A 57,671-nucleotide genomic window follows, 5' to 3' on the forward strand; every position below is an offset into this window, starting at 1 on the left:
CTCCGGTGACCGGGTGCTGACCATCGACGCGCTCGATCTGTCCGGATACTCCGATGAGCCGATCCGGCACGATGAGCGGCGCGCACCGCTGTACACCGCGCATCCGGCGTACGTCATCTTCACCTCCGGATCCACCGGACGGCCCAAGGGCGTCGCGGTGTCCCATGCCGCCGCCGTCAACCAGATTCGCTGGATCACCACCGAATACGGCATCGGCGCCGACGATGTCGTGCTGCTCAAGACACCGGCCACCTTCGACGTGTCGGTCTGGGAACTGTTCGGGCCGCTCGCCGTCGGCGCGCGCCTGGTGGTGGCGAGCGCGGACGGACATCGCGATCCGGCGTACCTGGCCGATGTCATCGCCGCCGAACAGATCACCATGACCTCGTTCGTACCGTCCATGCTGAGCGCGTTCACCGACAGCGCGGCCCCGGCGGCGCTCACCTCGCTGCGCACCCTGCTCATCGCCGGTGAGGCGTTCACCGGTGACGCGGTCGCGGCGTTCCGGCGCATCGGCACCGCGGAGCTGCACAATCTCTACGGGCCCACCGAATTCACCGTGCACGCCACGTATGCGGCCGTGCCGGAACAGGTTTCGGGTGCGGTGCCGATCGGCGCACCGGTCTGGAACGCGAAAACCTATGTGCTGGACGCGCGACTGCACCCGGTCGCGCCCGGTATGGCCGGTGAGCTCTACCTGGCCGGTGATCAGCTGGCGCGCGGGTACCACGGGCGGGCCGATCTGACGGCGGATCGCTTCGTGGCCAACCCGTTCGACGCGGCCGGGGCGCGCATGTACCGCACCGGTGACCTGGTGCGCTGGACCGATCGCGGTCAGCTGGTGTACCTGGGCCGCACCGATTTCCAGGTCAAGCTGCGCGGTCTGCGCATCGAACTCGGCGAGATCGAATCCGCGCTCACCGCACAGGAATCCATCGCGCGCGCCGTGGTGGTGCTGCGCCATGACGAACGACTGGGCGATCAGCTGGTCGGGTACGTGGTGCCCGCCGCCGGACGCGCGGTCGATATCGCGGACGTGAAAGCCGCCGTGGCCGAACGGGTTCCGGGCTACATGGTGCCCGCGGCATTCGTGGTGCTGGACGAGTTCCCGGTCAATCCTTCCGGCAAGCTGGACCGGCGGGCGCTGCCCGCACCGGATTTCGCGGCCGGACACCAATTCCGGGCTCCGGAATCCGAGACCGAACAGGCGGTGGCGCAGGTCTACGCCGATGTGCTGGGCCTGGAACAGGTCGGACTCGATGACGACTTCTTCTCGCTCGGCGGCAATTCGCTGGTCGCCACCCGGGTCATCGCCCGGGTGAACGCCGCGCTCGATACCGATCTCGGGGTCCGGGATCTGTTCGAGGTGTCCACGGTCGAAGCTCTCGCACAACGGGTTTCGGGCGCGGAAACGGTCGTGGCACGGCCGCGCCTGGTGGCGGGCGTACGGCCCGAACGAATTCCGCTGTCGCTCGCACAGCAGCGCATGTGGTTCCTGAACCAGTTCGATCCCAGCTCCTCGGCGTACAACCTGCCGATCGCACTGCGACTCACCGGCGCGCTCGACACCGAGGCGCTGCGGCTCGCGGTGGCCGATCTGCTGGAACGGCACGAGACGCTGCGGACCATCTATCCCGAGGACGCGAACGGTGCGCATCAGGTGGTGCTGCCCGCCGCGCAGGTCGTTCCCGAGCTCACGCCCGAGCGCATCGGGGTCGACGCGGTCGCCGACCGGGTGACGGCGCTGCTCACCGCCGGATTCGATGTCACCGGCGAGATTCCGTTGCGGGTCAAGCTGTTCCGGCTCGACGTCGCCGACGAGATCGAACACGTGCTGGTGCTGGTCACCCACCACATCAGCTCCGACGGCTGGTCCATGGGACCGCTGTCGCGCGATCTGGTGCTGGCCTACATCGCCCGCTCGGCCGACACCGCGCCCGCATGGGCCCCGCTGCCGGTGCAGTACGCCGATTACAGCCTGTGGCAGCGCGAGGTGCTCGGCTCCGAGGACGATCCCGAGAGCCTGATCTCCCGGCAGACCGCACACTGGCGCACCGAACTCGCCGGACTGCCCGATGAATTGAACCTGCCCGCCGATCGCCCGCGCCCGCCGGTGCAGTCCTTCCGCGGCGGCAGTGTGCAATTCGGCATCGACGACGAGATCCACGCCGGACTGCAACGCATCGCGCGCGAACAGCACGCGACCCTGTTCATGGTTGTGCACACCGCGCTCGCGGTATTCCTGGCGCGGCTGTCCGGCACCGATGACATCGCCATCGGTACACCGGTCGCCGGGCGCGGCGCCGCCGAACTCGACGATGTCATCGGCATGTTCGTGAACACGCTGGTACTGCGCACCCGGGTGCCGGGGGAGCTGCGCTTCGATCAGCTGCTCGCCCACACCAAGGACGCCGATCTGCGCGCCTTCGCGCACGCCGAGGTGCCGTTCGAGCGACTGGTGGATCTGCTCAACCCGGAGCGGTCCACCGCGCGCAATCCGCTGTTCCAGGTCATGCTGGCCTTCCAGAACCTGCCGGACAACGATGCCGAACTGCCCGAATTGCGGATCGCCGCACTGGAATCGGAGGTCGAGACCTCACAGTTCGACCTGTCGCTGACCATGAGCGACGGCGGCGGCAACGGATTGCAGGGCGCTTTCACCTTCGCCAAGGATCTGTTCGACTACGCCACCGTCGGCGTCTTCGCGGATCGATTCCAGCGCCTGCTGGCCGCCATCGTGGAACGGCCCGGCACCCCCGTCGGCGATCTGCCGCTGCTCGGCGACGGCGAATACGAGCTGCTCACCCAGGTGCACGGCGATGACGTGATGGCCACCGGACTGCTGCCGGACCTGCTCACCCGGGGCGTGGCACTGGGCCGGGACCGGATCGCGGTGCGGTACCGCGGGCATTCCATCACCTACGGCGAACTCGACGACTACTCCTCGCAATTGGCGCGGGTGCTCATCGAACGCGGTGTGGGACCGGAAAAGCTTGTCGCCGTTGCCTTCCCGCGCTCGTTCGAAATGGTCGCCGCGGTGCTCGCCATCGCCAAGGCGGGCGGTGCGCACGTACCCGTCGATCCGACCTATCCGGCCGACCGGGTGCGGCATATGGTCACCGATTCCGGTGCGGTACTGGGGATTACCGGGCGCGCGCATCAGGCCGGACTGCCCGGCGAGGTCGAATGGCTGTGCCTGGACGACGCCGCCACCGACGCGGCCTGCATGGCGCAGTCGCCCGCGCCCATCACCGACGTCGATCGCCGCGCGCCGCTGCGCATGCAGCATCCGGCGTACGTCATCTACACCTCGGGCTCGACGGGAATGCCCAAGGGCGTCACCGTCACCCACGCCGGTCTCGGCGGGCTCGCCGACTACGCCATCGCGCTGTACGACCTCGACCCCGAGCACCGGCTCATGCACAACTGCTCACCCAGCTTCGATCCCTCGGTGCTGGAATGGATCTGCGCGTTCTACACCGGCGCGACGCTGGTCATCGTGCCCTCGGAGATCCTGGGCGGAGCCGAGCTCAACGAGCTCATGCGCACCGAGCGGGTCTCGCACGCGCTCATCACCCCGGCCGTGCTCGGCACCCTCGACGCGACGAGTCAGCCGCAGCTCGAGGTGCTTTCGGTCGGCGGCGATGTGACGCCGCCGGAACTGGTGACGCGGTGGAAGGCCGCCGGGCGGGTCTATCACAACGCCTACGGACCCACCGAGACCACCATCATCTCCACCTACGCGCAGTTGACGCCGGGACGGCACATCACCATCGGCAAACCGGTGCACGGCATGTCGGCGCTGGTGCTGGACGCGCGGATGAACCCGGTGCCGCCGGGCGTCGCGGGTGAGCTGTACCTGGCCGGTGGCGCACTGGCGCGCGGCTACCGCAATCGCGCGGGACTGTCCTCGGAGCGATTCGTCGCGAACCCCTGGGGCGCACCGGGATCGCGCATGTACCGCACCGGTGACGTGGTGCGCTGGTACGCCGATCCCGACGAGCGCGGCGGCAACACCGCACTGCCGGACACCCCGTGGGAACTCGACTATGTCGGGCGCTCGGACTTCCAGGTCAAGGTTCGCGGGTTCCGCATCGAACTCGGTGAGATCGACGCGGTGCTCGGCGCGCACCCCGACGTCGACTTCGCCCTCACCGTCGGGCGCAAGAATCACACCGGCACAACGGTTCTGGTGTCGTACGTGCTCGGCACCGACCTCGATCCGGACGCGCTCACCGAGTACGCGGGGCAGAGTCTGCCGCCGCATATGGTGCCCGCCGCCATCGTGGTGCTCGACGAGATCCCGCTGACACCCGTCGGCAAACTGGATCGCAAGGCCCTGCCGGAACCCGTACTGCGGCAACGCGAATACCGCGCGCCGTCCACACCGCTGGAGCACACCATCGCGGCCGCCTTCGCCGAGGTGCTCGGCGTCGACCAGGTCAGCGTCGACGACGACTTCTTCGCGCTCGGCGGAAACTCGCTGCTGGCGACCGGCATCGTGAGCAAACTGCGCACGCTCTCCGGGGCCAAGGTGATGGTCGCCTGGTTCTTCACCGATCCGACCGTCACCGGGCTCGCCGCCCGCATCGGCGCGGACCTGGAGAGCAGGCACGACTACGACTCGGCCGCCGACGCGGCGCTGGCCGTGGTGCTGCCCATCCGGGCCACCGGCGACCGCACCCCGCTGTTCTGCGCACCGCCCATGGTCGGAATGTCCTGGTGCTACGGCGGATTGGCCGGGCATCTGCCCGCCGACCAGCCGCTCTACGGCCTGCAATCCCCGGCGCTCACCGAGACCGACTACGCCCCCGAATCACTCGAGGAGGTCGCGCGGCGCTACGTCACCGCCATCCGCGAGGTGCAACCGCACGGGCCGTACCGGGTACTCGGCTATTCGCTCGGCGGCATCCTGGCGCACGCCATCGCCACCGAACTCCAGACCGCCGGCGAACAGGTCGAACTGCTCGCCAACCTGGACGCCTACCCGGACGCGGAATTCACCGACTTCACCGCCGCCGTCCGCGATGAGTTCGCGGCACTCGGCGTCGGCGAGGAAGCCTTCCCCGACGGGGATATGACCGACCTCAGCGATGAGGCGCTGGCGGCGCTGCACGCCGCCATCCCGGCCGATCTGGCCGTGCTCACCGTGGACCGGCTGCGTCGCATCTACCGGGGCGCGGTGCGCACCGTCGAACTCGGATCGCGGTACCGCCCAACCGCATTCGACGGGCGCATGGAACTCTTCGCCGCCGAACTCGGCCGCGGTGACGACCATCAGCATTCCGCGGCGGACTGGCGGCCCTTCGTCACCGGGCCGATCACCGAACACGTGGTGCCGGTCAAACATCAGCTGATGACCACCGCCGAGTCCTACGCCGTCATCGGACCGCAGCTCGCGGCCCTGCTCGAAGGCGGAAACGGTGCGGGCGCAATGGAACCGGCGCACACCCCGGCCGAACCCGCCGTCGGCGAGGACGAGGTCGAGGGCGACTGGACCATCACGGCCGTGCTGCCCGTCGTCAGCGATGCCGCGCTCACCGGCGGCATGAAACTGTTCGCCCGCGACGAGGATTCGGACCACATCCACCCGGATGACCGGCTGCTCGCCGATCCGGTCGAATTCGTGGACAAGGCATTCGCCGGATTCGACGCCGAATTCGTGCCGACGCCGGGCGAGGCGGACACGAACAGCTCTGAGCATGATGATGTCTCGGACGCCGGTTCCGTTGTCGATGCGGGCCGCAGGCAAGACGAGGTCACCGGTCCGGCTGAGTCCGGGGACGTTGGCGTGCACGGCCCATCAGCTGGCACCGGGACCGGGTCCATCCCGGACGCGGTCGCTGATTCCCCGATAACCGATGCCGATGCCGAAAGCGCCGCGTCCGACAGCCGTCCGGACAGCGCTGTTCCGGATGAGACGGCCGGGGCCGATGTCGCAGCCGACGGCGGAACCGCCGCCGATGCGCTCGACGATCATGCTGCCGCCGTGGCTGATTCGGCCGCGCCGCCGGTCATGGGGCCGCGACTCACCGCCGTCGGCAAGGTGTCCCCGCTGCCCGCGGGCGCGGTGAGCCTGCTCGAGGTGGAGCCGTCCGGGCTGTGGGTGCGGGCGATCACGCTCGATATCGCGGCCGATGTGTCCGGCAGCCGGGTGCGGCGTTCGGTGCGGTCGCTGCTGGATCGGCATCCGGCGCTGTGGTCGCGACTGCGGCGCGACGGCGATATCGCCGTCATGGACATTCCGGTGCAGGCGAATTCGCGCGATGCCGTGGTGTGGCAGATCGATCCGTCGGTCGAGGCCGTCGGCGACCCCATCGAGGCCGTCATCCATGCCGCCGCGGCGGAACTCGATCCGGAGAAGGGCCGCAATATCCGTTTCGTGCTCATGGCGGGCGCGGACGCGGATCCGAATCTGGAACCGGTCGATCAGCCTGCGGCGGTGCTCGTCGCGGTCGCCAACGGACTGGTCGTGGACGACACCTCGTGGCGCACCATCATCGAGGATCTGACCGCCTCCTGGTCCGGTGGCCACGCCACCCCGCCCAGCGCGGACGCGCATCCGGTCGGCATCGCGCGCGACCTCGCCGAACGCGCCGCCGCCCCCAGCACCGTCACCGAATTGGACTGGTGGCGTACGGCATTGGCCTCGGCCACCGCCGGACGCGATCCGGCCGAGGTATTCGGCGGCGGCCGGGACAGCGCCGGACGCGGCCGGGTCTCGGTCTCCATCACCGGTGAGGGCGCGGCCGCCGTCGACGCGGTGGCGCGCCGCTACCGGGCCAGCATCGACGATGTGCTGCTGGCCGCGCTCGCGGTCACCCTGCTCGGCGACGCGGGCGAAAACATCCGCGCCGCACTGGGTTCGGTGGTGCAACTGGTCGCGGACGGCCGGGTGCCCGGCGATCCCGCCGGACACCGCACCGTCGGCGCGTTCAGTACGCCGTACCCGTTCCCGCTGCGCGTGGAGGGCGTGGACTTCGAGGAGGTGCGTCAGGGCGGTCCGGCCGCCGGATCGGTGCTGGAACAGATTCGCGACCGCTGCCGCGAGGTGCCCGCCCGGGGCGTCGGCTACGGGCTGCTGCAACACCTGAACCCCGATACCGCCGCCATCGCCGGACTCCCGGTGGGGCGCATCGGATTCCGCTATCGGGACCTGCGACCCGCCCGGGTGTATCCGGAACCCGTCACCGACGATCTGTACCTCGATGTCACCGTGGACACCACCCAGGACGGTCTGGTCGCCCGCTTCGACTTCGCGGGCGCGGTACTGGATCTGGAGCAGATCAAGCGGCTGGTGGAGGGCTGGGTACAGGCGCTCGGCGGACTCGCCGAACACGGACGGACCACCGGCTGATACGCCACGCGCGACCAATCCGTAACATTGTCCGCTATCGCGGCGATGGCATTAGCCGTATGGTCTCTCGGGGGATGAACCCTGCCCGGAGACCAAGGTTGGGTACTCGGGCGGCAGTGCGCCGCACGGTGGTAGGACCGGCACTAACGAACCAACGCGAAGGTGTGAACATTGATTCGTCGAACTGTCCGGAACGGGCTTGGCGGTCGTCGGCGCGGTGCTCGAACCGCTGCCCTGCTCGCCGCAACGGCAGTGCTGACCGGCCTGGTGGCCGGCGTCGGCGGCCCGAGCGCCTCGGCCGACCCGATCATCGACAGCAAGAAGCTGCTCGCCGATCCCGTCGCACCGGACGGATCGAAGATCACCAAGGCGGAGATGAAGGACGGCCGCAATATTCGGCTGTACGTCTACTCCGCCGCCATGGACGCCACCTACCCCGTCGACGTGCAGCGACCGGCCGACGCCTCCGAGGCGCGCCCCACGCTGTATCTGCTCAACGGCGCGGGCGGCGGACAGGATGACGCCTCCTGGCAGAAGAAGACCAATATCGTCAACGGCTTCCTCGCGGACAAGAACGTCAACGTGGTGCAGCCCATCGGCGGTAAGTGGAGCTACTACCAGGACTGGCAGAACGACGACCCGACCCTGGGCCGCAACAAGTGGCAGACCTTCTTCACCGAGGAACTGCCCCCGCTGATCGACGGCGCGCTCGGCACCAACGGCGTCAACGCCATCGCCGGCATCTCCACCTCCGGCACCACCGTGCTGTCGCTGCCCGAAGCCAAGCCCGGCCTGTTCCGCGCGGCCGCCGCCTACAGCGGTTGCGCGCAGTTCGCCGATCCGGTCGGCCGCGAGTTCATGCGCCTCACCGTCGAGACCTGGGGCGGCGGCAAGCTCGAAAACATGCACGGCCCAGAGGATTCCCCGGCCTGGGCCGAGAACGATCCGGTCATCCACGCCGAAAAGCTGCGCGGCACCGACCTTTACATCTCCTCGGGCAGCGGCCTGCCCGGCCAGTACGACGCGCTCAACGGCCCGTACGCGCTGCCCGGCGCCTACGGTCTGGCCAACCAGCTGATCATCGGCGGCGCCATCGAGGCGGGCACCAACTACTGCACGCACAACCTGCAGTCGAAGCTGGATTCGCTGGGCATCCCGGCGACCTACAACTTCCGCGCCACCGGCACCCACTCCTGGGGGTACTGGAATGACGAGTTCATCAACTCGTGGCCGGTGCTGGCCCGCGGGCTCGGTGTCTGAGCCCCACACCCGGTGGCCGTGAGCCGCTGAACGATTCGAGACGAATGCCCCGGCGAACGCGCCGGGGCATTCGTCGTTGCCGGGGTGGCCGGATTGCGGCGAAACCGCCGGGTTGGTCTCTTTCTGTGTGTCCGGTAACAGCTGCGGTCTTTTTTCTGGGGTAGCTCTCAACAAAAAGTTCGGTAACCCTTAAACTATTGTTGTGAGTACCAGCCTGACCGAACCGCGCTCGACATTCCAGCGAGCGAGATCGGCCACGGTCCTGCTCGGCCCGGCCTTTGTCGCCGCCATCGCCTACGTCGACCCCGGCAATGTGGCATCCAATATCAGCGCCGGAGCCAAATTCGGCTACCTGCTGGTCTGGGTCATCGTCATGGCCAATGTGATGGCGGGACTGGTGCAATTCCTGTCCGCCAAACTCGGCCTCGTCACCGGCATGTCGCTACCGGAAGCGGTGCGCGACAAGGCCGGACGCAAAACCCGGCTCGCCTACTGGGCGCAGGCCGAAACCGTCGCCATGGCAACCGATCTCGCCGAAGTGGTCGGTGGGGCCATCGCATTGAAACTGCTGTTCAACCTGCCGCTGCTGCTCGGCGGCGTCATCACCGGCATCGTCTCGCTCGGCCTGCTGCTGGTGCAGAACAAGCGCGGGCAGAAGCCGTTCGAACGGGTGATCACCGGCATGCTCGCGGTCATCGCCATCGGATTCCTTGCCTCGGTGGTGATTTCACCGCCCTCGGCATCGGGGACCATCGGCGGGCTGGTGCCGCGCTTCGACGGCAGCGAGAGCGTGCTGCTGGCCGCCGCCATGATCGGCGCGACCGTCATGCCGCACGCGGTCTACCTGCATTCGGCGCTGGCCCGCGACCGGCACGGCAGTCCGGAACCGGGTCCGGCGCGCGCCCGGCTGCTGCGCATCACCCGCTACGACGTCGGGCTGGCCATGCTGCTTGCGGGCACGGTCAACCTCGCCATGCTGCTCATGGCCGCCGGAACCCTGCGCGGCCGCGAGGATGTGGACTCGCTCGAATCCGCGCACGCCGCGGTGCGGGACACCCTCGGACCCGCCGCCGGACTGCTGCTCGCCATCGGCCTGCTCGCCTCCGGGCTGGCCTCCACCTCGGTCGGTGCGTACGCGGGCGCGATGATCATGGAGGGTCTGCTCAACCGGACCATTCCGCTGTTGGTCCGCCGCCTCATCACGCTGATCCCGGCCCTGGTCATCCTCGCCATCGGCGTGGATCCCACTCAGGCCCTGATCATTTCGCAGGTGGTGCTGTCCTTCGGCATCCCCTTCGCCCTGATACCCCTGGTCCGCTTCACCGCCGACCGCAACCTGATGGGCGATGACGTCAACCCTCGCCTCACCACCGCCCTGGCCTGGCTGGTCGCCCTGATCATCTCGGCCTTGAACGTGGCCCTTATCTACCTGACCGTCACTGGCAAATAGACCGGAATTCGCACGGCGCGAGCCGTTTTCGCTATTCGGCGAAGACGGCCTTGCGCTTGCCGAGCATGGCGGCCGCGCCCTCGGCGAAGTCGGGGGCCTGCAAAAGCTCTGTCTGGCCGGTCTTTTCGGCCGCCAAGGCGGCGTCGAGGGATGTCAGGGTCGCCGTGTTGAGGGCGCGTTTGGTGAGTTCGAGGGCGCGGCGCGGGCCGTGCGCGAGCTTGGCCGCGGCGGCTTCGACCTTCGCGTCGAGGTCGGCTTCGGGGTAGACGCCGGTGATCAGGCCGCGGCGGACCGCCTCGGTGACCGGCAGGCGATCGCCCAGCAATGCCATTTCGGCGGCCAGCGGACGACCGGCCGCGGCGGCGACCATCGCGGCCGCACCGCCATCGGGCATGAGGCCGATATTGATGAAGGCCAGCAGTAGGTACGCGTCCTCGGAGGCGTAGGTGAGGTCGGCCGCGAGCGCGAACGCGACGCCGACACCGGCGGCCGCGCCGCGCACCCGGGCGATCACCGGGATCGGCGCGTCCACGATCGCCTTGATCATGGAGTTCGCCGCGTCCATGGTCATTTCCGGCGTGATGCCGCGGGTCTTCTCGCCGGGTGCGGCCGCCAGATCCGCGCCGGTGCAGAAATCGCCGCCCGCGCCGGTGAGTACGATCACCCGGACAGCGGGGTTCTCATATGCCGAAAGCACCGTCCCGGCGAGCCCGACCATGGTGTCGTAGTCCAGGGCGTTCTTGCGCTTGGGATTGGTGATGGTGACACGCAGCACCCGGTCGTCCAGCACAGCGGTGTAGCCCGGGGTCGTCGCAGTGTTGCTCATGTCTGCTCCTGCTCTGCGTGCGGTGCGAATCGCGGCGCAATGTGTTCAGCTGTGCGAATTGTGGTTAACTTAGGTGGATCCGTCCGGCACTGTCAACAGCCGGTGCCGTTGAGAAGGAGAAAGTGCATGGTCGCCGATCGCAGCGAAGCAGGACTCGCTTCCGTGCGACCTTCCGGCGACCCCGGCCCCCGGCGACGGCCCAAGAATCGCAAGGCCCAGATTGTCGGTGTGGCCGCCCGCGCCTTCGCTGAGCGGGGCTATCACCCGGTCGGCGTGGACGAGATCGCCGCCGAGGTCGGCATTTCCGGGCCCGCGCTGTACCGGCACTTCAGCAATAAATACGCCATGCTCGTCGCCGCCGCCGAAATGGGCGCACAACAACTCCTGGACGCCGCCAAGGCCGCCGACAATCCGAAGCTGGAAGCGGAACCGCGACTCACCGCACTGATCCGCGGCATCACCGAGTACACCATCGAGGTGCGGCGCGAGGGCGGCCTCTACCGCTGGGAGCGCCGCTACCTGGAGCGCGATGACCGCGCCCGCATTCGCGTCATCTACGCCGAACTGCACGAGACCGTCGCCGCCGCCATCGCCGAGCTGTACCCGGACGCCGATCCCGCCGATGTCATGCTGCGGTCCGCCGCGGTGCTGTCCGCCATCGGCAGCGTCACCGGGCATCGCACCGCACTGTCCAACGCGCGAATCGTGGCCCTGCTCAACGACATCTGCTGGGATATCCTGCGCGCCGAGCTACCCCCGCCGCCCCCGCCCGTCACCGGCGACGCGATCGTGCGCGGGCTGCCCGTCATCTCCAAACGCGAACAGCTGCTCACCGAGGCGATTCGGATCTTCGGCAGGCAGGGCTATCACGAATCCAGCATCGAGGAGATCGGCGCGGCCGCGGGCATCAACGCCTCCAGCGTCTACCGCTACTTCAGCAGTAAGGCCGATCTGCTCGCCGCCGCCTTCCACCGCACCGGCGAACGCGTGGCCATCGCCAATGCCGAAGCGCTCTCCGAGGCCACCGGCCGCGCCGACGCCTCGGTCCGGATCGCCGAACGCTTCGCCCGCATGACCTTCGCCATGCCGGAGATCCTGCCGGTGTACTTCGCCGAATTCTCCAATCTGCCCGCGTCCGAACAACATCGGCTGCGCTCGATCCAGCGGCAGAATGTGCTGGAGTGGGCGAACCTGCTGGACGGCGATCAGGTCGAGGCGCGCTTCCGGGTGCACGCCGCCATCGGCCAGGTCATCGACGTCGGCCGCCGCCTGCGCTTCGACGCCCGCCCCCAGCAGCTCGCACGGGTGCGCGCGCTGATGAGCGCGGTGCTGCTGGGGACCGAATCAGACGCGGTGGCGCAGCCGGAATAGCGCTCGCGCCATGCGCAGCCGCTGTGGATGATTATCGAAGGTGCCCAGCGGATCTCGATGCCGCTGTTCGGTAATCAACTGCGAGCGTGAGAATTCCAGCAGCGAATGCGGATCGCGAATGCGGCCCGGACCGTTCACGCCGTACACCGGGGTGGCGTTGACAGTAACCAATCCGGTGCGCAACCGGTCCGCGAATTCCGGGACACTGCGCACATCGCGGGTGAAAACCGCTACGGGCAGCGATCTTTCGGGCGCGTTGACCCGCTCCACGGCCTCATCCATATCGGCCACCCGATTGACCACGAGCACCGGGCCCACCGCTTCGCCGGTGATGGCGATGCTGGTTTCGGGGACCTCGGTCAGCACGACGGGTTCTATATAGGGCTCGCGAATCGATTCCAGGCTGCCCACCACGGCGCGGCCGCCCCGGGTGAGCGCGTCCCGGATCTGGCGGCGCACCACATCCAATTGCGCGTCCAGCACCATCGGCCCGTAGGAGGCGCGGCGATCGGCGGCGGGCCGCAGGGCGCGCGCCTGTTCGGCGACGAGTTCCAGGAACGGCTCGTACACCGAATCGGCCACGTAGACCACGTGCACCCCGGCCGGATGCTGTCCGGAATGCGCCATGGCACCGTGGATCGCGGCTGCGGCGGCCGTATCGAGCCGGGCGTCGACCTGCACGATCATCGCCCCGCGCCCGCCCTGTTCGACGACCAGGGGAGTGCCGGACTGGGCGCACAGCGCGGTCACCTCGCGGGCTCCGGCGAGCGAACCGGTGTAGGCGATCTTGTCCAGATGGGCTTTGCACAGTGCGGCGGCGGTGCCGCTGTCACCGGTAACCACCTGCAGCACAGGCTGACTGGGGGAGAGCCGATTCCAGCTGTCCGCCAGCCAGGCGCCCACACCCGGGGTGAGCTCACTGGGTTTGAACACCACGGTGTTACCCGCGGCCATCGCGCTCGCGATCGAATTCATCGGCGCGAGAACGGGATTGTGCCAGGGTCCGAGCACACCGACCGCGCCCAGCGGGAGCTGTCCGATGGAGCCGGGCCGATCGCGGCGGAACCGGGTGGCGGTGCGGGTGGTGCGGCTCAGCGTCCGTTCGGCATGGCGGGCAACCCAATCCAGATGTTCGACCGCCAGGGTCACCTCGACGGCGGCGTCCAGCCGTGGTTTGCCGGTCTCATTGCTGATCATCTCGACCAGATCCCGGGTGCCGCGCGCGATGGCGCGCTTCCAATCCAGCAGCCAGCGTTTGCGCCCGGCGAAATCCAGTGCCGCCCACCATTGTTCGGTGGTGCGGGCGGCGCGGACGGCGCGCGTCAGCTCACCGGCGCCCATAATCGCGAAATCACCCACGACCTCCCCGGTTCGCGGGTCGTACGAAGTAAGGACCTTGGCGCGGCCCGTTCCCGTGCGCGCCGCCCGTGGCTGCTGCGCAGACTCGGCCATGGTTACCCTCTCGTGGCCATCGAACACTCCCCTCCTCGTCAGACTATGGTTCCGCGCGCACCCCGGACAAGGTGCGGAAATTCCATCAGACCGCCCGGTCTGGCTCTGGATCAGCGGCTATTCGGAAACCTATTGGTTTGTGGCCAAGGTCACGTTTGTCCGGCAGCTGCTGAGGCAAAGCAACGACCCGGTTTCCGGACGGCCGGTAACATCGCGCGCGACGGAGTGGATCATCCCCGAGGGGATGTGGGGACCCGCCGCCCGGGGCGACTCGAATTGCCCGCCCAGCCGATAGTGGAGAGTTGATGCCGAGCTTGGACAAACCGGATTCGCCGCAAACCGTGACAGCAGTACGCGACGGGAGCGAACCGGCCGTATACGTCGAAGACGTACGCAAATCGTTCGGCGACGTGCACGCCCTGCGGGGCATCAGTTTCACCGCAGCCCGCGGCCAGGTGCTCGGCATCCTCGGACCCAACGGTGCGGGCAAGACCACCTGCGTCAAGATCCTGTCCACCCTGCTGCGCCCCGATTCCGGCATCGCCAAGGTCGCCGGACACGATGTGCGCAAGGACGCCGCCGCGGTACGCCGGTCCATCATGATGACCGGGCAGTACGCCGCCCTCGACGAGAACCTCTCCGGTCGCGAGAACCTCGAACTCTTCGGACGGCTCATGGGCCTGCCGCGCAAGGCCGCCCGCCAGCGCGCCGACGCCCTGCTCGAGGAATTCGACCTCACCAGCGCGGGCCGCCGCGCCGTCCGGCACTACTCCGGCGGTATGCGCCGGCGCGTCGATATCGCCTGCGGACTCGTGGTGCGACCCGAAGTGGTGTTCCTCGACGAACCCACCACCGGCCTCGACCCGCGCAGCCGCCAGGGCGTCTGGGATCTGGTCAACGCGCTCAAGACACAGGGCATCACGGTACTGCTGACCACGCAGTATCTCGAGGAAGCCGATGTACTGAGCGACAACATCATCGTCATCGACAAGGGCACCGTCATCGCCGAGGGCACCGCGGACGCGCTCAAGGAGAAGACCGGCGGCAGCTACTGCGAGGTCGTGCCGCTCGATCCGACCCACCTGAGCCAGGCCGCCGACGCGCTCGGCGACCTCGTGCCCGCCAGCGTGCGCGCCGAGGTCAATGGCAGCGACCGGCTGTCGATTCCGGCTCCGGAAGGCGCCGCGACGCTGGCCGAGGCGCTGCGCCGACTCGACAGCGCCGGAATCGAACTCGCCGATATCGGACTGCGCCGCCCCTCGCTCGACGATGTCTTCCTCTCGCTCACCGGACATTCGGGCGGCACCCAATGAGCGCTCCCGCCGTCGAGCGCAGCGACCTATTCGCGGGACTGCCCAGGTCCAAGCCGAACAGCTTCGGGCAGTGGCGCGCACTCACCGGCCGCATCCTGTGGGTGATGGCCACCAAGGGTGAACTCGCCTTCGCCTGCGTCACCCCGCTGGTGCTGACCCTCGGCTTCTACCTGCCGCTCAAATACGTCATGAACTTCCGCGGCATCGACTACGCGCAGTTCGTCATGCCGATCATCGTGCTGCAGACCATGTCCGTGACCATGATGTCGAATGCGCAGATGGCCGCGTTCGAGGCCATGACCGGATTCAACACCCGCTTGCAGACCATGCCGGTCGGCAAGATGGTGCCGCTGCTCTCGCGCATCAGCGCGGGCATGGTGCGGTCCATCGTCTCGCTGGCCGCCGCCATCGGCTGGGGCCATATGATCGGCTTCCACTTCGTGGCGGGCTGGGGCCAGACCGTATTGTTCTGCGCTTTCTCCCTCGCGGTCGGCACCGTGCTCGGCATCGGCGCGGACGCGCTCGGCTCACTCACCAAGAGTCCCGAATCGCTCAGTCAGGCATTGACCCTGCCGACGCTCATCTTCGGCATGCTGTCCTGCGGGTTCGTGCCGGAATCCGGCTTCCCGGAATGGGTTCGGCCGTTCGTGCGCAATCAGCCCATCTCACAGTTCTCGTTCGCCATGCGCGATATGGCCGCGAACGGCGTGACCTGGGACGTGTTTTGGGTGCCGCTGCTGTGGGTGGTCGGCGCCGCGGTGCTGTTCACCCCGGCCGCGGTCTGGGCGAGTATGAGGCGGTCATGAGTTCCGTAGTCGAGGCCGGCACGCTCGAGGGCGATGTGGAAACGGTCGAAAAGGATTCCTGGGCGGGGCATCAGCCGCTGCCCAAGGTGCGCCCGCGCAATGAGCGGGCCGTACTGGTGTGGCTGGAACAGAGCCTCATCCAATGCAAGCGACTGCTGATCGGCTGGGCGCGCGACCCCGCGACCACCATTCAGACCATCGTGTACCCGGCCGCGACGCTGATCATGTTCCGCATCGTGCTCGGTGACTCCATCACCTCGGCCACCGGTGAACCCAGCATCTACGGCACCGTGCCGATGGTCATGCTGGTCGCGGCCATGTCCGGATCGGTGGTGTCCGCGCTCGGCTTCAAGGTCGAGAAGGTCACCGGACTGCTCGGGCGGTTCTGGACCATGCCCGTGCACCGCGCGGCCGGACTCACCGGGCGACTGCTCGCCGAGGCCATCCGCGTCCTGGCCACCTCGCTGATCGTGCTCGCGGTCGGACTGTGCCTGGGCTTCCGATTCTGGTTCGGCCCAGCGGCTTCCATCGCCATGCTGTTGATTCCGGTGCTGTTCGGCATCGGCTTCGCGGTGCTGGTGACCGCGCTCGCCACCATCACCGAGGGTGTGATGCTGGTGCAGGTCATCGGGGTCATCAATACCCTGCTGATGTTCTTCAACACCGGTTTCGTGCCGGTCTTCGCGTACCCGACCTGGTTGCAGAAGACGGTGGAGAACCAGCCCATGAGTACCGCCATCGACGCCATGCGCGGTCTCGCCTACGACGGGCCGATCGCCATGCCGCTCATGAAGACGGTCGCGTGGGCCATCGGCATGGTGCTGGTATTCGGGTATCCGGCGATCCGCGGCTACCGCCGGGCAGCCGAGACCGGAGCCTGATCGTTCGCTGACTCGGGGCGGTACTCGGTGCACACCGGGTGCCGCCCCGACGTCGTTCCACCGGTGGTCAGAGTGTGAAAATGCGTCTCGCATGCGAGCTTTGAGCCGATTGCGGAGGCGCAGTGAGAGTGTGGCGCGCGTCACGCTAGGGTATGCGCATGGCTTACCTGGTAACCGGGGCAACCGGGTTCATCGGTCGGTTCCTGGTTCCTCAACTCATCAAGCGCGGTGCCGACGTCCATGTGCTGGTGCGCCCCGGCGAAGACTCCGTCCTGCGCTTCAACCGCTGCCTGCGCGGCTGGGACGCGGGGGACCGGGTCCGCGCCGTCCGCGGCGACCTCAGCGCGCCCGGCGTCGGCATCGACCCGGACTGGATTGCCGCGCACCGGGGTTCGATCGACCACGTCTTCCATCTGGCCGCAGGCCTCGACTCCGTCGCACCCGGCGGCGGCACCCGGCGCATCGCCGAACTCGCCGCACGGCTGGAAGCGGGCCTGCTGCACCATGTTTCGACCGTGCAGATCGCCGGCGGCTGGGACGGGGTTTTCACCGAGGACATGTTCGACGTCGGCCAGGTGCTCGGCTCGCCGTACCAGCGCGCCATGCTCGAGGCCGAGAAAGCGGTCCGCGATCAGGACGGGGTGCCGTGGCGGATCTACCGGCCCTCCATCGTCATCGGCGATTCGCACACCGGCGAGATCGACCGCATCGACGGGCCCTACTACTTCTTCCGGCTGCTGCGCATGGCGGCGCAACTGCCGCGCATCCTGCCCGTGGTGTCACCGAAACTGGGGACCACCAATATGGTTCCGGTCGACTACGTGGTGCGCGCGCTCGATCACATCGCGCACCGGCCCGGCGGCGGGGGAGCCACCTATCACCTGTCCGACCCGCGCGAACAGAGCGTCGCCGAGGTCTTCAACCTCTTCGCCGACGAGGCGGGCGCACCGCACCTGATGGAGGTGCTGCCCAAACAGACCCTCGACGTGAGCCTGCGCGTCCCCGGTATGGGGTGGGCGCTGCGCCAGGTCGGCGTACCCGCCGAGGTCATCGAACACAGCGAATTCAGCTGCCACTTCGACTCCCGGCAGGCACAGGCCGCACTCGCCGGAACCGATATCAAGGTGCCGCCGCTGGTCGGCTACGCACCCATCATCTGGAAGTACTGGATCGAGAACTGGGTGTGAGCGCGTGACCGTCAGGGCGTGGAGGTCTGTTCGTGATCGGATAGCTCGGCGCGCGGCTCCGCACGGCCGTAATCCCAACCCACCCAGCGGTTTCGGTTGCGCCAGCCGACCAGGTCGAAGCGCCAGTTGAACGGCCAGGTGCGGGCGACCGTCATGAACAGCACCCCGCCCAGCGCGGTGTAATCGTCATGCGCGGACAGCAGCGCCCGCTGCTGTCGCGGCGATGCGGTGAAGAACGCGTCGAACATGGAGACCGACTGTTCGGTGGTGAGCCGTCCCAGGCCGTACACCCCGCGCATGCGCATCCAATAGACCAGCCGCGCCTGCCGCGACCACAGCGCCGCGATCGGATCCTCGCCCCGGCGAACGGCTTCGACGGCGGTATCGGCCAGCGCCAGCGAATCCGCCACGCTGTATCCGGTGCAGGGATGCATCATTCCGCCCCGCGAACCGAACGGAACCACCTGCCCCGCACCGGCTTTCGGCGGAGCGTCATCCAGCGGATAGTGCGCGGCCTCGGTGGGTTCATCGCCGGTGAGCCGAATCCCGTGCCGCTCCAGCCGATGCAGCGTCCGCTTGCGCAACTCGTGCTGTGGCATACCGCCCTGCAATCCGAGACTGGTCTCCTCGAAAACCACGGTCCCGTCGCCCAGCGGCATGGCGTAGAGGAAGGAAGGCGGCTCATCGGCCCCCGCGCCGTTCTCGCTCCGCCAATCCAGCAGCAGGCCCTCGCCGGGTGTGACCATGGGCGCGGCGATCTCCTCGCGCACGAAAATGCCGTGTGCCGCAGCGGTTCTGCGCTGTCCCGGCGCGGCCTGCCCGCGGGTGTCGATCACCACGTCGGCCCGAATCTCGGTGCCGTCGGCCAACTCCACCCGATGTGCGTCGACCACCGTGGCCCGTCCCGTGTGGACCGTGGCGTCATCCAGCGGCAGCGCGGCCTTCAACCCCGGCTTCGACAGCACGCAGTACGGCCGATCGATCCGATGCTCGGCCTTGGTCCACACCACCGGCCGCTCCACCCGGCTGGCAATCACGCTCTGCGGCAACCACTCCGGCAGTTCATCGATCCAGCAGGAGTACGTCGGCGGCCACAAGCGCTCCGGCCGCGGATCCACCGCGACGACCTTCAATCCGGCGGCCATGGCCCGATGGGCCAGCGCCTGCCCCGCGGGCCCCAGCCCGACGACGCAGATATCCGCCACCCCATTTACCGCCAGGCCACTCATACTTCGCATTCAAACAGCCCCGCCCCGGAACCGATAGGTCCGGGGCGGGGTGGTTTCGAATGTCCTGCTCTACTTCGGCGTCACCCAGGTGGTGATATCCGCGTGCACCACCTCGAGGCCGGACTTGTCGTAGATCGACACGGGGACCACGAGGTTCTGGCCCTCGGTGATCGACGGGAAGTCGGGCAGTTCGGGGAGCTTGGCCACCGCGCGCAGGCTGGAGTTGGCCTTGGCCAGGTACTGCACATTCATGGCCTTCGGAATCCAGCGGTGCGTGTCCGGGACGGTGGCCTCGGACAGCATGCCCATGGCGACCTCGGCGAGATTGCAGGCCGCGATGGCGTGGAAGGTGCTCAGGTGGTTGTGGATACCGAACCATTTCGGCGCGGTGACCTCGCACAGTCCGGGTTCGAGGCGGATCACGGTCGGGAGCACGGTGCCGAAGTAGGGGACGCGCGCGACCATGCCGAGGGAGAAAAGGGTGTGGCCGAGCCGATTGTCCGGCAGCTTCTTCCAGCCGCGGTAGGTGGCGGTCTCTTTCGTCATATCGGGTATCTTACTCAAAAGTAAGTTATCCGGAAGCCGGGTGCCGCCGAGTTCATCGCGGATCATCGCGACGCGCCCGGGCTGCGACACCCCGTAGGTCACGGGTCGCTCGGAACGCCGGTTGTGACCTGCCCCATCGCGTTTTCGGTCCGGTGGGGGGTCGATTTGAAGTCCCCCATAGCCGTGGGGCATACTGTTCAGGTTGCCCGCACCGGGTTGTGCCTTCCTACGGGAAAGTCGCAGGTGGTGACGGGGAAGCAAGACCCACTCTTGTACCTCGCCGTTTAGGCGCGGGTGCTTCCGGGACAAGGTTCCAAGGCTCAGAGATCACTCGGGCCGAAGAATGAGCGGATGGGCGACACGCCCGACCGCGTGGACCGGACGGAACCATGACAGATGAACAGCGGCGATGGATCGGGCCCCAGGTGGGCCGGTCGTGTGGTGGCTGATGCGTCTTCGTGTGTTCGGGCTGTGCAAATGAGGGTGTTTCGGGAGCGAAAGCTCCTGGGGCACAAACGTTAAGCGGAGAAAAGGACACTCAGCGTGGCGGGACAGAAGATCCGCATCAGGCTCAAGGCCTACGACCATGAGGCGATCGACGCGTCTGCGCGCAAGATCGTCGAGACGGTGACCCGTACCGGTGCCCGTGTCGTCGGCCCGGTGCCGTTGCCCACCGAAAAGAACGTGTACTGCGTCATCCGTTCGCCGCACAAGTACAAGGACTCGCGCGAGCACTTCGAGATGCGTACGCACAAGCGGCTGATTGACATTCTCGACCCCACGCCGAAGACGGTCGACGCTCTCATGCGTATCGACCTCCCGGCCAGCGTCGACGTCAACATTCAGTGACGGGGATTCCAGATATGACTGACAACAAGAGCAGGCCGGCTGCCGGCATCCTGGGAACCAAGCTCGGTATGACCCAGGTCTTCGACGAGAAGAACCGCGTTGTTCCGGTGACCGTCGTCAAGGCCGGTCCGAACGTCGTGACCCAGATCCGCACCGCCGAGCGCGATGGCTACGCCGCCATCCAGATCGCTTACGGCGCAATCGATCCGCGCAAGGTGAACAAGCCGGTTTCCGGCCAGTTCGCCAAGGCCGGTGTCACCCCTCGCCGCCACATCACGGAGATCCGCGTCGCTGACGTCGATTCCTTCGCGGTCGGCCAGGAAATCGGCGCGGACGCCTTCGAAGAGGGCACCTACGTCGACGTGACCGGAACCTCCAAGGGCAAGGGCTTCGCCGGCACCATGAAGCGTCACGGCTTCGCCGGTCAGGGCGCCTCGCACGGTGCGCAGGCTGTGCACCGTCGTCCGGGTTCCATCGGTGGTTGCTCCACCCCGGGCCGCGTGTTCAAGGGCATGCGCATGTCCGGCCGGATGGGTAACGACCGCGTCACCACGCAGAACCTCTCGGTCCACAAGGTGGACGCCGAGAACGGTCTGCTGCTGATCAAGGGCGCGATCCCGGGCCGCACCGGCGGCATTGTGATCGTCAAGAGTGCAGTGAAGGGTGGTGCCCGGGCATGAGCACCGAGACCAAGACCAACCTGACGCTTCCGGTCAAGGCCGCAGGCGGCAAGACCGAAGGCACCGTCGAGCTCCCCGCGGAGATCTTCGACGTGACCGCCAACATCGCGCTGATGCACCAGGTCGTCGTGGCCCAGCGTGCCGCGGCTCGCCAGGGCACGCACGCCACCAAGACCCGCGGTGAAGTCCGCGGTGGTGGCCGTAAGCCTTACCGCCAGAAGGGCACCGGCCGCGCCCGTCAGGGTTCGACCCGTGCGCCGCAGTTCGCCGGTGGTGGCACCGTCCACGGCCCGCAGCCGCGCGATTACAGCCAGCGTCTGCCCAAGAAGATGAAGGTCGCCGCACTGCGCGGTGCTCTGTCGGACCGGGCGCGCAACGAACGCATCCACGTGATCACCGAACTGGTCCCGGGTCAGACCCCGTCGACCAAGGTCGCCAAGAGCTTCCTCGCCGAGCTTTCGAGCCGCAAGCAGCTCCTGGTCGTCGTCGGCCGCGAGGACATCGCCACGTGGAAGAGCGTTGCGAACCTGCAGAACGTGCACCCGATCGCTCCCGATCAGCTGAACACCTATGACGTGCTGAAGGCCGATGAGGTCATCTTCTCCGTCGAGGCGCTCAACGCCTTCGTGCACGGCCCTGCCGAAGCTGCACAGGAGGAGAGCAAGTGACCACGATCGCCGACCCCCGCGACATTCTGCTGGCGCCGGTCATCTCCGAGAAGTCCTACGGACTGATCGAAGAGGGTACGTACACCTTCATCGTGCACCCGGACTCCAACAAGACGCAGATCAAGATTGCCGTCGAGAAGGTCTTCGGCGTCACGGTGACCAGCGTCAACACCGCTAACCGTCAGGGCAAGCGCAAGCGGACCCGCGCCGGTTACGGCAAGCGCAAGAACACCAAGCGCGCGCTCGTGACCCTCTCGGCCGACAGCAAGCCCATCGAGATCTTCGGAGGCCCGGTCGCGTAAGCGCCTGGGAATCCAGAAAGTAGAGAAGAACTCATGGCAATTCGTAAATACAAGCCGACTACCCCGGGTCGTCGTGGCGCTTCGGTTTCGGACTTCGCCGAAATCACCCGCTCGACCCCCGAGAAGTCGCTGCTGCGTCCGCTCACCAAGACCGGTGGCCGTAACGCTCAGGGCCGCATCACCACCCGTCACAAGGGTGGTGGCCACAAGCGCGCCTACCGCGTCATCGACTTCCGCCGCCTCGACAAGGACGGTATCCCGGCCAAGGTCGCTCACATCGAGTACGACCCGAACCGCACCGCCAACATCGCGCTGCTGCACTTCGCCGACGGCGAGAAGCGGTACATCATCGCGCCCAAGGGCATTGCCCAGGGCACGAAGATCGAGTCCGGCACCGGCGCCGACATCAAGCCCGGCAACAACCTGCCGCTGCGCTCGATCCCGACCGGTACCACCATCCACGCGGTCGAACTGCGTCCGGGTGGCGGCGCCAAGATGGCTCGCGCCGCGGGTATGAGCATTCAGCTGCTGGGTAAGGAAGGCGCCTACGCCGTCCTGCGTATGCCTTCCGGTGAAATCCGTCGCGTCGATGTGCGCTGCCGCGCCACCATCGGCGAGGTCGGCAACGCCGAGCAGTCGAACATCAACTGGGGCAAGGCCGGCCGTATGCGCTGGAAGGGCGTCCGCCCGACCGTCCGTGGTGTCGTCATGAACCCGGTCGACCACCCGCACGGTGGTGGTGAAGGTAAGACCTCCGGTGGTCGCCACCCGGTCTCGCCGTGGGGTAAGCCGGAAGGCCGCACCCGCAAGCCCAACCGTCCCAGTGACAAGCTCATCGTCCGCCGCCGCGGCAAGAAGCGTTAAGGAGGAGGTTAGACATGCCACGTAGCCTGAAGAAGGGCCCGTTCGTCGACGGCCACCTCCTGAAGAAGGTGGACGTTCAGAACGAGAAGGGCACGAAGCAGGTCATCAAGACCTGGTCGCGTCGTTCCACCATCATTCCCGATTTCATCGGTCACACCTTCTCGGTCCACGACGGCCGTAAGCACGTGCCGGTGTTCGTGTCCGAGAACATGGTTGGACACAAGCTCGGTGAATTCGCGCCGACGCGGACGTTCCGCAGCCACGTCAAGGAAGATCGGAAGAGCAAGCGGCGATGAGCACTGAAACTCAGAATCAGACCGCGCGCGCAACCGCCAAGCACGTGCGCGTGACGCCCATGAAGGCTCGTCGTGTCGTGGACCTGGTCCGCGGCAAGCGTGTCGAGGATGCGCTGAACATCCTGCGGTTCGCCCCGCAGGCTGCCAGCGAGCCGGTCGCCAAGGTTGTCGCTTCGGCGGCCGCCAACGCCGAGAACAACCTCGGCCTGAACCCGGCGACCCTGGTCATCTCGACGGCGTTTGTCGACGAGGGCGCGACCATGAAGCGTTTCCAGCCGCGTGCCCAGGGCCGTGCGTTCCGGATTCGCAAGCGCACCAGCCACATCACCATCGAGGTCGAGAGCGTGCCCACTGCCGGCGCTGCCACTCGTAGCCGCCGGAAGGGAGGGGCAAAGTAAATGGGACAGAAAATCAACCCCCATGGCTTCCGCCTCGGTATCACCACCGACTGGAAGTCGCGTTGGTACGCCGATAAGCAGTACAAGGAATACGTCGGCGAAGACGTCAAGATCCGCAAGCTCCTCTCCACCGGTATGGAGCGCGCGGGCATCTCGAAGGTCGAGATCGAGCGCACCCGTGATCGCGTCCGTGTGGATATCCACACCGCGCGTCCGGGCATCGTGATCGGCCGTCGTGGCGCCGAAGCCGACCGCATCCGTGCCGAGCTGGAGAAGCTCACCGGCAAGCAGGTGCAGCTGAACATCCTCGAGGTCAAGAACCCCGAGTCGGATGCGCAGCTCGTTGCCCAGGGTGTGGCCGAGCAGCTGTCGAACCGTGTGGCGTTCCGTCGTGCGATGCGTAAGGCCATTCAGTCGGCCATGCGTTCGCCGAACGTCAAGGGCATCCGCGTGCAGTGCTCGGGCCGCCTCGGTGGCGCCGAAATGTCGCGCTCGGAGTTCTACCGCGAAGGCCGTGTGCCGCTGCACACCCTTCGTGCGGACATCGACTACGGCCTGTACGAGGCCCGCACCACCTTCGGCCGTATCGGCGTGAAGGTGTGGATCTACAAGGGCGACATCGTCGGTGGCAAGCGTGAGGTCACCGCGACCGCAGCGCCGGCCGGCGACCGTGATCGCCCGCGTCGTGAGCGGCCGAGCCGCCCGCGTCGTTCGGGTGCCCAGGGCACAACCGCGACCAGCACTGAGGCCGGGCGTGCCGCGACTGCTGTCGCGGAGGCTCCGGCTGAGACGACCCAGGAGGGCTGACCTATGTTGATGCCTCGCAAGGTCAAGCACCGTAAGCAGCACCACCCGAGCCGTTCGGGCATGTCCAAGGGCGGCACGGCGGTTTCCTTCGGTGAGTACGGCATCCAGGCTCTGGAGCCGGCTTACGTGACCAACCGTCAGATCGAGTCGGCGCGTATCGCGATGACCCGCCACATCAAGCGTGGCGGCAAGATCTGGATCAACATCTACCCCGATCGCCCGCTCACCAAGAAGCCGGCCGAAACCCGCATGGGTTCCGGTAAGGGTTCGCCGGAGTGGTGGATCGCGAACGTGAAGCCCGGACGGGTCATGTTCGAGATGTCTTACCCGAACGAGGAGACCGCTCGTGAGGCCCTGCGCCGCGCGATGCACAAGCTCCCCATGAAGTGCAGGATCGTGACGCGAGAGGAGCAGTTCTGATGGCTACCGCTAATCCGGCAGCAGAGCTGCGTGAGCTGACCGAGGAAGAGCTCGTCGCGAAGCTTCGCGAAGGCAAGGAAGAGCTGTTCAACCTGCGCTTCCAGATGGCGACCGGTCAGCTGACCAACAATCGTCGCCTGCGTGTGGTCCGTCACGAGATCGCCCGCATCTACACGGTCATGCGTGAGCGCGAGCTCGGCCTGGCCTCCGGTCCGCAAGGCAAGGGAGACGCCGCATGAGCGACGTAAAGGGCCCGGCCAAGACGCCGGCCAAGGCAGAAGAGCGTGGCCAGCGCAAGGTGCGCATCGGTTACGTTGTTTCCGACAAGATGACCAAGACCATCGTGGTCGAGCTGGAAGATCGCGTGAAGCACAAGCTTTACGGCAAGATCATCCGCACCACCTCGAAGGTCAAGGCGCACGACGAGAATGAGATCGCCGGTATCGGTGACCGCGTGCAGCTGATGGAGACCCGTCCGCTGTCCGCCACCAAGCGCTGGCGTCTGGTCGAGGTGCTGGAGAAGGCCAAGTAAGGTCTGCTCCATCCTCGACGACAGTCGAAATGCGAAGGCCCGCTTCCCCTGGGGAGGCGGGCCTTCGTCATGTCACGGGTCAGGTGATCAGAGCGCGCCCATATCGGCGGATAGCCAATGCTCCGGTCGCATGTAGACCGCGACCTGTTCGCCGATACCGAGTTCCTCGGTGGACTTCAGGTACTTGTCGACCTGCGGGGGAGTGAGATAGCGCGAGGCCATCTCATGGTGCATCTCGTCGGTCATGACGGTGATGCGGTCGATCGGGCCCTCGGCCGTCACATAGCGGACGGTGGGTTCCACCACCTGCGCCATGATGCTGAAGCGGCCGGACTCCTTCAGCAGGCGCATCTTCTGTGACTCGGGCCCGGTGATGATCCACAGTTCGCCGCCGGGGGTGTACTGGTACCAGATGGGGACGTTCAGGGGCGCGCGACCGGGCTTGTTGTTCACGGCCAACGCGCCGATGTGTGGTTGGGCCAGGAAACTCTGTCGTTCTTCCAACGTCAGTGCCATACCTCCACGCTAGCGCGGGGGTACGACCGGTTCGGTTCGCCGGGACAGATCGGGGACGCCGAACAGCGCCATCGTCACCTGATAGACGTGCGTGGTGAGGGTCGGCAGCGCGCGCGGTCCAGGGCCCTGGATGCAGTCGCGAATGCGGTCGTCGATGGCTCCGATGAGGGCGTCGAAGAATTCGTCGGGAATCTCGGCGGGGATGTCGCCGGCGGCGTGGCCGATCCGGAAGGCGGCCCGCATGCGCTGTGCCAGACGGTTTTTCATATGCCGCCGCTGTTCCGCCACCACGGGTCCGGCGGCGAGGCATTCCACGTGCAGGGCGCGGGCGCAGTCGGCATTGTCGCTGAGCGCGCGCAGGTATTCGCCGAGCGTGGTGTGGATGAGTGTGCGCCAATCGGAATGCGGTGTGCTGGCGATACTTCGGTCGAGCTGTTCGATGACGAGATCGACCGCGGCCTCGAAGGCGGCGAGGAAGCATTCGTCCCGATCCCGGAACAGCTGATAGAAGGTGCGCCGCGAAACCCCAGCGCGCGCAACGATATCCGCCACCGTGGTGGCGTTGTAGCCGCGTTCGGAGACGGCCTCGAGCACGCCGAAGAAGATGCGCATGCGCTGTGAGTGCACGACGTCCTCCGGATTGATGCCGTGGGTGCCGGGCGGCAGGCGGCGGCGATCGAAGCCGGATTCCAGAGCCATCTCCAGAGCATAGAGTCGCGCGGGCTGTGAGGCGCGCCACAGTTGGGGCAAAGCTGTGACCCAGACACCATTCGTGGCCATCATAGGTACGCCACAGTTTATAAGCCGGGATCGTGTCGGATGCCCGGATGGAGGGGAGCACGCATGATCGGGAGAGCCCGCAGCCACCTGATCCGAGTAGCCATAGCCGCCGTAGCCATCACCATGACCTCGCTGTCTGTGACGCCGACCGCCGCTGCCGAAACCCCGCCGGACGGCGGTGAACTCGGGCAATCCTGGCTGGCCGCGCACGACGGACCGGCGAAATACCCGGGCCGCTATCCCGGCGAGGTGCACATCGATTTCGATGTGCCGATCACCATGAGCGACGGAACGGTGTTGAAGGCCAATGTGTATCGGCCCGTCGACGCCAATGGCGTACCGGTCACCGATCCGCTGCCGACCATCGTCAATCTGACGCCCTATACCAAGTTCGCGTCCTGGCTGGCCGATGTGGCGCTGTCGGTGCCGTGGCTGTCCGATGCCCTGATCCAGCTGGTGAACAGTGTGGATCTGACCGGGACACCACTGTCCTCGGTCACGGATCTGACCCGGGTGCTCAGCGGCGGCGCGGCCCGGACCTTCGGCGCGGACCGCAGGCTCATCCAGCACGGTTACACCCAGATCGTGGTGGACACCCGCGGCACCGGCTATTCGCAGGGCGCGTGGCAGTTCTTCCAGAGCCGCGAGACCCAGGATTCGGTCGAGGTGATCGACTGGGCGTCGAAACAGCCCTGGTCGGACGGCAATATCGGGATGAACGGCATCTCGTACTCGGGCATCAACCAGTACATGGTGGCCGCGCAGAATCCGCCCGCGCTCAAGGCGATCTTCCCGGTGGAGGGCAGTACCGACAAGATCGGTGACGTGGCCGCGCCCGGTGGCGGGCTCGGTTTGTTCGCGCCGCTGTACATCGCGTTCATCGATGTGATCCAGAACTTCCCGGATCCGGTCGGCGTCGTACTCGGTCACTTGGACGCGAAATGGCTGATGGACCGTGTCACAACGCCTTTCGAGTTCTTCGACTACATCATCATGGCGCTGACACCCTCGGTGGATCTGCTGCCCGAGCCGCTGAAACAGGCATTGCGGCCGGGAAGTGAACTGCGCGAGGCGTTCTCGGACAGTCATCCCGAGCGCATCAAGGTGCCGACCTTCGCGTACGGCGGCTGGCAGGACATCTTCGCGCCGTCCAGCGCCATGTCGTTCGATCGGATTCCGCTGCCGCCGGAGCAGAAGAAGCTGATCATGGGCGATACCTATCACGCGAATCCCGGTTCGGGCCTGGGCAATCCGGGTAAGCCGCCGCGGCTGGACGTGCTCCAGATGGCCTGGTACGACAAGTGGCTCAAGGGCATCGACAACGGTATCGATCAGTACGGCCCGGTGGTGCTGTGGCAGCAGGGCGGCGGCTGGACCGCGACCTCGTGGCTGCCGCGGCCGACGTCGGAGTACCGGCGCATGTACCTCTCGCCCGCGCGCAGCGGTACCGCGAACAGCCTGTACGACGGATCCCTGAACGGTGATGGCACCGATGCGCCCGCGCAGCTGACGGTTTCGCCGCTGACCGGTATCACCGCACTCTGCTCGCGCGATATGGCGGTCGAATCACTGGGGATAACCTCGGTGATCGACGGCTGCACCAAGGATGACCGCATTCACGAGCTCGGCGGCCTGACCTTCACCAGCACACCGGTTTCCGAGGCGACGGTCATCTCGGGGCCGATCAATGTGCATCTGAACACCGCGTACGACTCCTCCGAGGGCTACTGGTCCGTCACGGTGAATGACGTTGCGCCCGATGGTCGTTCGACCGTGGTGGCCAGCGGTCAGCTCACCGCGTCACTGCGTGCGGTGGATGAGGACAAGAGCAAGCGGAACGCGGCCGGTGATCTCACCGAGACGGCGTATCTGCTGACCTTGGATTCCCGGCAGCCGCTCGTTCCCGGTCAGCCGACGACGATCGATATCGCGGTGAATCCCGTTGACGCGGTGCTGCAACCGGGCCATCGGGTGCGAATCGACGTGTACGCCAGCAATTTCCCGCGCGGGGTATTGCTGCCGCCGCTGCTGGTCGAGAGCCGTCTCGCGAATCAGCATGTGCTGCTGGATCCTTCGGAGCCGAGCTACGTCAACCTGCCGTTGAGCCGCGCGATCGCATAGCCCGGCGATCGCATAGTCAGGAGGGGAGAAGGCCCGCTTCCGGTTGGGGGAGCGGGCCTTCGTGCTGTGCGCCGCCCGGTTCAGGCGGGGGTGTGCAGGGATTCGACGGTGCGGACCAGCGGTGCCAGTTCGGGATTGCCCGCCGCGTCGTCGAGGGCTTCGCGCAGGGCGGCGTCATTGGTGGGCCGCGCGGCTTCCAATAGCTCGCGCCCGGCGTCGGTGACCTTGGTGTAGATGCCGCGGCGATCGGTGGGGCAGAGGTACCGCGCGAGCAGGCCGCGGTCTTCGAGCCGGGTGACCAGGCGGGTGGTGGCGCTCTGGGACAGCACGATGGCGTCGGCGACCTGTTTCATCTGGAGCATGCCGCCGGTGCCGTCGTGCTGGCGGCTCAGTACGTCGAGCAGGGAGTACTCGCGCACACTGAGCTCGTGTTTCGCCTGGAGCGCGCGTTCGATGTGCGCTTCGATCCGCCCGTGCAGCACGGTGAGCGCGCACCAGCCCTGGGCGAGACCGGTGAGTGCGGGATCGGTGGCAGTCATGTGACCAGGATAGACCACTTCCGCGAATGCCCGCGCTTGCGAGTAACACGCGTCTGCAACTATTGTGTTTGCAATAACGCGCTCTTGCAATCGTCTGGAAGGTGTAGTCATGCCGCTCGCACTGCTGGCCCTGGCAATCGGGGCCTTCGGAATCGGCACCACCGAATTCGTCATCATGGGACTGCTGCCCGAGGTCGCCGGTGACTTCGGGGTGTCCATTCCGACCGCCGGCTGGCTGGTCACCGGCTATGCGCTCGGCGTCATGCTGGGTGCGCCGATCATGACCGCGCTGGGCACCCGCGTCCCCCGCAAGCGCATGCTCATGCTGCTGATGGGGTTCTTCATCGCCGGGAATCTCATCTCCGCCATCGCCCCGGTCTTCGGCGTCATGCTGATCGGCCGCGTGGTCGCCTCACTGGCGCACGGCGCGTTCTTCGGCATCGGCGCGGTGGTCGCCGCGGATCTGGTCGCCCCGGATCGCAAGGCCGGTGCCATCGCCATGATGTTCACCGGTCTGACGGTCGCCAATGTCGTCGGCGTACCGCTGGGCACCTTCGTCGGTCAGCAGATCGGCTGGCGCGTCACCTTCGCCATCGTGGCGCTGCTGGGTGTGGCGGGTCTGGCCGGAATCGCCAAGCTGGTTCCGAACCTGCCCACCCCGGAGAATGTAAACCTGCGCCGGGAGTTGGCCGCTTTCAAGAACATTCAGGTGTGGCTGGCCAACGGCATGACCGTGCTCGGCTTCGGTGCGGTATTCGCGGCGATCACCTATATCGCCCCGATGATGACCGAGATCGGCGGTTTCGCGGACGGTTCCATCACCTGGCTGCTGGTGCTGCTCGGCCTGGGGATGGTTGTGGGCAATCTGGTGGGCGGTAAATTCGCCGATCGCGCGCTGATGCCGATGCTGTATATCTCGTTGTCCGCGTTGACGATCGCGCTGGCGCTGTTCACGGTCACCGCGCAGGTGAAGGTGCTGGCCGCGATCACCATCTTCGTCATCGGCGCGCTCGGCTTCGCGTCGGTGCCCTCGCTGCAGAAGCGGGTGCTGGATCAGGCTCCCGAGGCCCCGACCCTCGCATCCGCCGTGAATATCGGCGCGTTCAATCTCGGAAATGCCTTGGCCGCGTGGCTCGGTGGGCTGACGCTCTCGGCGGGGCTGGCCTACACCGCGCCGAATTGGGTGGGTGCGGGGCTGGCTGCCTCGGCCCTGGTGCTGGCGCTGGTGTCCGCCGCGCTGGAGCGCCGCGAAACCGGTGCCGCGGCGGCGGTTTCCGAACCCGTTCTCGTCTCGGCGGCGCGCTGACGTCGCGCCCGTCGCCGCGGTTTCCGCGCGGTGGCGGGCATTCGGCGTTTCGCAATTGTGCGTTCGGCGTTTCGCGAGCTGAGCCGTATTCCGTACCGCGCGTTCTTGTATGGCGTTTGTCGCATTGCTAGTCTCGGCGACGTGCCCGCTACCGGGTACAGATCCTCGGGCGCGATCGGTGTGTGAATGCTCGACAATGTGGTTCGGGTCGCGATAGTCGGAATGGGACCTCGCGGTCTGAATGTATTCGAACGGATTTGTGCCAATGCTCGACAGCTCGGTAATTGCGCGGGCGTCGAGCTGATCCTGATCGACTCGAAAAGGGTTGGCACGGGCGCGGTCTGGCGTACCGATCAGCCTGCTCAGCTGCTGATGAACACGGTCGCCGAGCAGGTCACCATCTTCACCGATGACACGGTGGAGATGGCCGGGCCGGTGGATAGAGGGCCGAGTTTGTACGAATGGTCCAATTTCCTCGCCAAGATCGGCAATTTCGCCGGATTGCCCTCCGGCGCTTATCGAGAAGCGCTGCGCATCCGCGCCGATACCTATCCGCCGCGCTACTTCTACGGCCATTATCTGCGCTGGGCATTCGAACGCACCCGGGATCGCTATTCCGAATGGGTGCATACGCGCGAAATTGTGGCTACCGCAACCGATTTGTGGGACGGCCCGGGCGGATTGCAGGAACTCGAACTGAGCACCGGCGAACGCATTCGCGGACTGCACGCGGTAGTCCTGGCTCAGGGTCATCTGGGGGAGGAGCCGCCGGAAGAGCCCGGCTCCCTGCATGATTCGGCGCGCACACTTGGCCTGGGCTATACCGCCCCCGCCAATGCCGCCGATATCGACGTGCACGCCATCCCCGAGCGGGAACCGGTGCTCATTCGCGGCCTCGGCCTCACGTTCTTCGACTATCTGGCGCTGCTCACGGTCGGTCGCGGCGGCTGTTTCAAGGAGTCCGACGCCGGACTGGAGTACGTGGCCTCCGGACATGAGCCGCTGATCATGGCGGGCTGCCGCCGGGGCGTACCGCATCACGCGCGCGGTGAGAACCAGAAGGGTGTGGACGGCCGCTACGCGCCGATCCTGTTGAATCCCGAGCGCATCGCCCGATTGCGCAGTCGCTCACGCAAATTCGGCGATGTGTCGTTCCGGCACGATGTGTGGCCGCTCATCGCCCGCGAGGTCGAATCGGTGTACTACGCGGCGCTGCTGGCCGAGCGGCTGAGTCCGCAACGGCTGGAAGCGTTCCGGGACGCCTATCTGGGCGCGCCCGCCGCCGATTCCGCGGAACTGTTGCAGCGCTTCCACATCGGGCAGGACGAGCAGTGGGATTGGTCCACGCTGGTCGATCCCACCGGCGGCCGCAGTTTCGGCGATCCCGCCGAATTCCACGATTGGCTGCTCGGTTATCTGGACGCCGATGTGCGCGCGGCCCGGCTGGGCAATGTGCGCGGTCCGGTGAAGGCGGCCCTGGATGTGCTGCGGGACCTGCGCAATGAGGTCCGGCTGGTGGTCGATCACGGCGGTATCGCCGGATCGTCGTACCGCGATGATCTGGATCGCTGGTACACCCCCATGAACGCCTTCCTGTCCATCGGCCCGCCCGCCAGCCGCATCGCCGAACTGTCCGCGCTGATCCGGGCGGGCGTGGTGCGGGTCATCGGCCCGGGTATGCGACTGCGGGTCGATACCGGGCGGCGGCTGTTCAGTGCGGAGTCCCCGCAGGTGGCTGGCTCGCAGGTGCGCGGACGGCATCTCATCGACGCCTGGATGCCCGCACCGGATCTGCGCCGCACCGCCGATCCGCTGCTGCGTAATCTGCTGGGCCGCAAGGATGTCAGCGGTTTCAGCATGGGTTCGCCGGACGGCAGCAGCTATCGCACCGGCGGTCTGGCACTGGCCCCGAACACCCATCATCTGGTGGATGGCGAGGGCCGAATCCAGCACCGCCGCTACGCCTTCGGGGTGCCCACCGAATCGGTGCGCTGGGTGACCGCGGCCGGTCCGCGGCCCGGCGTGAATTCGGTGACGCTGGCGGACGGCGACGGGATCGCCCGCGAGATCCTCACCACGCACCGCTATGAGCGCTCCGCGAATTCCTCTGAAAGGCAAGGCGATATGGCGATCGAATACGGTCTGCTGTCCCCGGTGGGAGTGGGCGCACCGGTGGAATCCCTGCTCGGCGACGATGCCTGGATCGAGGCCATGCTGGAGGTGGAGCTGGCGCTCTCGCGGGCGCAGGCGCGCCTGGGCATGGTGCCCGAGGTGGTGCCCGAACATATGGCACTCGCGGTGCGCGGGCACACCTTCGATGCCCGCGAGATCGCGGAAGCCGCACGGGGAGCGGCGAATCCGGTGGTGTGCTTCGTGGAGCGGCTGCATCGCGCGGTCGCCGATATCGATCCGGTGAGCGCGAACTACGTGCACTACGGGTCGACCAGTCAGGACATTCTCGATACCGCGACCATGTTGATCGCGGCGCGCGTGCTGTCGGTGATGATCGCCGACCTCAATGGCATTCTGGCCGGACTGGCGGAACTTGCGCGGCGGCACCGCAGTACGCCCATCGCCGGTCGCACCCTGGCCATGCAGGCGGTGCCGACCACGTTCGGCGCGAAGGTGGCGGTGTGGATGCAGGGCATTCTGGATGCCCGTGAGCGGTTGTGCCAGGTGCGCACCGGGCTGCCGGTGCAATTGGGCGGTGCGGCGGGCACTTTGGCGTCGTACATCGAATGCGCGCGCTGCGGTGAATCGGAGCTGTCGGTGGCCACCAGCGGCGAGATCATGGAGAAGTTGAGCGCGGAATTCGCCGCGGAACTCTCACTCGCGGTGAGCGCGACCCCCTGGCATACCGTGCGCACCCCGATCGCGGATCTGGCGTCGTCACTGGCGCTCACCTCCGGGGTGCTGGGCAAAATGGCGGTGGACGTGATCTCGCAGTCCCGCACCGAGATCGCGGAGGTCTACGAGCCCGCAGCCGAGGGGCGCGGTGAATCCTCCGCCATGCCGCAGAAGCGAAATCCGGTGCTGAGCACCATGATTCGGGCGGCGGCGCTACAGGTCCCGGCGCTGGCCTCGACGCTGTTCGGCGCGCTGCTGGCCGAGGATGAGCGGCCCGCGGGTTCCTGGCATGCCGAGTGGCAGCCGCTGCGCGAATGTCTACTGCTGGCGGGCGGCGCGGCGCATACCGCGGTGGAATTGGCCGAGGGACTGACCGCCGACGCCGATCGGATGACCGCGAATCTGACGCTCACCGAGGGGCAGATCGTGTCCGAACGCCTGTCCATTCGGCTGGGGCCGCTGCTGGGTAAGCCGGTGGCGAAGAAGACGCTGCAATCGGCGTCGTACGAATCGCAGTCCAGCGCACGGCCTTTGGCCGAGGTGCTGGCCGAATCCCCGGATATCGCACTGCATTTGAGCGGACCCGAACTCGATGATCTGCTGCGCCCGGAGAACTATCTCGGCGCGGCCCCCGATCTGGTGGATCGGGTGCTGCGCCGAATGTGAGGTGAGTGCGGACTACCAGTTCTTGCGCGGGCGATTGGTGGCCGCGCGGCGTTCGGCGTCCTTGATCTTGACGCGTTCGGCTTCGGCCTGCACCGCGACGTAGTTCTTGCGCTCGGCGATCAGCCATTCCGGCGGATCGGCGACCAGGGCCGCGATCTGCGCGCTGGTCATGGCGTCCTCGACGCCCGCGCGGCCGAGCCCGGAGTTGGAGATGCCGAGTTTGCGGGCCGTCACATCGCGCGGGAACGGGCCGTCCCGGTGCAGATCCTGCAGCCACTGCGGCGGGTTGGCGCGCAGCTCGTCCAGCTGGGCGCGGGTGAGCGGTGAGTTCCGGAACTCCTCGGGGGTTGCGGGGAGGTAGATGCCGAGTTTGTCGGCCGCGGTCAGCGGCTTCATGGTCTGGGGTTTCTTGTCCGGGCTCACCTGCTCAGGGTATCGGGCGGGGTCGGGGGAACCGGCCGCGCGGTGCGGTTATCCATGGAGCGGTGCAATAACCTGGGTGGAATGAGCCGGTTCGAGTCGATCGATGTCACGCGTCTGCGCTGGTTCGCCGGGGTTGCGCAGGAGTTGCACTTCGCCCGCGCCGCGCAGGCTTTGGGGATTTCCCGGCAGCGGTTGAGTCATACGGTCATCGATCTGGAGGAAGAGCTCGGGACGAAACTGTTCGTCCCCGGGGCGTCGCCGACCCAGCTCACGGCCGAGGGCGAGGAGCTGCTGGCGGCCGCGCTCGAGATTCTCGCCAATGTCGTCGAGGAGGCTCCGGCAGCCCCCGATGACGATGCCGAGCGCCTGCGGGTCGGGTTCGTGCCCGGGGTGACGGTCACCAAATGGGAGCGCATCTGGCGGGAGCGGTATCCGGAGATCGTCCTGGAGATGCTGGCCGTGCCCATGCGTGAACAGGAGGCGGCGTTGCGCGAGGGCCGGGTCGATATGGCGTTCGTGCGCCTGCCGATCGATCGCGAGGGCATGAGCGCGATTCCGCTCTATCGCGAGATCGCGGTGGTGGTGGTGCCCAAGGATCATCCGATCTCGGTATTCGAGCAGGTGAGCACGCTCGAGCTGGCCGATGAGCGGATGCAGGACGCCGCCGACCTGGATGAGGCGGCCATGACCCTGGAGTTGGTGGCGGCGGTCAGCGGTGCGGCCATCGTGCCGCATTCCATCGCCCGCCTGCACGCCCGCAAGGATCTGGTGTATCGGACCGTCACCGATGTGCCGCCGACCGAGATCGCGCTGGCCTGGCCCGCCGAGCGCACCACGGATCTGGTGGAGGAGTTCGTGGGCGTGGTGCGCGGGCGTTCGGAGCGCAGTACCCGGTCGCCGTCCGGGCAGGAGAAGAAGCAGCAGCCGAAGGCGCAACCGCGCGCGGGTAAGAAGCCGCCCGCCGGGAAGAAGCCGACCGCGGCGAAACGTGCTGGGGGAGCGCAGAAACCGGGTAAGCGGCGCGGGCGCTGACCGCCGCCGGTTCCGGCCCGTCTCCCGTCCGGGAGGCGGGCCGTTCTCGTTCTCGGGGAGACCCTGGAGATATATCAGGGTCAATTCAGGGTTGCGCTATACGTATACGTCTACTTATAGTGATTTCAGACGCCGAAGCGGCCGTCTGCCGAGCTCGCTCGGCGACCGAAGTCATTGCGGCACAGTGCATCTCATTCCGTGACAGCGGCTTGTAGATTCATGCCTATATGCGCATTGTCGCACCTGAAATCTGGAGTATGTCATGGACATCGATATGCAGAAACCCGCCGGCGACGAATCGCAGACCGCGCTCATCGCCCAGAACTTCCCCGAGGGCATGAGCCGCATCGAACTGCGCGTCGGCCCCGGCGGCGGGCGCACGCAGAGCTTCGTCGGCCGCCTGCTGGCGGAATCGCAGCAGGTCACCAAGGCCGGCACCGAGGTGGTGAAGGTCTATCAGAGCCGCAAGGGCAAGTTCGTGGTGCACCGCCACTACATCGAGTGGGCGGACTTCCAGCAGGCCACCAAGCAGGCGTACCGCAACGCCAAGGACGATTTCGTCGTCGCCCGGCGCAACTCGGATCAGTCCGACTTCACCCCACTCACCAACTGGGCCAAGGAATTTAAGAACTGGCGCGAGATGCTCGGCCTGGGTGAGGATGGCTATGGCGACTTCACCCTGGACATCGTGGAGTCGCTCGAGGAGCTGCGTGATCGCATTCCCGCCAAGGCGTTTCGTATCGCCTCGGATGTAGTGGCGAACCCCGCCTCGCAAGACCTCGATATCTGAATAACGCGGCCGAACCCCGAAAGGACTTCTCCCGCATGTTCTCCCGACTGGGACGCTTCGTCGTTCATCAGCCGTGGCTGGTCATCGGTGTATGGCTGGTTGCCATTGTCGGTGTCATGTTCAGCGCTCCCACGCTGACCGCCAGCACCGACCAATCCGATTTCCTCCCTTCGCATTACGAGTCGATCCAAGCGGCGCGGTTGCAGCAGCAGGCGTTTCCCGGCAGCACGACCCCGGCCGCGCTCATCGTCTTCGAGCGCGCCGACGGCGCGCCGTTGACTACGGCCGACACCACCGCTGTGCAGGCCGTCGCGGATAACCTCGCCGCGCGAAAGATCAAGGAAGTCACCGCGATCGCGGCGACGCCCCCGTCGGAGAACGGGCTCATCGATATCGTCGCGGTGCAGATGACCAAGGTCACCACCCCGGAGGCGAAACCGCAGACCGAGGCCGTGAAGGACCTGCGTTCGGCGCTGAAGGAGGCGATGCCGCAGTCGGATCTGAAGGCGGGCATCACCGGTCAGGTTGCGCAGACCCTGGATCAGCAGGAGTCCGGTAAGACGGCGATGAAGCTCATCTTCCTCGCCACCATTGTGCTGATCGTGGTGTTGTTGCTGGTGGTCTTCCGCAGCCCGGTCATCGCGGTGCTGCCGATCATCGTGATCTTCGCTATCTCGTTCGCGGTCAACGGCCTGATTGCCATGGTGAGCAAGGCTTTCGACCTCAAGGTCGACAGTTCCACGGAGACGCTGCTGATCATCGTGTTGTTCGGTGTCGGCACCGACTACATCCTGTTCCTGATGTTCCGCTATCGGGAGCGGCTGCGGGCGGGTGAGGATCCCAAGACCGCGATGATCAGTTCGGTCGCGCGGGTCGGTGAGGCGATTACCTCGGCGGCCGCTGCGGTGATCATTGCCTTTGGCGCGCTTATGCTTTCGACGCTCGGTATGTTCCGGGCGCTCGGTCCGGCACTGGTGATCGCGGTGGCGGTGGCGCTGCTGGCGGGGCTCACGCTGGTTCCGGCGATCGTTTCGCTGTTGGGCACCAGGGTGTTCTGGCCGTCGAAGAACTGGATGAAGGAGCCGGAAGGCGCCAGGTTCGCGGTGGTCGGTGCGGCACTGGGTAGGCGTCCGGGGCTGCACGCGCTTGTTTCCGGCGGGGTGCTGGTCGCGCTGGGCGTGGTGGCGTTGGGTTTCCATCCGACTTTCGATATGAGTTCGTCGGCGACTTCGGGTTCCTCGGAATCGACGGTCTACAGCAAGGTTCTGCTCAAGGGCATGCCCGCGGGCACCACGCAGCCGTCGCAGGTGTATCTGCGCTCGGACGGGGTGCTGGACGCCGATCAGTTGATCGGCTACCGCGAGACGCTGACGCATGTGCCCGGTGTGGGGCAGGTGTCGCAACCGAAGCTGTCGGAGAACAAGCAGATCGCCGAATTCCAGGTGACGTTGAATTCTGCGCCGGATTCGGACGCGGCCCTGGATACGGTGCGAGGCCCGCTGCGCGAGACCGCGCACTCTGCGGCTCCGCCCGGCAGCACCGCGGTGGTCGGTGGCATCAGCTCGATTTTCGTGGACTTCCAGCACGCGATGAACCGTGATTACAAGGTGGTGTTCCCGGTCGCGGCGGTGCTCATCATGCTGGTGCTGGCGTTGCTGCTGCGCAGTGTGGTCGCGCCCTGGTATCTGATGGCGTCGGTGTTCCTCGGGTTCGCCGCCACGCTGGGTGCGGCGGTGCTGGTCTTCCAGCATCTGGACGGCGAGTCGGGCTTGATCTTCAACCTGCCGCTGATCATGTACCTGTTCGTGGTCGCGCTGGGGACCGATTACAACATCCTGATGGTTGCTCGCCTGCGGGAGGAGGCGCGGGAGGGCAATGATCCGCACACCGCCGCAGCACTGGCGATCCGGCATACCGGTCCGACGATCGTCGCGGCGGGTGCGATTCTGGCGGGTTCGTTCGCGTCGATGATGTTGGCGGGCAACAGCATGCTGATTCAGCTCGGCTATGCGATCTCGATCGGAATCTTCATCGCGGCGTTCGTGATGGCGATGTTCTTCACCCCGTCGGTGACCGCGCTGATCGGCAAGGCGGCCTGGTGGCCGGGTCACGGTGGTGACGCCGATCCGCAGGCGGAGTTCGACAATCGCCAGTGGGCGGAGCCGGTACCGGATTCCGCCAAGCGCTAGCCGCGAATCAGGCTTCAGCACAGCCGGGCTCGTCTCCTTCGGGAGGCGGGCCCGGCTCGCTGTCCAGCGCCGATACCCATCTGACAGAAACACGTTTCAGTTTTTTCCGGAAAGCGCCACCGCCCGAACTGGACAACCGATATGGTTCGCCGGACCGCACTCGATGCGGCCTGCACCCGAGGAGTTTCCACATGTCCAAGACCGTGAACAAGCGCATCGCCCAGCGGGCCGGGTTCGGCGTCACCGCACTGGCCGCGGTGGCCTGTTCCGCGGCCCTGACCGCCCCCTACGCGTCGGCCGTCCCCACCGGCCTCTCGGTGAACGCCCGCAATGTCTACGCGGCCTGCACCTACGAGGTCACCGCGACCTACGACCACTGGATCCAGGTCTGGTTCTACGACAACGGCCTGGTCATCGGCGGCAGCCCGATCAACCCCAGCAATGGCAAGGCCACCATCCAGTGGACCCCCAAGGGCGCGGGCACCCACACCCTCTCCACCCTCCAGGGCTCGGTCTGGGAACTCAAGGTCAACGTCCTGCAGCCCACCCTCACCGGCAGCGCCACCTGCGGCGCCGGCCCCCTGGGCTTCCTGGGCTCCTGATCCCGGTTCGGTGCTGGCCCGACCACACCGAACCGTCCCGGGTCGGCCAACTGAAAATCCTCTGTTCCCAAAGTTGGCCGACCCACCCCTTCTGTTGTGTGGGGCGCATTCCTCTGTTCCGTTGCGTGAAACATGCTGCTGTAAAGCATGTTTCACGCAGCCACTGCTTACGCCGTGGCAGTCCCCGTCTTAGCTACCACGCTGAAATGGTTATGCGGGGTAGGCGCTTCATCGCCCCTGCCTTTCGCCGGGTCGGCGAGGTGGTCTTCCGGATGGCTCCGCGCCCATCTCCAGCCCTGTTACTGGCGGCCGGGCTACTCCCGGTACCGGTCCTCATTTCTCGCCGCGTTCTACGCGGCGTCACCGAGGCGCGCGAGGTTGACGGCCGCGTTCAGGTCTCGATCAATCACCAGACCGCATATCCCGCAGCGATATTCACGTTCTTTGAGCGGCAGCTTGGTTCTCGCGCCGCATCCGGAGCAAATTTGAGTGGATGGGAACCACCGGTCGGCGATCCGCAGCGTGATGTGATGTCGCTCCGCCTTGTAGCTCAACTGTGTTCGCAACGCGCCGAGCGCGGCATCGCCGACACTGCGATTGAAACCCTTCAAGCAGGCTTTTCGATTTCTGAACATCCCAGCGACATTCAAATCTTCGATCACGATCACATCGTGCTTGGAGGTCAACGTGGAAGTCGCTCGATGCAGCTCGTGCCGACGGATATTCCGCACTCGCGCATGGGCCTTCGTCAGTTGTCTGTGGTTCCGAGTCCATCTTCGCGATGGTCGGCATGACGACTTGTTGACCGGATCCCATCGCCCACGTCGGCGAGCGGCTCGTCGTTGCAGGGTGTGCAGCCTGCGCAGCGCTGCGTTCAAAGGTTTCGGTGCTGCGACACGTAACACCTCGGTTCCATCGGGTGTGGCCGCTACCAGAAGATTCTTGATCCCCAGATCAACGCCAACGACCGGATGCCCATTGCGCCGGGTTGTCGTGGGCTGCTCTTGAACTTCGACGATGGTGTGCAGCGAGCAGAGCCAGCGGCCACCTTCGAACTGCACTGTGGCTGACAGGACTCGCGCTGTTCCACTGTCGAGATGGTGGACAAGCTTTCGGGTTGACTCGTATGTGTGAATCCGGCCGAGCATGGGGAGGGTGATGTGGTGACGATCGCCTTCCACTCGAATGGTGCCGGTGGTGAACCGCACCGATTGTGGTGAGCGGTGCTTGGATTTGTAGTTGGGGAAACCGATCGCGGCCCCGGCTCGGCTGCCACACTTCGACTTCCACCAGGACTCCAGGGCTCGGGACAGCGCGTCGATCCCACTGTTGTAAGCCTCTTTGCTGTTCTCGCGCCACCAGGGCGCATGTACTTCCTTGCGCTGGTTCCATACTTTGCGCAGGGCGGGCAGCGACCAGCCTTGCGCGGGTGTCAGCTCATCCTCCGGGATGTCATAGGAGCGTTCGGCCGCACGTTGATCCCGGACGGCGATCACGAACTCGAGCATGTGATTGAAGGCGAAGCGTGCCGCCCCGCAGTGCGATTCAAGCGCTCGTATTTGTCTCGGAGTCGGATCCAAGGCGAATCGATAGGCCTGCATCCTGCAGCCGTCCGGGACTGTGAATCGAGCCATTCGTACCCCCGCAGTCGTCTGTGTCATCAGAAAACCAGCGGGAGAATTCAAACATACGTTCGATAGTGTCGAAAGAAAGCTGCTGATGTTGTCGGGTTTGTCCCGCGAGTCAGCGGAGTGTCGTATGCCAGACGAGGGCGGCGGCCAAGGCGCCTGCGCCGTTGACGGACCAGTGCAGGGCTATGGGGGCCAGGAGGCTGCCGCTGCGGCGGCGGAGCCAGGTGAAGACGGCTCCGGCGGCGGCGGTGGCGAGGACGGCCAGGGCGATGCCGATTATCTGGCCGGGGATGCCGTTGCCTAGGAAGCTGGACAGGCCCTTGTTGCCGTTGGTGAGGCCGAGGGATGAGGCCACGTGCCAGAGGCCGAAAAGCATTGAGCCCGCGGCGAATACGCCGCGTGCGCCGTAGGCGCGGTCGAGGGTGCCGTGCAGCACGCCGCGGAAGGCCAGCTCTTCGGGGATGGCCGTTTGCAGTGGGATCACGATCATCGATGCGATGAGTGCGCCGGAGATGGTGGCGTAGCGGTCCGCCAGGAAGAACGGGCGGGTAATCGGGAGCAGGGCTCCGATGGCCACGGCGAGCAGGACCACGCCGACGGCGGCGACCGCCCACAGTGTGCCGCTGCGCCATTGGCGCGGGGACAGGCCCAGTTCGGACCAGCCCAGGCCGCGGCGGCGGACCATCGCCAGCAGCACAATCGCGGCAATCGGGACCGTGATAATGCTGGCCAGGGCGTTGGTGAAGTGGGCTATCAGATTCGTGCAGATCAGAACGGCTACGACGACTGCCACGTCTATGTAGGCGTGCAGGCGGTGGCGGAGGGGCGCGGGTGCCGGGGAGAGCACGGCGATCGCACCGTTATCGTTCTGAGACATCCCGGCCAGTGTACGTACGGATTCTTAGAATGCACTCGAAAAGTTGTTAAAGCTGATCACCGCCGGGCGCGGGGCCCGCTGCCCAGCCTTCGGGGTCATGCCAAGCCTGCAGCGTGCGGGCGGTTTCGAAGCGGCGCGGCTGCCGGGAAATCGGGTCCGTGAATTCGAGCGCAGCGGCGAGCAATTGCAGTGGCCGGGTGAAGTCTTCGACCGGTTTGTCGGTGAGTTCGGGATAGAAGTCGTCACCCAGGATCGGAATGCCGAGCGAGTTCATGTGCAGCCGTAGTTGATGCGTGCGCCCGGTCTTGGGTCGCAGCCGGTATCGCCCCAGCCCGTCGCGCTGTTCGAGCAGTTCGATATGGGTTTCGGCATTGGGTTCGCCCGGCTCCTCGAATGCCCGCAGCACCTGCCGTTCCTTGATGATCCGGCTGATGACCGTCCGCGGTAGTTCGAGCTCGGGATCGAAGCGCGCGATGGCCTCGTATTCCTTGTGCACGGTCCGTTTGTGGAACATGGTCTGATACGCCCCGCGCACAGCCGGATTCACGATGAAGAGGATGAGTCCGGCGGTGACCCGGTCGAGTCGATGCGCGGGCACCAGATCGGGTAGTTCGAGTTCGCGCCGCAGTCGCACCAGCGCGGTCTGCAGGATGTGCTGTCCGCGCGGAATGGTCGACAGGAAGTGCGGTTTGTCGATGACGAGGATGTTCTCGTCGCGATGCACGATGCCGATCTGGAACGGCACCTCGGTCTCATCGGGCAGATCGCGGTGGAACCACACCGCCCCGCCGGGCACGTACGCGGCGTCGGGCGCGATGGGCCCGTCCAGATCGACGATCCCGCCTTCGCGCAGCAGCGCGTCGATGCGCGCCGGATCGACGCGGGGGAGCCGTTCGACGAGATGATCGCGAATGGTGGCCCAGTCACCGTCCTCGGGCAGCCGCAGCCGCGCCGGGTCCAACCCGTGCCGCTTGGGTAGCGGCGGCTGCTGCCTGCGTCTCACCGGGTGAACCCTATCGGGCGCGCCGATGCCACCCGCCGCCGCAGGTCAGCGGGTGTGGACGGCGTCACGTCCGGATCAGAAGCCGCGCAGCCGGTCCGGGGTGATGCGCACGACGGCGTTGTACTTGTCGTAAAAGGCTTCGGCGGTCATACCGATATCGACCAGTCCCGCGGTGTATTTCTCTGTGTACGAGGCGATTTCGTCCGCATCGGGCCGCCGGTCGTCGATGCGCGCGGTGCCGGTGAGAATGACGACGTCCCCGCCGTCGGCGGTGCTGTTGAGGTGCAGTGCCACGCGCGGATTGCGTTCGATATTGCGGATCTTGGCCTGCCCCGGCTCGCTGAAGAGCAGGATTTCGCTGCCGTCCCACTGGAACCAGACGGGATTGGGTTGCGGGGTGCCGGTGGGCCCGACGGTGGTCAGCCAGATGACGGTGTCGCGCCGCAGGCGTTCGGCTACGTGGGTGCCACGATCGGTGCTGGTGTCTACGACAGAGGTTGTCATGTTCGCGACAACGCGCGGGTGCGCCGGTCGATTCCGGAGGCACCTGTAATTCACTCGGCAAAGTTAGCCTACCCTATCTTTCTGATGGTTCTTGTGTGAGGATCGGGCCAACCGAACAAAGGGTGAGGGGCAACTGATGACGGTGGAGGTCGCGCCGGACAAGGCGGCGCGGGCACTGGAGAAAACCGAGGCCAAGGCACGCAAACAGCGGGAAGCGCAGGCACGCAAGGAGATTCTGGCCCCGGTCGCGGGCACGCTCTCGCTGGCGAGTCTGATCGTGGCGGTGGCCTCGGTCTGCGCGGTGGTCCCGTTCCTGCTGATCGTCGAGGCCTGCCGCGAACTGCTGCGCACGCAGGTCGACACCGATCGGGTGTGGCGGCTGCTGCTGATCGCGGTGCTGGTGCTGGTGGCGCGGGCGGTATTGCAGGCGGTGGCGCTGACCTGGTCGCATCTGGTGGACGCCGGATATCAGTTGAGCCTGCGCCGCCTGCTGGCGGACAAGCTGACCCGGGTTCCGCTGGGCTGGTTCGGCGATCGCACCTCGGCCGAGGTGAAGAAGTACCTCCAGGACGATGTGGAGGCGCTGCACTATCTGGTCGCGCACGCCCGCCTGGACTTCATCGGCTCGGTGACCATTCCGCTGGTGACGCTGATCTACCTTGCCACCGTGGACATCCGGCTCACCCTGGTGCTGCTGCTGCCGCTGGTGCTCTACGCGCTGTGCATGAAGAAGATGCTCGATGAGCCCGGCCGCGAGCGCATGCTGGTCTACAACGCCGCCGAACAGCGCACCCGGGAGGCGACCGTCGAATTCGTGGACGGTATCCAGGTGGTGCGGGCGTTCGGCCGGACGGGTAAGGCGCACAGCGTATTCCAGGACGCGGTCGATCATCAGACCGACAGCCTGCGCAAGTTGAAGATGCCGATCGTCTCGGTGCAGTCGCTCTCGGACGCGGTGGTCTCACCGGTGTTCGTCATGCTGCTGGTGGTGCTGGCGGGTCTGACCGGGGTGGGCGCGGGCTGGGTGGAGCCGCTGGATGTGCTGCCGTTCTTGATGATCGGGCTCGGTCTGGGCAGTTCGCTCATGGGCCTGGGCTATGGCGCGCAGGCATTGCGCACCGCGGGTGACGCGGCGCTGCGCCTGCACGAATTGATGCAGACCCCCGAATTGGCTTCCGGCGCGGATGCTTCCGGCGAGCAGATCGAGGCCCCCGCCGGGCTGGTGCGTTTCGAGGGCGTGAGTTTCGGTTACCGCGACGACCATCAGGTGCTGCGCGGTATCGATCTGGAGCTCGCGCCGGGCACGCTGACCGCGCTGGTCGGCCCGAGCGGTTCGGGCAAGTCCACGCTGGCCAAACTGCTACCGCGCTTCTACGACGTGCAAGAAGGCCGAATCACCATCGGCGGCCGCGATATTCGCGAGTTCACCACCGAAGAGCTGTATCGCACCGTCGGTTTCGTCTTCCAGGATGTGCGCCTGATCCGCGGCAGCGTCCGTGACAATCTGCTGCTGGCCCGCCCGGACGCCGATGACGCGGCGCTGGAGCGCGCGGCCCGCGCCGCGCAGATCCACGATCGGATCAGCACGCTGCCGCGCGGCTACGACTCCGAGATCGGCGTCGACGCCACGCTGTCGGGCGGTGAGGCGCAACGCCTTTCGATCGCCCGCGCACTGCTCGCGGACACCCCGGTGCTGGTGCTGGACGAGGCCACCGCCTTCGCCGATCCGGAATCGGAGGCGGCGGTGCAGGACGCGCTGGCCGCCCTGGTGGCGGGCCGCACCGTGCTGGTGATCGCGCATCGTCTGCACACAATCACGGGTGTGAATCGAATCCTGGTGCTGGAGAACGGCGTTCTGGTCGAGCAGGGCGATCACGAGAGTCTGCGCGCGGCGAACGGCCTCTATCAGCGGCTGTGGGAGATCAACGAGGCGGCGCTGGACGTGGTGCTGGAGGGAACACGATGATTCGCAATGTCTTCGCATTGGTGCCGCGCGAGTTCGCCTCGCTGACACCGAGATTGCTGGCCGCCATCACCGCGCAGGCGCTGTCCCAGGCCGCCGCGTACGTGCTGCTGGTGCCGGTGCTCGAGGCGCTGTTCGACGGAAATACCGGTAGCGCCTGGCGCTGGACCATCGGCCTGGCCGTCGCGGTCGCCGGTGTGATCGGCTTCGGTTTCGTCCAGGCGGTGCTCGGCCTGCGCATCGGCGTCGGCATGCAGCAGGGTTTGCAGACCAAGCTGGGCGATCACCTGAATTCGTTGCCGCTGGGCTGGTTCGAGACCCAGCACGCTGGTGCGCTGTCCCGCCTGGTGGTGGAGAACGTGCGCGAGGTGCAGGGCCTGATCGCGTATCTGCTGGCGAAAATGCTGACCGGTGTGATCGTGCCGCTGGGTGTGGCGATCGGCATGCTGTTCGTGGATTGGCGGATCTCGCTGGCCATGCTGCTGGCCGCGCCGGTGCTGTATCTGGTGAATCTGTGGGCGAATCGCTCGTACACCGCCTCGGATGAGCAGTTGCACGAGGCGTCGTCGGAGGCGAACGCGCGGGTGCTGGAATTCGCGCAGGCGCAGCCGGTGCTGCGTTCCTTCGGCGCGGTGGGTGCGGGCAACAAGGCGTTGAACGCGGCGCTGGCGCGCCAGCGCAAGGCCGCGTCGGGACTGCTGTTCGCGAGTGTGCCGGGTCTGATCGTGTTCGCGCTGTGCGTACAGGCGGTGTTCCTGGTGCTGGTGTACCTGGTCGTGGGCCAGGTGACCGGCGGCAGTATCTCCGCCGCGGCCGCCATCGCGTTGATCGCGGTGAGCGCCCGTTTCATCGAACCGCTGAATCAGGCCGCACAGCTGGGCACCGCCCTGCGTTCGGCGGCGTCGGCGGCCGAGCGGGTGACCACGCTGCTGGCCGAACCCGCATTGCCGCAGGCGGATTCCGATCCGGAGCCGGGTGCGCCGAGCGTGGTGTTCGACAATGTGAGCTTCGGCTACCGCACCGGTGCGCAGGTGCTCTCGGAGGTGTCGTTCACCGTCGAGCCCGGCACCACCACCGCGATCGTCGGCCCCAGCGGTGCGGGCAAGTCGACGGTGCTGCGCCTGGCCGCGCGTTTCCACGATGTGGATTCGGGCCGGGTCCTGGTGAGCGGCAATGATGTTCGCGATCAGCCGTCGCTGCTGAGCCGCATCTCCCTGGTGTTCCAGAACGTGTATCTGTTCAATCGTTCGGTGCTGGAGAACATTCGGGCCGGACGCCCGGACGCCACCGATGATCAGGTGCGCGAGGCCGCGCGTGCGGCGCGCGTTGACGAGATCGCCGAACGCCTGCCCGCGGGCTGGGACAGTCCGGTCGGTGAGGGCGGCGCATCCCTGTCCGGCGGTGAGCGCCAGCGTGTTTCGATCGCCCGCGCACTGTTGAAGGATGCACCGGTCGTGCTGCTCGACGAGGCCACCAGCGCGCTGGATCCGCAGAGCGAGGCCGTGGTGGTGCGCGGCGTGCACGAGCTCACCCGGGACCGCACGGTCATCGTGGTGGCGCATCGCCTTGCCACCATCGCGCACGCGGATCAGATCCTGTTCATGGAGGCGGGCCGCATTGTCGAGCGCGGTACGCACGCCGAACTGCTGGCCCTGGACGGCCGCTATGCCGCCTTCTGGAATGAGCGCACCCGGGCGACCGGCTGGCGTCTGGAAGCGGTTCCGGTCTAACGCATCTCACGACTGCCGGGTCGGGAGATGGGAAAACCCCGGGCATTCCAGAGAATGCCCGGGGTTTTCACCTGCCGTGTAACCGATTACAGGTTGCAGGACTGTCCGGCGTAGTACGCCACGGAGCACTCCGACTCGCGGGTGAGCTTCCAGGTGCCGTCGATCTCGCGCCACGCCATTTCGATGTTCGGGAAGGTGCCGTAGCCGTCGACGGTGACCTGGAGGTTGGCGGTGACGGTGTCACCGTTCTGGCCGACCGGACCGGCCACGGTCCAGCGCAGGCTCGGGACGGTGTTGATGACGCTGCCGACCTGATCGAGCAGCGGCAGACCGGCCGCGCCGGCCTCGAGCTCGTTGGCGCGCGCCGAGCGGTCCGCGCCCGGGTTCAGGGCCAGTCGCAGCTTGGAGTTCAGGTCGCCCAGGCCCGGCTGCGCGGTGCGAACCGGGGAGACGATGGGGGCGGCCTGAGCCGGTGCGACAGTCGCCACGTTGAACCCGGCGATAACGGCGGCGGCCGCGAAAACCGCTGCTCCCAGCTTCTTTCGGGTGGTGCTGATCATGTATTCATCCAATCGTTCACTTCGGTGAGCCGCGGGCGGTGCCCAGACGGTACCCAAGCAATATAAGGTAAGCCTATGCAAACATGGGAGGGGACCCGGTTGCTGTGACGCGATCGCCAGTCGTTCGCGAGAGGAAGTGAGTGTGAACCCGGTGAAGACTCTGCTGGTTGTAGGTGCGGGGCCCAAAGCCCTTGCGGTGGCCACGAAATCGCATGTGCTGCGCAAACTCGGCCTGCCCGCCCCGCGTGTCGTGGTGGTCGAGCCGCACGCGGTGGGCGGGAACTGGCTGCCCAGCGGTGGCTGGACCGACGGCCGGCACCGGCTCGGTACCAGCCCCGAGAAGGATGTGGGCTTCCCGTACCACACCACCTGGGCGCGCGGCCGCAATCGCGAGATCAACGAGGCCATGCACGATTTCAGCTGGACCGCGTTCCTGGTGGATCAGGGCGGGTACGCCGAATGGATCGATCGCGGGCGGCCCAGTCCGCAGCATCACGTGTGGGCCAAGTACCTGCAGTGGGTCGGGCATCGCATCGACCTCGAATTGGTGCAGGGGCGCGTGCATTCCATCGCCCCGGCGGCGGATGGCTGGCTGGTATCGGTCACCGACGCCGACGGCGTGGTCACCCAGTTGGACGCCGATGAGCTGATGATCACCGGTCCCGGCCGCAGTTCGCGCGCCCTGGCCGATCATCCGAAAGTGCTGAGCATCTCGGACTTCTGGGAGCTGGCCGGGCGGCGCGCACTGCCGGTGTCCTCGCGGGTGGCGGTGATCGGCGGCGGTGAGACCGCGGGTTCGGCGCTGGATGAGCTGGTCTGCCACGAAATGCTGACGGTCTCGGTGATCTCGCCGATGGCCACGCTCTACACCCGCGGTGAGAGCTATTTCGAGAACGCGCTGTACAGCGATCCGGGCAAGTGGGCCGGGTTGAGTCTGGAGCAGCGCCGCGATGTGATTCGCCGCACCGATCGCGGGGTGTTCTCGGTGCGCGTGCAGGAAAGCCTGTTGGGCGACAACCGGGTTCATCACCTGCAGGGCCGCGTCACGCGGGTGCGGGACAGCGGTGAGGGTGTCACGCTGACGCTGCGCAATGCCCCGCGCCCGGATGAGCAGCATGTCTTCGATCTGGTGGTGGACGCGACCGGCGGTCAGCCGCTGTGGTTCCTGGACCTGTTCGATGGTGATGCCACGGATCTGCTGGAGCTGGCGGTCGGCGGTCCGCTGACCCAGCCCCGCATCGAGGCGGCGATGGGTTACGACCTGGCCGTGGCGAACCTCGAGGCCAAGCTCTACCTGCCGAATATGTCCGCGCTGACGCAGGGTCCGGGCTTCCCGAATCTCAGCTGCCTCGGCGAACTTTCGGATCGCGTACTGCGTCCGGCGGTCGATGGCCAGGAAGTTGCCGGTCGGGCCGTTGGCGCGAGGGTCACACCCGCACGGGTCGGTCGATAGGCTAGGCTAGCCTTACTTTAGAGGAGATGAGGTTCGGTTCAATGCGTATCGTGTCGTTCGGCTTCCAGACGTGGGGCCGCAAAACCCTTGCGGCCCTGATCGATTCGGAACACGAGGTGGTGCTCTCGGTCACCCACCCCGCCAGTGAGTCGTCCTACAAGGCGATCTGGAACGATTCGGTCGAGGAGCTGGCCCGCGAGCACGGCATCCCGGTGCACCTCACCGAGCGCGCCGACGAAGAGACCATCGATCTGGTCAAGCGCGCCGAACCCGATGTGATCGTGGTGAACAGCTGGTACACCTGGATGCCTCCGGAGCTGTACAAGCTGCCGCCGTACGGCACGCTGAACCTGCATGATTCGCTGCTGCCCAAGTTCACCGGCTTCTCGCCGGTGCTGTGGGCGCTGATCAGCGGCAGTGAGGAATTCGGGCTCACCGTGCACCGCATGGACGAGCAGCTGGACACCGGCGACATCCTGGTCCAGCACCGCCTGGCCATTCCCGAGGGCGCGACCGGCACCGAATTGGTGCTGGCCGGAATGGAATTGATCCCGGGCGCGGTGCACGAGGCGCTCGCCGCGCTCACCAGCGGCACCGCCGAATGGAAGCCGCAGAACAAGGCCGAGCGCACCTATTTCCACAAGCGTTCGGATCGCGACAGCCGCATCGACTTCTCCTGGGACGCGGTCGATCTGGAGCGTTTCGTGCGCGCGCTGTCCGAGCCGTACCCGCGCGCGTTCTCGCACTACCGCGGTGAGCGCGTGGAGATCCTGGCCGCGCATATCTCCGAGGCCCGCTACGGCGGCACCCAGGGCCGGGTCATCGTGCAGGAGGGCGGCGGCGCGGTGGTGTGCGGCCCGAATCCGCAGCGCGGCGGCAATCACGCCGTGGTGATCACCAAGGTGCGCACCGCCGACGGCGTCGAGCGCGACGGCAGTGAATTCTTCGCGCGCGGTGGCTATCTCACCGATTCGCCCGAATGAGGTCCGGTGTCATGTCGACCGTCGCCGACGGGACCGCGGCGGATATCCGCCGCCCCCTGTCCCCGGGCCAGCGGCGCGCCTGGTTCCTGCAGCAGCGCGAACCGGGGAACACCGACCTCAATGTCGGCATCACCTACCGCCTGACCGGAGATCTGGACCCCGCGCTGCTGCGCGCCGCCGTCGGTGAAGTGCTGGCACGACACGACATCCTGCGCACGGTCTACGGCGTCGGCCCCGACGGCGAGCCCTTCCAGGCCGCCCTGGCCGAGGCCGATCCGACCTGGCAGGACGAAGACCTCTCCGCGCTCTCCCCCCTCAGCCGCACCCGCCGCGCCGAAGTCCTGATCCGCCGCGTCCTCGCCGAACCCTTCACCCCGGCCGAGGCCGCCCCCATCCGCTTCGCCCTGATCCGCACCGGCGCAGCCGAATTCGCCTTCGTCCTGGTAGCCCACGCCCTCTGCTGGGACGACGAATCCTGGACCATCTTCTCCCGCGACCTATCCGCCGCCTACAACGGCGCCCTCCCCGCAGGCCCCGCACTCCAGTACACAGACCTGGCCGTCGCAGACCCCGACCCCGTCGCCGACCCTTCGTCATCCCGGCGCGCTTTTGGCCGGGATCCACACGCCTCAGTACAACCGTCTCCCGCGATGGATCCCGGCCAAAAACATGCCGGGATGACGGGGGAGGGTTCTGCCCCGGACATTCCGGAAGCGGGCGCTGTACCTGCTGTGCATGGCGCTGCATCTGTTGTGCATGGGGAGAACACTGCGTCGGCTCTGTCGGGAGCGAGCGCCGTCCCCGCCGGGATCGACTTCTGGCGCGCGGAGCTGACTCCGCTGCCCGAGCCCCTGGATCTGCCTGCCCGGACCGCGCCGGTGGCGCAGCAGGCTGCCGCCGCTGTGCGTGTTGTGCGTGAGGTGCCCGGCGAATTGCTTTCGGGTGTGGATGAATTCGCGCGGGAGCTGGGGACGTCGGCGGAGCCGGTGTTGCTCGCCGCGTTCGAGCTGCTGGTGCATCGCTATACCGCCGCGCCCGATTTCCTGGTGTCGGTGCCGGTCACCACGCGTGCTGGGGAATCGCTGCCGGAGTTGCCGGGTGCGCCCATCGGCTACTTCGGTAACACCGTGCTGTTGCGCGCCGCGATCGATGATCGGCGCACGTTCGCGGAATTCGCTGCCGCCGTGCGGGATTCCTGGGATCGGGCGCATGAGCATCGCGCGATCGGGATCGATCAGGTGGTGGCGGCGGTCAATCCCGAGCGCAGCGGGAATCGGGACGGACTCGATCAGCTGGTTCGGCTGGGATTCGGCGTGCGCCGGGTAGCCGCCGGTCCTGCATTGACGGATGTCACTTCGGCACGCTTGGACATCGGTAGCCCGTCTCCGCGAGTTCCGCTGCGGCTCACCGTGGTTCGTGATGAATTGGGCGCGTATTTGGAGGCCGAGTATCCGGCGGACCGGTTCTCGGGTGACCTGATCGAACAGCTGCTGTCGCACTACGTTCGGCTGCTGGCCGAGGGCACCACCGCGCCGGAGCGTCGCACCGGTGAGCTCGCACTGCTCGGTGCGGCCGAACAGGTTCGGCTGCTGGAGCTTTCGCGCGGGGAGCGGGTTCCCGCGGAACCGACCACCATGGTGGCGCTGTTCGAGGAGCGCGTGCTGACCGCCCCCGGGGCGATCGCGCTGGTAGCTCCCGGTGATGAGCCCGCAGGTGCCCTCGGTGGTTCCGCTCCCGAGTTCGGTGGTGCGGGCGGCGATCGGACCGATCGCCGCGCCATGCCCGACGTGGAAATCACCTATGGCGAGCTGAATCGCCGCGCGAACCGCCTGGCGCACTGGTTGATCGGTCAGGGCCTGGGCTCCGAGGACCTGGTGGCGCTGCGACTGTCGAACTCGGTGGAGTTCGTGGTGGCGGTGCTGGCGGTGCTCAAGTCCGGGGCGGCGTATCTGCCGATCGATCCGGCCTATCCGGATGAGCGCATCGACTATCTGATCGACGACGCCCGCCCGCGCCTGGTGCTGGGCAAGGTCGAGTTGGAGGCTGCCGAATCGGTGGCTTCCGATGCGGCCGAGCATGATCCGAGCGACGCCGATCGACTGCGGCCGCTGCGGCCGGGCAATCTGGCCTACGTCATCTACACCTCCGGTTCCACCGGCCGTCCCAAGGGTGTTCCGGTCGCGCACGCCGCGATCGCCGATCATCTGATCGGCTTCCGAGCGCAGTGGGGGATGACCGCGGACGATCGACTGCTGCAATCATCGTCGGTGAGCTTCGACGCCTCACTGCTGGACGTGTTCGTCACGCTGACCCTCGGTGCGCGGCTGATCATTCCGCGCCCCGGCGGTTTCTCCGATCTGGCGTATATCGCGGATCTGGTGACCCGCCACGGCGTGACAGTGCTGCACATGGTGCCATCGCTGCTGCGCACCTTCCTGTCCCTGCCACAGGTGAGCGATTGGCGCACACTGCGTTTCGTGCCCGTCGGCGGTGAGGCGCTGCCCGGCGAGATCGCGGACCGCCTCACCAAATCCCTCGATGCCGAACTGCGCAATCACTACGGCCCGACCGAGGCCGTGGTCAGTGCCACGCATATGCCGGTGGAGGGCCCGCAGGGCAATCGCATCGTGCCCATCGGCCATCCGAACCGCAATGTCGATCTCTACCTGCTCGATGACCAACTGCGCCTGGTGCCGCCGGGCGTGATCGGTGAAATCTATTTGGGTGGACCGCAATTGGCGCGCGGCTACCTGAACCGCACCCCGGCCACGGCGGAGCGTTTCATCGCCGACCCGTTCACCCCGGGCGCGCGCCTGTACCGCACCGGTGATCTGGCCCGCCGCAATCTCGCGGGCGCGATCGAATTCGCCGGCCGCGCCGATGACCAGGTGAAGGTGCGCGGCTACCGCATCGAACCCGGTGAGGTGCAGGCCGCGCTCACCACCCATCCCGAGATCCGCGATTGCGTGGTCACGGTGGTCGGCAATGCCGTCACCGGCCCCATGCTGGCCGCCTACGTGGTTCCGGAATCAACTGCGCTGGAACTGGATTCGGTGCGCGCGCACGCGGCGAAGACGCTGCCGGAGTACATGGTGCCCACCGCGTACGCGCTCATCGACGCCATCCCGCTGACCCAGCACGGCAAACTGGATCACCGCGCCCTGCCAGAACCGGTCTGCCTGACCGCCCGCCCGTACCGGGATCCGGTGACGGCGGCCGAGATTCGGCTGGCCGCGCTGTTCGGTCAGCTGTTCGGCACCGATCGCATCGGCGCGGACGACTCATTCTTCGAACTCGGCGGTCATTCGCTGCTGGCCAATCAGCTGGTGGCGCGGATTCGCGCCGAGTTCGGATTCGAGATCGATGTGCGCGCGGTGTTCGACACCCCGGCGGTACACGGTTTGGCCGCGGTGCTGGAGGCGACCGCCCGAGACAAGGAGCAACACGAGTGAACACCCGAGGACTGTGGCGTCGCGCCGGAATAGGTCTGCTGGCACTGGGTTTGGTGGCCGGTGTGGCCGCCTGCGGATCCGATGACGGCGATTCCGGCGCGGGCTCGGTGACGGTCAAGCACGTGATGGGCGAGACCAAGATCGACGGCACCCCCAAGCGCGTGGTCACCCTCGGCCCGCAGTGGTTCGATGCCGCGCTCGCACTCGGGGTGACCCCGGTCGGCTATCTGGTGCCCGGGCTGACCGCGACCACCAAGGTGCCGTGGGAGCCCGCGATCCCGGATTCGGCCAAGCGCATCGAGGCCACCGGTGATTACGTGGAGCAGATCGCCGCGCTGGAGCCGGATCTGATTCTGGCCCCGGCCTTCATGGCCGATCGCACCATGTACGACAAGCTGTCCAAGCTCGCCCCGACCATCGATTCGCTATCCAGCGCGCAGATCGACTCCTGGCAGGACCAGGTGACCACGCTGGGCAAGGTGCTGCGCAAGGAGACCGAGGCCGCCAAGGTCATCGCCGATGTGGACGGCAAGATCGACGCGGTCGGCGTGAAGCATCCTGGCGTGAAGGGTAAGACCTTCCTGACCTGCATGCTGACCGGTCCCGCGCAGCTGATGGTGCTGGCCGATCCGAAGGACGGTTCCGCCGAACTCTTCACTCGCCTGGGTATGACCATGCCGGAGAACATCGTTCGCGAGGCCCCGTCCGGCGGCCGCCTGGCGCTGTCCCCGGAACGCCTGAGCGATCTCACCTCGGACCTGCTCGTCTGCGGCGCGATGCCGAGCCTGGAAGCCAAGTTCAAGGATCTGCCCGGCTACAACGATCTGCCCGCGGTCAAGCGCGGCGGTATCGCCTTCGTCGACGTGGTCGCCATCAATGCCATCAATCAGCCGACCGCGCTGTCGGTGCCGTACGTGCTCGAAAAACTGGAGCCCGCGTTCGCGAATATCTCCGGTAGCTAGACCGCCGGTCGCCAGGAAGGACTTCACCCCATGACGCTCGAAACCCCCGCCGCCCGTTCCGATCGCGGCGTACCGCTGTCCCCGGCGCAGCAGGCCGCCCTGCTGCCGGAGCGACTGGCCCGCATCACCGCCGCGAATGTGTTCCTGGCACTGGAGATTCCGGCCGCCCTCGCGGACGGCGTGGCGGCGCGCACGGCCGAAGTTCTTGCCGCGCACGAGATCCTGCGCACGGTCTACCCGGATGACCGCCGGGTCCCGTACCAGCGGGTGGAGTCCACCCCCTCCGGTGCCGCCGACATCATCGAAATCGGCGACGCCGCACTGACTCCCGCACTGCTGACCGACGCCGGTCACGCCTTCAACCTGGCAACCGAATTCCCCGTCCGCATCCGGCTCTACCGCCTCCCCGACCGCGCCGTCCTCTCCCTCACCGCGCACCCGGTCGCCGCGGACGACCGCACCCTGGACCTGCTGGCGCAGCAGCTGCTCGCGTCCGGCCCGATCCCGGCCGCCGCCCAGTACCGCGAATTCACCGCCGATCAGGTGAAAGCCCTGACCGCCAAGGACGATTCACTCACCTTCTGGACCGAACGCCTCGCCAATCTCCCCGAACAGCTCCTGCTGACCGGCAAGCGCCCTGCCCTGCCCCGCAGCGCTCGTGCCGTGGTGGAGATTCCGGCAGCCACGGTCGCCGCGCTGACCCCGGACCTGTCCACCGCATCGGCCACCGCCGCACCCGTTGCCGGTGTCGAGCCTGCAGCCGTGGACGCGCCTGTCACCGGTGCCGGAGCTGTCGCGGCGCTCGGTGGTGAGCCGGGCGCGGCATCGCTTGCCCTGTTGACCGCGCTCATCGGTGCGGCGCTGCGTGAACTCGGGGCGAGCACCGGCATTCCCGTCGGCATCGCGTCGGCGGCGCGGTCGGATGGCAGCGCGGATGTGCTCGGCAATTTCGCCAACTATCTAGTGCTGCCGGTGGATTCGCCGCGCGGCGGCGCGCCGCGCGAACTGGTCGGCGCGGCCTCGCGGCTGCTGGTCGAGGCGTACGCGCATGCCGGTACTCGGATCGAGCGGCTGACGCATCAGCTGCGTGGTCCGGGTGCGGCGGCGCAGGGTGGACTGTTCCAGGTGCTGGCCGGGGTGCGCGCGGGCGTGTTCGAGGTCGCCACCGGTGACGGTGTCGCTCGTGAGATCGCTCGCGCGGTGGCTCGTCCGCACGGTGTGGATTTGATCGTGGACGCGATCGAGACCGCGTCCGGTTGGACCGTGACCGTCGATTTGGCCGAGGAATTGTCCCGCCGCCACTCGGCCGGTGAGTTCGCTCGCCTGCTGGCGCGCACCGCCGAATCCTGGTCGGCTGCACCCGATACCGCGACGGATGCGGGGGAGGTGCCGCCGAGCGCCTGGTTCGTGGCGGATGACGATTCCCTCGATCTGGACCCGCTGGCCATCTCCGGCCTGGGTGGTCCGCCGCAGAACGATGCCGAGCGGGCCATCGCCGACGCGCTGCGCGAGATCCTCGACCTCGATGACGAGGACGAGGTCGGCCGCGAGGACAATTTCTTCGCGCTCGGCGGTGACAGTGTGGCCGCGCTGCGCTTCGTCACCGTACTGACCGAGCAGGGTCATATTCTCGACGTGCAGAAGGTGTTCGAGTTCCCGGCCGTGTACGAGATGGCCGAGAACCTCACCGCCGAAAGCGCCTCCGCGCAGCCCGAGCCGGTGGCCGAAGTCGCGCCGATGGCCGCCTCCGGTCTCGACGCCGCCGCCCTGAGCGCGCTCGCCGGAAAGCTCGCTGCCCGGTGACCGTGCAGATTCTCGATGTAGTCGCGCTGTCCCCGCTACAGCGCGGCCTGTATTCGGTCAGCGTCGCCTCGGGCGCGGTCGATCCGTACCTGGTCACCTTCGCGGTGCGGGTCGAGGGCCTGGCCGAACTGTCAACGCTGCGTGCGGCTTTCGATCAATTGCTGGACCGCTACCCGCATCTGGGCGGCGCGGTGCTGACCGACGGCCTGCCGCATCCGGTACTTGTCACCACCGATGCCGGGCGCATCGGCTGGCGTGAGTTGGATCTGCGCTCCGCCGCCGATCCGGAAGCCGCTGCGCACCAGCTGTATTGGGATGAGGGCCGCCGCCGCATCGACCTCGATGCCGGGCCGCTGTTCCGCGTGGTCGCCGCGCGGGTGGGTGAGCACGACTACGAATTGGTCTGCACCGCACACCACATCATCATCGACGGCTGGTCCATCCCTCTGCTGTTCGCGGACCTCATCGCGCTGCACAGCGGTGCGGGCGCGAGCCTGCCGCCCGCCCCGCCGCTGCGCGAGCACGCCGCCTGGCTGGCGAGCCGCGATACCGCCGCCTCCATCGAGGTGTGGCAGCGCGCCCTGCACGGCCTGGCCCCGATGTCCATGCTCGCGGCCCCGGCCCCCGCCGATATCCCGGTGCTCGGCGAAGCCCGCTTCACCCGCGACGACACCGAACGCGTCACCGCCTGGGCGCGCAGCCGGGGCCTGACCCTCAACACGGTCCTGCAAATGGCCTGGGCCAGAGTGCTTTCCGGCCTCACCGGCCGCGACGACGTGGTCTTCGGCCAAACCACCTCCGGCCGCGACGCCTCCCTCCCCAATGCCGAACGCCTGGTAGGCGCACTCGTCACCACCATCCCGGTCCGAGTCCGCCTCGACGATCGCGCTCCCGCCGACATCGGCGTAGCCCTGCAACGTGAGGTCGCGCAACTCCGCGCCCACGAATACCTCGGCATCGCCGAAATCACCCGCCACACCGGCGGCAGCCAACTCTTCGACACCCTCCTGGTCTTCGAGAACACCCCCCTGGGCGCGGTAACCGCCGACATGCCCATGGGCCACGGCGCTCGCTTGAAGCCCCGCCGAGTAGATTCCCCCAGCCACTACCCAATCGCGGTGGTCCCGGTCGTCGAGAACGGCGAACTCATCACTCGCGTAGAAATCCGCCCCGACCTGATCACCCGCTTCCACCCCGACCGCCTCGCCCACCGCATGCTCGCGGTGGTGGCGCGCCTGGTCGACGCCGATTCCGCCGCCGATGTAAGCCTCCTCCTCGACGACGAACCCGCCGCCCTCGCCTCCAATCCCGCAGCGCAGCCTTCCCCCAATCTCGAGGCAAACACTTCCCCCGACCTCGCGGCGGATCCTTCCCCCGTCATCCCGGCGCGCTTTTGGCCGGGATCCACACCGGAAGTACTCCAACAGGATTCGGTGGATTCGGGC

General features: G+C 66.9%; 46 protein-coding genes and 1 pseudogene (2 of these 47 only partly in view). 34 read left to right on the forward strand and 13 right to left on the reverse strand.

The features are described 5' to 3' along the window. From ACFC0O_RS28345 to ACFC0O_RS28355, 3 genes and pseudogenes are all read left to right on the forward strand, one after another. A pseudogene (locus ACFC0O_RS28345) lies at nucleotides 1-7,357 on the forward strand (amino acid adenylation domain-containing protein); its annotated part reaches 6,785 nt to the left of the window's first position; the annotation flags it as partial. 234 nt (nucleotides 7,358-7,591) lie between these two features. Further along, nucleotides 7,592-8,617: an alpha/beta hydrolase gene (locus tag ACFC0O_RS28350; protein ID WP_375963912.1), complete on the forward strand. Its 1,026-nt coding sequence runs from the start codon at nucleotides 7,592-7,594 to the stop codon at nucleotides 8,615-8,617. Nucleotides 8,618-8,819: 202 nt separating this feature from the next. Continuing rightward, nucleotides 8,820-10,067 (forward strand): Nramp family divalent metal transporter, encoded by a 1,248-nt coding sequence (locus tag ACFC0O_RS28355; protein WP_375962917.1) that lies wholly within the window; start codon nucleotides 8,820-8,822, stop codon nucleotides 10,065-10,067. 31 nt (nucleotides 10,068-10,098) lie between these two features. On the opposite strand, the gene ACFC0O_RS28360 is transcribed toward ACFC0O_RS28355, so the two are convergent. After that, on the reverse strand, nucleotides 10,099-10,893 hold the full coding sequence (locus ACFC0O_RS28360) for an enoyl-CoA hydratase-related protein (protein WP_375962920.1): 795 nt from the start codon (nucleotides 10,891-10,893) through the stop codon (nucleotides 10,099-10,101). Nucleotides 10,894-11,019: 126 nt separating this feature from the next. Between ACFC0O_RS28360 and ACFC0O_RS28365 the strand changes: the two genes are divergently transcribed. Then, complete coding sequence (locus tag ACFC0O_RS28365; protein WP_375962922.1) at nucleotides 11,020-12,264, forward strand: TetR/AcrR family transcriptional regulator; 1,245 nt, start codon at nucleotides 11,020-11,022, stop codon at nucleotides 12,262-12,264. On the opposite strand, the gene ACFC0O_RS28370 is transcribed toward ACFC0O_RS28365, so the two are convergent. Further along, a complete protein-coding gene (locus ACFC0O_RS28370) occupies nucleotides 12,238-13,716 on the reverse strand; it encodes an aldehyde dehydrogenase family protein (protein WP_375962924.1) in 1,479 nt (492 codons plus the stop codon). The two genes, ACFC0O_RS28365 and ACFC0O_RS28370, sit on opposite strands and share 27 nt — an antisense overlap. A 305-nt stretch (nucleotides 13,717-14,021) precedes the next feature. Between ACFC0O_RS28370 and ACFC0O_RS28375 the strand changes: the two genes are divergently transcribed. The 4 genes from ACFC0O_RS28375 to ACFC0O_RS28390 all read left to right on the forward strand — a co-directional run bounded on the left by ACFC0O_RS28375 (nucleotide 14,022) and on the right by ACFC0O_RS28390 (nucleotide 17,903). Next, nucleotides 14,022-15,029: an ATP-binding cassette domain-containing protein gene (locus tag ACFC0O_RS28375; protein ID WP_364641168.1), complete on the forward strand. Its 1,008-nt coding sequence runs from the start codon at nucleotides 14,022-14,024 to the stop codon at nucleotides 15,027-15,029. Further along, the gene (locus ACFC0O_RS28380; RefSeq protein WP_364641165.1) at nucleotides 15,026-15,835 is read left to right on the forward strand and encodes an ABC transporter permease; all 810 of its coding nucleotides are present in this window, start codon (nucleotides 15,026-15,028) and stop codon (nucleotides 15,833-15,835) included. The genes ACFC0O_RS28375 and ACFC0O_RS28380 overlap by 4 nt, the downstream gene beginning before the upstream one ends. After that, on the forward strand, nucleotides 15,832-16,716 hold the full coding sequence (locus tag ACFC0O_RS28385; protein WP_364641162.1) for an ABC transporter permease: 885 nt from the start codon (nucleotides 15,832-15,834) through the stop codon (nucleotides 16,714-16,716). Before ACFC0O_RS28380 ends, ACFC0O_RS28385 begins: the two co-directional genes overlap by 4 nt. A gap of 158 nt (nucleotides 16,717-16,874) precedes the next feature. After that, nucleotides 16,875-17,903, forward strand: coding sequence for an SDR family oxidoreductase (locus tag ACFC0O_RS28390; protein WP_375962928.1), 1,029 nt, complete (start codon nucleotides 16,875-16,877; stop codon nucleotides 17,901-17,903). Between the two features lie 11 nt (nucleotides 17,904-17,914). Here the strand turns inward: ACFC0O_RS28390 and ACFC0O_RS28395 are convergent, their stop codons facing one another. Together ACFC0O_RS28395 and ACFC0O_RS28400 are read right to left on the reverse strand one after the other, a co-directional pair. Further along, nucleotides 17,915-19,132, reverse strand: coding sequence for a lycopene cyclase family protein (locus ACFC0O_RS28395; protein WP_375962931.1), 1,218 nt, complete (start codon nucleotides 19,130-19,132; stop codon nucleotides 17,915-17,917). Nucleotides 19,133-19,201: 69 nt separating this feature from the next. After that, on the reverse strand, nucleotides 19,202-19,678 hold the full coding sequence (locus tag ACFC0O_RS28400) for a hotdog fold domain-containing protein (protein ID WP_364641153.1): 477 nt from the start codon (nucleotides 19,676-19,678) through the stop codon (nucleotides 19,202-19,204). Between the two features lie 543 nt (nucleotides 19,679-20,221). Between ACFC0O_RS28400 and rpsJ the strand changes: the two genes are divergently transcribed. From rpsJ to rpsQ, 11 genes are read left to right on the forward strand one after another with little or no spacing between them, the layout of a single operon-like run. Further along, on the forward strand, nucleotides 20,222-20,527 hold the full coding sequence (rpsJ, locus tag ACFC0O_RS28405; protein WP_003938093.1) for a 30S ribosomal protein S10: 306 nt from the start codon (nucleotides 20,222-20,224) through the stop codon (nucleotides 20,525-20,527). Between the two features lie 14 nt (nucleotides 20,528-20,541). Continuing rightward, nucleotides 20,542-21,207, forward strand: a complete 666-nt coding sequence (gene rplC, locus ACFC0O_RS28410) for a 50S ribosomal protein L3 (protein WP_364641150.1) — start codon at nucleotides 20,542-20,544, stop codon at nucleotides 21,205-21,207. After that, complete coding sequence (gene rplD / locus ACFC0O_RS28415; RefSeq protein WP_364641147.1) at nucleotides 21,204-21,875, forward strand: 50S ribosomal protein L4; 672 nt, start codon at nucleotides 21,204-21,206, stop codon at nucleotides 21,873-21,875. Before rplC ends, rplD begins: the two co-directional genes overlap by 4 nt. Next, complete coding sequence (gene rplW, locus ACFC0O_RS28420; RefSeq protein WP_309231514.1) at nucleotides 21,872-22,177, forward strand: 50S ribosomal protein L23; 306 nt, start codon at nucleotides 21,872-21,874, stop codon at nucleotides 22,175-22,177. Before rplD ends, rplW begins: the two co-directional genes overlap by 4 nt. A 33-nt stretch (nucleotides 22,178-22,210) precedes the next feature. Next, nucleotides 22,211-23,041 (forward strand): 50S ribosomal protein L2, encoded by an 831-nt coding sequence (rplB, locus tag ACFC0O_RS28425; RefSeq protein ID WP_364641143.1) that lies wholly within the window; start codon nucleotides 22,211-22,213, stop codon nucleotides 23,039-23,041. Nucleotides 23,042-23,055: 14 nt separating this feature from the next. Continuing rightward, on the forward strand, nucleotides 23,056-23,337 hold the full coding sequence (rpsS, locus tag ACFC0O_RS28430) for a 30S ribosomal protein S19 (RefSeq protein WP_364641140.1): 282 nt from the start codon (nucleotides 23,056-23,058) through the stop codon (nucleotides 23,335-23,337). After that, on the forward strand, nucleotides 23,334-23,735 hold the full coding sequence (rplV, locus tag ACFC0O_RS28435) for a 50S ribosomal protein L22 (protein ID WP_067519526.1): 402 nt from the start codon (nucleotides 23,334-23,336) through the stop codon (nucleotides 23,733-23,735). Before rpsS ends, rplV begins: the two co-directional genes overlap by 4 nt. Further along, entirely contained in the window at nucleotides 23,736-24,542 is an 807-nt protein-coding gene (gene rpsC, locus ACFC0O_RS28440; RefSeq protein WP_067571121.1) for a 30S ribosomal protein S3, read from the forward strand. A 3-nt stretch (nucleotides 24,543-24,545) separates the two neighbouring features. Further along, nucleotides 24,546-24,962 (forward strand): 50S ribosomal protein L16, encoded by a 417-nt coding sequence (gene rplP / locus ACFC0O_RS28445; RefSeq protein WP_067571123.1) that lies wholly within the window; start codon nucleotides 24,546-24,548, stop codon nucleotides 24,960-24,962. Continuing rightward, nucleotides 24,962-25,201 (forward strand): 50S ribosomal protein L29, encoded by a 240-nt coding sequence (gene rpmC, locus ACFC0O_RS28450; protein ID WP_364641136.1) that lies wholly within the window; start codon nucleotides 24,962-24,964, stop codon nucleotides 25,199-25,201. Before rplP ends, rpmC begins: the two co-directional genes overlap by 1 nt. Beyond that, nucleotides 25,198-25,494 carry a 30S ribosomal protein S17 gene (gene rpsQ, locus ACFC0O_RS28455; RefSeq protein ID WP_067571127.1) on the forward strand — a complete coding sequence of 99 codons (297 nt, stop codon included), beginning with the start codon at nucleotides 25,198-25,200 and terminating at the stop codon, nucleotides 25,492-25,494. The genes rpmC and rpsQ overlap by 4 nt, the downstream gene beginning before the upstream one ends. An 87-nt stretch (nucleotides 25,495-25,581) precedes the next feature. Here rpsQ and ACFC0O_RS28460 read toward each other — a convergent pair whose 3' ends face one another. Further along, nucleotides 25,582-26,010, reverse strand: a complete 429-nt coding sequence (locus ACFC0O_RS28460) for a pyridoxamine 5'-phosphate oxidase family protein (RefSeq protein ID WP_364641133.1) — start codon at nucleotides 26,008-26,010, stop codon at nucleotides 25,582-25,584. A 9-nt stretch (nucleotides 26,011-26,019) separates the two neighbouring features. After that, complete coding sequence (locus ACFC0O_RS28465; RefSeq protein ID WP_375962938.1) at nucleotides 26,020-26,709, reverse strand: TetR/AcrR family transcriptional regulator; 690 nt, start codon at nucleotides 26,707-26,709, stop codon at nucleotides 26,020-26,022. Nucleotides 26,710-26,853: 144 nt separating this feature from the next. On the opposite strand from ACFC0O_RS28465, the gene ACFC0O_RS28470 reads away from it, so the two are divergent. Beyond that, nucleotides 26,854-28,911 carry a CocE/NonD family hydrolase gene (locus ACFC0O_RS28470; RefSeq protein ID WP_375962941.1) on the forward strand — a complete coding sequence of 686 codons (2,058 nt, stop codon included), beginning with the start codon at nucleotides 26,854-26,856 and terminating at the stop codon, nucleotides 28,909-28,911. 80 nt (nucleotides 28,912-28,991) lie between these two features. Here ACFC0O_RS28470 and ACFC0O_RS28475 read toward each other — a convergent pair whose 3' ends face one another. Next, nucleotides 28,992-29,450, reverse strand: coding sequence for a MarR family winged helix-turn-helix transcriptional regulator (locus ACFC0O_RS28475; protein ID WP_375962943.1), 459 nt, complete (start codon nucleotides 29,448-29,450; stop codon nucleotides 28,992-28,994). A 109-nt stretch (nucleotides 29,451-29,559) separates the two neighbouring features. Here ACFC0O_RS28475 and ACFC0O_RS28480 point away from each other — a divergent pair, with 109 nt between their 5' ends. Together ACFC0O_RS28480 and ACFC0O_RS28485 are read left to right on the forward strand one after the other, a co-directional pair. Continuing rightward, nucleotides 29,560-30,756 (forward strand): MFS transporter, encoded by a 1,197-nt coding sequence (locus ACFC0O_RS28480; protein WP_375962945.1) that lies wholly within the window; start codon nucleotides 29,560-29,562, stop codon nucleotides 30,754-30,756. 186 nt (nucleotides 30,757-30,942) lie between these two features. Next, a complete protein-coding gene (locus ACFC0O_RS28485; protein WP_375962947.1) occupies nucleotides 30,943-34,269 on the forward strand; it encodes an FAD/NAD(P)-binding protein in 3,327 nt (1,108 codons plus the stop codon). A gap of 12 nt (nucleotides 34,270-34,281) precedes the next feature. On the opposite strand, the gene ACFC0O_RS28490 is transcribed toward ACFC0O_RS28485, so the two are convergent. Continuing rightward, nucleotides 34,282-34,692 carry a DUF5997 family protein gene (locus ACFC0O_RS28490; protein WP_375962950.1) on the reverse strand — a complete coding sequence of 137 codons (411 nt, stop codon included), beginning with the start codon at nucleotides 34,690-34,692 and terminating at the stop codon, nucleotides 34,282-34,284. A gap of 81 nt (nucleotides 34,693-34,773) precedes the next feature. Between ACFC0O_RS28490 and ACFC0O_RS28495 the strand changes: the two genes are divergently transcribed. From ACFC0O_RS28495 to ACFC0O_RS28510, 4 genes are all read left to right on the forward strand, one after another. Next, the gene (locus tag ACFC0O_RS28495) at nucleotides 34,774-35,724 is read left to right on the forward strand and encodes a LysR family transcriptional regulator (protein WP_375962952.1); all 951 of its coding nucleotides are present in this window, start codon (nucleotides 34,774-34,776) and stop codon (nucleotides 35,722-35,724) included. Between the two features lie 262 nt (nucleotides 35,725-35,986). Then, nucleotides 35,987-36,514, forward strand: coding sequence for an EXLDI protein (locus ACFC0O_RS28500; protein WP_364641108.1), 528 nt, complete (start codon nucleotides 35,987-35,989; stop codon nucleotides 36,512-36,514). Between the two features lie 35 nt (nucleotides 36,515-36,549). Beyond that, nucleotides 36,550-38,703, forward strand: coding sequence for an MMPL family transporter (locus tag ACFC0O_RS28505; protein WP_375962954.1), 2,154 nt, complete (start codon nucleotides 36,550-36,552; stop codon nucleotides 38,701-38,703). Between the two features lie 191 nt (nucleotides 38,704-38,894). Beyond that, nucleotides 38,895-39,305 (forward strand): hypothetical protein, encoded by a 411-nt coding sequence (locus ACFC0O_RS28510; protein WP_364641103.1) that lies wholly within the window; start codon nucleotides 38,895-38,897, stop codon nucleotides 39,303-39,305. A gap of 350 nt (nucleotides 39,306-39,655) precedes the next feature. Here ACFC0O_RS28510 and tnpB read toward each other — a convergent pair whose 3' ends face one another. The 4 genes from tnpB to ACFC0O_RS28530 all read right to left on the reverse strand — a co-directional run bounded on the left by tnpB (nucleotide 39,656) and on the right by ACFC0O_RS28530 (nucleotide 43,320). Next, a complete protein-coding gene (tnpB, locus tag ACFC0O_RS28515; RefSeq protein WP_375962956.1) occupies nucleotides 39,656-40,966 on the reverse strand; it encodes an IS607 family element RNA-guided endonuclease TnpB in 1,311 nt (436 codons plus the stop codon). Between the two features lie 82 nt (nucleotides 40,967-41,048). Next, the gene (locus ACFC0O_RS28520; RefSeq protein ID WP_375962959.1) at nucleotides 41,049-41,813 is read right to left on the reverse strand and encodes a CPBP family intramembrane glutamic endopeptidase; all 765 of its coding nucleotides are present in this window, start codon (nucleotides 41,811-41,813) and stop codon (nucleotides 41,049-41,051) included. A 46-nt stretch (nucleotides 41,814-41,859) separates the two neighbouring features. After that, the gene (locus tag ACFC0O_RS28525) at nucleotides 41,860-42,816 is read right to left on the reverse strand and encodes an RluA family pseudouridine synthase (protein ID WP_375962962.1); all 957 of its coding nucleotides are present in this window, start codon (nucleotides 42,814-42,816) and stop codon (nucleotides 41,860-41,862) included. A 75-nt stretch (nucleotides 42,817-42,891) separates the two neighbouring features. Beyond that, the gene (locus ACFC0O_RS28530; RefSeq protein WP_375962964.1) at nucleotides 42,892-43,320 is read right to left on the reverse strand and encodes a TIGR03667 family PPOX class F420-dependent oxidoreductase; all 429 of its coding nucleotides are present in this window, start codon (nucleotides 43,318-43,320) and stop codon (nucleotides 42,892-42,894) included. A gap of 136 nt (nucleotides 43,321-43,456) precedes the next feature. On the opposite strand from ACFC0O_RS28530, the gene ACFC0O_RS28535 reads away from it, so the two are divergent. After that, a complete protein-coding gene (locus ACFC0O_RS28535) occupies nucleotides 43,457-45,286 on the forward strand; it encodes an ABC transporter ATP-binding protein (protein ID WP_375962966.1) in 1,830 nt (609 codons plus the stop codon). Further along, on the forward strand, nucleotides 45,283-47,013 hold the full coding sequence (locus tag ACFC0O_RS28540; RefSeq protein WP_375962968.1) for an ABC transporter ATP-binding protein: 1,731 nt from the start codon (nucleotides 45,283-45,285) through the stop codon (nucleotides 47,011-47,013). The genes ACFC0O_RS28535 and ACFC0O_RS28540 overlap by 4 nt, the downstream gene beginning before the upstream one ends. Before the next feature lie 86 nt (nucleotides 47,014-47,099). Here ACFC0O_RS28540 and ACFC0O_RS28545 read toward each other — a convergent pair whose 3' ends face one another. Further along, nucleotides 47,100-47,573 (reverse strand): hypothetical protein, encoded by a 474-nt coding sequence (locus tag ACFC0O_RS28545; protein WP_375962971.1) that lies wholly within the window; start codon nucleotides 47,571-47,573, stop codon nucleotides 47,100-47,102. A gap of 151 nt (nucleotides 47,574-47,724) precedes the next feature. On the opposite strand from ACFC0O_RS28545, the gene ACFC0O_RS28550 reads away from it, so the two are divergent. The 6 genes in view from ACFC0O_RS28550 to ACFC0O_RS28575 are tightly spaced (at most 41 nt apart) and all read left to right on the forward strand, a layout consistent with a single transcriptional unit that may run on beyond the window. Then, nucleotides 47,725-49,026 (forward strand): SidA/IucD/PvdA family monooxygenase, encoded by a 1,302-nt coding sequence (locus ACFC0O_RS28550; protein ID WP_375962973.1) that lies wholly within the window; start codon nucleotides 47,725-47,727, stop codon nucleotides 49,024-49,026. A gap of 41 nt (nucleotides 49,027-49,067) precedes the next feature. After that, nucleotides 49,068-50,009, forward strand: a complete 942-nt coding sequence (locus tag ACFC0O_RS28555; RefSeq protein WP_364641077.1) for a methionyl-tRNA formyltransferase — start codon at nucleotides 49,068-49,070, stop codon at nucleotides 50,007-50,009. Between the two features lie 11 nt (nucleotides 50,010-50,020). Then, nucleotides 50,021-53,461 (forward strand): amino acid adenylation domain-containing protein, encoded by a 3,441-nt coding sequence (locus ACFC0O_RS28560; RefSeq protein WP_375962976.1) that lies wholly within the window; start codon nucleotides 50,021-50,023, stop codon nucleotides 53,459-53,461. Then, a complete protein-coding gene (locus tag ACFC0O_RS28565) occupies nucleotides 53,458-54,423 on the forward strand; it encodes an ABC transporter substrate-binding protein (protein WP_375962978.1) in 966 nt (321 codons plus the stop codon). The genes ACFC0O_RS28560 and ACFC0O_RS28565 overlap by 4 nt, the downstream gene beginning before the upstream one ends. 30 nt (nucleotides 54,424-54,453) lie before the next feature. Then, a complete protein-coding gene (locus ACFC0O_RS28570; RefSeq protein ID WP_375962980.1) occupies nucleotides 54,454-56,226 on the forward strand; it encodes a condensation domain-containing protein in 1,773 nt (590 codons plus the stop codon). Beyond that, a protein-coding gene (locus ACFC0O_RS28575) for an AMP-binding protein (protein WP_375962982.1) crosses the window boundary here: on the forward strand, nucleotides 56,223-57,671 show its beginning. It continues 3,045 nt past the right edge of the window; the window shows 1,449 of its 4,494 coding nt (coding positions 1-1,449); it begins with the start codon at nucleotides 56,223-56,225; its stop codon lies off the right edge, out of view. Before ACFC0O_RS28570 ends, ACFC0O_RS28575 begins: the two co-directional genes overlap by 4 nt.

The sequence above is a fragment of the Nocardia sp. NPDC056100 genome (assembly GCF_042266325.1).
Classification (GTDB): domain Bacteria; phylum Actinomycetota; class Actinomycetes; order Mycobacteriales; family Mycobacteriaceae; genus Nocardia.

Bases quoted from the DNA above. Each gene is read 5' to 3' on its own strand.
- rpsS (WP_364641140.1), top strand. From the start codon at position 23,056: ATGCCACGTAGCCTGAAGAAGGGCCCGTTCGTCGACGGCCACCTCCTG.
- ACFC0O_RS28395 (WP_375962931.1), bottom strand. From the start codon at position 19,132: ATGAGTGGCCTGGCGGTAAATGGGGTGGCGGATATCTGCGTCGTCGGG.
- ACFC0O_RS28540 (WP_375962968.1), top strand. From the start codon at position 45,283: ATGATTCGCAATGTCTTCGCATTGGTGCCGCGCGAGTTCGCCTCGCTG.
- rpmC (WP_364641136.1), top strand. From the start codon at position 24,962: ATGGCTACCGCTAATCCGGCAGCAGAGCTGCGTGAGCTGACCGAGGAA.
- rplB (WP_364641143.1), top strand. From the start codon at position 22,211: ATGGCAATTCGTAAATACAAGCCGACTACCCCGGGTCGTCGTGGCGCT.
- ACFC0O_RS28390 (WP_375962928.1), top strand. From the start codon at position 16,875: ATGGCTTACCTGGTAACCGGGGCAACCGGGTTCATCGGTCGGTTCCTG.
- ACFC0O_RS28400 (WP_364641153.1), bottom strand. From the start codon at position 19,678: ATGACGAAAGAGACCGCCACCTACCGCGGCTGGAAGAAGCTGCCGGAC.
- rplC (WP_364641150.1), top strand. From the start codon at position 20,542: ATGACTGACAACAAGAGCAGGCCGGCTGCCGGCATCCTGGGAACCAAG.
- ACFC0O_RS28560 (WP_375962976.1), top strand. From the start codon at position 50,021: ATGTCGACCGTCGCCGACGGGACCGCGGCGGATATCCGCCGCCCCCTG.
- ACFC0O_RS28530 (WP_375962964.1), bottom strand. From the start codon at position 43,320: ATGACAACCTCTGTCGTAGACACCAGCACCGATCGTGGCACCCACGTA.
- rpsQ (WP_067571127.1), top strand. From the start codon at position 25,198: ATGAGCGACGTAAAGGGCCCGGCCAAGACGCCGGCCAAGGCAGAAGAG.
- ACFC0O_RS28520 (WP_375962959.1), bottom strand. From the start codon at position 41,813: ATGTCTCAGAACGATAACGGTGCGATCGCCGTGCTCTCCCCGGCACCC.
- rplV (WP_067519526.1), top strand. From the start codon at position 23,334: ATGAGCACTGAAACTCAGAATCAGACCGCGCGCGCAACCGCCAAGCAC.
- ACFC0O_RS28505 (WP_375962954.1), top strand. From the start codon at position 36,550: ATGTTCTCCCGACTGGGACGCTTCGTCGTTCATCAGCCGTGGCTGGTC.
- ACFC0O_RS28465 (WP_375962938.1), bottom strand. From the start codon at position 26,709: ATGGCTCTGGAATCCGGCTTCGATCGCCGCCGCCTGCCGCCCGGCACC.
- rplD (WP_364641147.1), top strand. From the start codon at position 21,204: ATGAGCACCGAGACCAAGACCAACCTGACGCTTCCGGTCAAGGCCGCA.
- rplP (WP_067571123.1), top strand. From the start codon at position 24,546: ATGTTGATGCCTCGCAAGGTCAAGCACCGTAAGCAGCACCACCCGAGC.
- ACFC0O_RS28500 (WP_364641108.1), top strand. From the start codon at position 35,987: ATGGACATCGATATGCAGAAACCCGCCGGCGACGAATCGCAGACCGCG.
- ACFC0O_RS28535 (WP_375962966.1), top strand. From the start codon at position 43,457: ATGACGGTGGAGGTCGCGCCGGACAAGGCGGCGCGGGCACTGGAGAAA.
- ACFC0O_RS28475 (WP_375962943.1), bottom strand. From the start codon at position 29,450: ATGACTGCCACCGATCCCGCACTCACCGGTCTCGCCCAGGGCTGGTGC.
- ACFC0O_RS28360 (WP_375962920.1), bottom strand. From the start codon at position 10,893: ATGAGCAACACTGCGACGACCCCGGGCTACACCGCTGTGCTGGACGAC.
- ACFC0O_RS28460 (WP_364641133.1), bottom strand. From the start codon at position 26,010: ATGGCACTGACGTTGGAAGAACGACAGAGTTTCCTGGCCCAACCACAC.
- ACFC0O_RS28365 (WP_375962922.1), top strand. From the start codon at position 11,020: ATGGTCGCCGATCGCAGCGAAGCAGGACTCGCTTCCGTGCGACCTTCC.
- ACFC0O_RS28555 (WP_364641077.1), top strand. From the start codon at position 49,068: ATGCGTATCGTGTCGTTCGGCTTCCAGACGTGGGGCCGCAAAACCCTT.
- rpsC (WP_067571121.1), top strand. From the start codon at position 23,736: ATGGGACAGAAAATCAACCCCCATGGCTTCCGCCTCGGTATCACCACC.
- ACFC0O_RS28495 (WP_375962952.1), top strand. From the start codon at position 34,774: ATGAGCCGGTTCGAGTCGATCGATGTCACGCGTCTGCGCTGGTTCGCC.
- ACFC0O_RS28480 (WP_375962945.1), top strand. From the start codon at position 29,560: ATGCCGCTCGCACTGCTGGCCCTGGCAATCGGGGCCTTCGGAATCGGC.
- ACFC0O_RS28510 (WP_364641103.1), top strand. From the start codon at position 38,895: ATGTCCAAGACCGTGAACAAGCGCATCGCCCAGCGGGCCGGGTTCGGC.
- ACFC0O_RS28375 (WP_364641168.1), top strand. From the start codon at position 14,022: ATGCCGAGCTTGGACAAACCGGATTCGCCGCAAACCGTGACAGCAGTA.
- tnpB (WP_375962956.1), bottom strand. From the start codon at position 40,966: ATGACACAGACGACTGCGGGGGTACGAATGGCTCGATTCACAGTCCCG.
- ACFC0O_RS28570 (WP_375962980.1), top strand. From the start codon at position 54,454: ATGACGCTCGAAACCCCCGCCGCCCGTTCCGATCGCGGCGTACCGCTG.
- ACFC0O_RS28470 (WP_375962941.1), top strand. From the start codon at position 26,854: ATGATCGGGAGAGCCCGCAGCCACCTGATCCGAGTAGCCATAGCCGCC.
- ACFC0O_RS28380 (WP_364641165.1), top strand. From the start codon at position 15,026: ATGAGCGCTCCCGCCGTCGAGCGCAGCGACCTATTCGCGGGACTGCCC.
- ACFC0O_RS28385 (WP_364641162.1), top strand. From the start codon at position 15,832: ATGAGTTCCGTAGTCGAGGCCGGCACGCTCGAGGGCGATGTGGAAACG.
- ACFC0O_RS28485 (WP_375962947.1), top strand. From the start codon at position 30,943: ATGCTCGACAATGTGGTTCGGGTCGCGATAGTCGGAATGGGACCTCGC.
- ACFC0O_RS28545 (WP_375962971.1), bottom strand. From the start codon at position 47,573: ATGATCAGCACCACCCGAAAGAAGCTGGGAGCAGCGGTTTTCGCGGCC.
- ACFC0O_RS28370 (WP_375962924.1), bottom strand. From the start codon at position 13,716: ATGGCCGAGTCTGCGCAGCAGCCACGGGCGGCGCGCACGGGAACGGGC.